53 protein-coding genes (1 of these 53 only partly in view) are annotated in these 57,671 nt (G+C 53.3%); 33 read left to right on the forward strand and 20 right to left on the reverse strand.

Annotation, left to right across the window (positions count from 1 at the left end; genetic code table 11):
• Positions 1-142: 142 nt before the first annotated feature.
• On the forward strand, positions 143-1,168 hold the full coding sequence (locus tag KP814_RS19270) for a malate dehydrogenase (protein WP_216738288.1): 1,026 nt from the start codon (positions 143-145) through the stop codon (positions 1,166-1,168).
• A 2-nt stretch (positions 1,169-1,170) separates the two neighbouring features.
• Here the strand turns inward: KP814_RS19270 and KP814_RS19275 are convergent, their stop codons facing one another.
• Complete coding sequence (locus KP814_RS19275) at positions 1,171-2,007, reverse strand: ABC transporter substrate-binding protein (RefSeq protein ID WP_216738289.1); 837 nt, start codon at positions 2,005-2,007, stop codon at positions 1,171-1,173.
• Positions 2,008-2,323: 316 nt separating this feature from the next.
• Between KP814_RS19275 and KP814_RS19280 the strand changes: the two genes are divergently transcribed.
• The gene (locus KP814_RS19280) at positions 2,324-3,433 is read left to right on the forward strand and encodes a M28 family metallopeptidase (protein ID WP_216738290.1); all 1,110 of its coding nucleotides are present in this window, start codon (positions 2,324-2,326) and stop codon (positions 3,431-3,433) included.
• 81 nt (positions 3,434-3,514) lie between these two features.
• Here KP814_RS19280 and KP814_RS19285 read toward each other — a convergent pair whose 3' ends face one another.
• Entirely contained in the window at positions 3,515-5,209 is a 1,695-nt protein-coding gene (locus KP814_RS19285) for an alpha-keto acid decarboxylase family protein (protein WP_216738291.1), read from the reverse strand.
• On the reverse strand, positions 5,196-6,950 hold the full coding sequence (locus tag KP814_RS19290; RefSeq protein ID WP_216738292.1) for an FAD-dependent oxidoreductase: 1,755 nt from the start codon (positions 6,948-6,950) through the stop codon (positions 5,196-5,198). Before KP814_RS19290 ends, KP814_RS19285 begins: the two co-directional genes overlap by 14 nt.
• 236 nt (positions 6,951-7,186) lie before the next feature.
• Here KP814_RS19290 and KP814_RS19295 point away from each other — a divergent pair, with 236 nt between their 5' ends.
• The 12 genes from KP814_RS19295 to KP814_RS19350 all read left to right on the forward strand — a co-directional run bounded on the left by KP814_RS19295 (position 7,187) and on the right by KP814_RS19350 (position 16,500).
• Positions 7,187-8,245, forward strand: a complete 1,059-nt coding sequence (locus KP814_RS19295; RefSeq protein ID WP_216738293.1) for a hypothetical protein — start codon at positions 7,187-7,189, stop codon at positions 8,243-8,245.
• 202 nt (positions 8,246-8,447) lie between these two features.
• Entirely contained in the window at positions 8,448-9,536 is a 1,089-nt protein-coding gene (locus KP814_RS19300; RefSeq protein WP_216738294.1) for a hypothetical protein, read from the forward strand.
• 598 nt (positions 9,537-10,134) lie between these two features.
• On the forward strand, positions 10,135-10,449 hold the full coding sequence (locus tag KP814_RS19305; RefSeq protein WP_011395889.1) for a YbjQ family protein: 315 nt from the start codon (positions 10,135-10,137) through the stop codon (positions 10,447-10,449).
• Between the two features lie 5 nt (positions 10,450-10,454).
• On the forward strand, positions 10,455-10,910 hold the full coding sequence (locus KP814_RS19310) for a YbjQ family protein (protein ID WP_216738295.1): 456 nt from the start codon (positions 10,455-10,457) through the stop codon (positions 10,908-10,910).
• 63 nt (positions 10,911-10,973) lie between these two features.
• Positions 10,974-11,417: a hypothetical protein gene (locus KP814_RS19315; protein ID WP_216738296.1), complete on the forward strand. Its 444-nt coding sequence runs from the start codon at positions 10,974-10,976 to the stop codon at positions 11,415-11,417.
• 97 nt (positions 11,418-11,514) lie between these two features.
• The gene (locus KP814_RS19320; protein ID WP_253938487.1) at positions 11,515-11,955 is read left to right on the forward strand and encodes a thermonuclease family protein; all 441 of its coding nucleotides are present in this window, start codon (positions 11,515-11,517) and stop codon (positions 11,953-11,955) included.
• Between the two features lie 141 nt (positions 11,956-12,096).
• Positions 12,097-12,636 carry an MOSC domain-containing protein gene (locus tag KP814_RS19325; protein ID WP_216738298.1) on the forward strand — a complete coding sequence of 180 codons (540 nt, stop codon included), beginning with the start codon at positions 12,097-12,099 and terminating at the stop codon, positions 12,634-12,636.
• A gap of 17 nt (positions 12,637-12,653) precedes the next feature.
• Positions 12,654-13,178, forward strand: a complete 525-nt coding sequence (locus tag KP814_RS19330) for a GNAT family N-acetyltransferase (protein ID WP_216738299.1) — start codon at positions 12,654-12,656, stop codon at positions 13,176-13,178.
• A 16-nt stretch (positions 13,179-13,194) separates the two neighbouring features.
• On the forward strand, positions 13,195-13,353 hold the full coding sequence (locus KP814_RS19335; protein ID WP_216738300.1) for a hypothetical protein: 159 nt from the start codon (positions 13,195-13,197) through the stop codon (positions 13,351-13,353).
• A 186-nt stretch (positions 13,354-13,539) separates the two neighbouring features.
• Positions 13,540-14,697, forward strand: a complete 1,158-nt coding sequence (locus tag KP814_RS19340) for a hypothetical protein (RefSeq protein ID WP_216738301.1) — start codon at positions 13,540-13,542, stop codon at positions 14,695-14,697.
• A 76-nt stretch (positions 14,698-14,773) separates the two neighbouring features.
• Positions 14,774-15,865, forward strand: coding sequence for a hypothetical protein (locus KP814_RS19345; RefSeq protein WP_216738302.1), 1,092 nt, complete (start codon positions 14,774-14,776; stop codon positions 15,863-15,865).
• 167 nt (positions 15,866-16,032) lie between these two features.
• Entirely contained in the window at positions 16,033-16,500 is a 468-nt protein-coding gene (locus KP814_RS19350) for a hypothetical protein (RefSeq protein ID WP_216738303.1), read from the forward strand.
• Positions 16,501-16,548: 48 nt separating this feature from the next.
• On the opposite strand, the gene KP814_RS19355 is transcribed toward KP814_RS19350, so the two are convergent.
• On the reverse strand, positions 16,549-17,775 hold the full coding sequence (locus KP814_RS19355; protein ID WP_216738304.1) for a PHB depolymerase family esterase: 1,227 nt from the start codon (positions 17,773-17,775) through the stop codon (positions 16,549-16,551).
• Positions 17,776-18,154: 379 nt separating this feature from the next.
• On the opposite strand from KP814_RS19355, the gene KP814_RS19360 reads away from it, so the two are divergent.
• The 3 genes from KP814_RS19360 to KP814_RS19370 all read left to right on the forward strand — a co-directional run bounded on the left by KP814_RS19360 (position 18,155) and on the right by KP814_RS19370 (position 22,399).
• Positions 18,155-19,204 (forward strand): spermidine/putrescine ABC transporter substrate-binding protein, encoded by a 1,050-nt coding sequence (locus tag KP814_RS19360; RefSeq protein ID WP_216738305.1) that lies wholly within the window; start codon positions 18,155-18,157, stop codon positions 19,202-19,204.
• Positions 19,201-21,663, forward strand: a complete 2,463-nt coding sequence (locus tag KP814_RS19365; protein WP_216738306.1) for a bifunctional diguanylate cyclase/phosphodiesterase — start codon at positions 19,201-19,203, stop codon at positions 21,661-21,663. Before KP814_RS19360 ends, KP814_RS19365 begins: the two co-directional genes overlap by 4 nt.
• Before the next feature lie 178 nt (positions 21,664-21,841).
• Positions 21,842-22,399: a TIGR00730 family Rossman fold protein gene (locus tag KP814_RS19370; RefSeq protein ID WP_216738307.1), complete on the forward strand. Its 558-nt coding sequence runs from the start codon at positions 21,842-21,844 to the stop codon at positions 22,397-22,399.
• Positions 22,400-22,424: 25 nt separating this feature from the next.
• Here KP814_RS19370 and KP814_RS19375 read toward each other — a convergent pair whose 3' ends face one another.
• The 4 genes from KP814_RS19375 to KP814_RS19390 form a co-directional block, all read right to left on the reverse strand.
• Positions 22,425-23,312 (reverse strand): DMT family transporter, encoded by an 888-nt coding sequence (locus KP814_RS19375; RefSeq protein WP_216738308.1) that lies wholly within the window; start codon positions 23,310-23,312, stop codon positions 22,425-22,427.
• A gap of 105 nt (positions 23,313-23,417) precedes the next feature.
• The gene (locus KP814_RS19380) at positions 23,418-24,149 is read right to left on the reverse strand and encodes an AraC family transcriptional regulator (protein ID WP_216738309.1); all 732 of its coding nucleotides are present in this window, start codon (positions 24,147-24,149) and stop codon (positions 23,418-23,420) included.
• A 154-nt stretch (positions 24,150-24,303) separates the two neighbouring features.
• Entirely contained in the window at positions 24,304-24,711 is a 408-nt protein-coding gene (locus tag KP814_RS19385; protein WP_216738310.1) for a hypothetical protein, read from the reverse strand.
• 93 nt (positions 24,712-24,804) lie between these two features.
• Positions 24,805-26,700 carry an ATP-dependent helicase gene (locus KP814_RS19390; protein WP_216738311.1) on the reverse strand — a complete coding sequence of 632 codons (1,896 nt, stop codon included), beginning with the start codon at positions 26,698-26,700 and terminating at the stop codon, positions 24,805-24,807.
• Between the two features lie 226 nt (positions 26,701-26,926).
• Between KP814_RS19390 and KP814_RS19395 the strand changes: the two genes are divergently transcribed.
• Positions 26,927-27,817 carry a LysR family transcriptional regulator gene (locus tag KP814_RS19395; protein ID WP_216738312.1) on the forward strand — a complete coding sequence of 297 codons (891 nt, stop codon included), beginning with the start codon at positions 26,927-26,929 and terminating at the stop codon, positions 27,815-27,817.
• A gap of 113 nt (positions 27,818-27,930) precedes the next feature.
• A complete protein-coding gene (locus KP814_RS19400; RefSeq protein WP_216738313.1) occupies positions 27,931-28,332 on the forward strand; it encodes a RidA family protein in 402 nt (133 codons plus the stop codon).
• A gap of 64 nt (positions 28,333-28,396) precedes the next feature.
• Here the strand turns inward: KP814_RS19400 and KP814_RS19405 are convergent, their stop codons facing one another.
• Positions 28,397-29,353 carry a tripartite tricarboxylate transporter substrate binding protein gene (locus tag KP814_RS19405; protein ID WP_216738314.1) on the reverse strand — a complete coding sequence of 319 codons (957 nt, stop codon included), beginning with the start codon at positions 29,351-29,353 and terminating at the stop codon, positions 28,397-28,399.
• A gap of 425 nt (positions 29,354-29,778) precedes the next feature.
• Between KP814_RS19405 and KP814_RS19410 the strand changes: the two genes are divergently transcribed.
• On the forward strand, positions 29,779-32,715 hold the full coding sequence (locus tag KP814_RS19410; RefSeq protein ID WP_216738315.1) for an EAL domain-containing protein: 2,937 nt from the start codon (positions 29,779-29,781) through the stop codon (positions 32,713-32,715).
• A 28-nt stretch (positions 32,716-32,743) separates the two neighbouring features.
• Here the strand turns inward: KP814_RS19410 and KP814_RS19415 are convergent, their stop codons facing one another.
• Positions 32,744-34,033, reverse strand: coding sequence for a hypothetical protein (locus KP814_RS19415; protein ID WP_216738316.1), 1,290 nt, complete (start codon positions 34,031-34,033; stop codon positions 32,744-32,746).
• A gap of 139 nt (positions 34,034-34,172) precedes the next feature.
• Positions 34,173-35,081 (reverse strand): Fpg/Nei family DNA glycosylase, encoded by a 909-nt coding sequence (locus tag KP814_RS19420; protein ID WP_216738317.1) that lies wholly within the window; start codon positions 35,079-35,081, stop codon positions 34,173-34,175.
• A 437-nt stretch (positions 35,082-35,518) separates the two neighbouring features.
• Here KP814_RS19420 and KP814_RS19425 point away from each other — a divergent pair, with 437 nt between their 5' ends.
• Both KP814_RS19425 and KP814_RS19430 read left to right on the forward strand, forming a co-directional pair.
• Positions 35,519-35,812, forward strand: coding sequence for a hypothetical protein (locus tag KP814_RS19425; RefSeq protein ID WP_216738318.1), 294 nt, complete (start codon positions 35,519-35,521; stop codon positions 35,810-35,812).
• 224 nt (positions 35,813-36,036) lie between these two features.
• Positions 36,037-36,315, forward strand: a complete 279-nt coding sequence (locus tag KP814_RS19430) for a hypothetical protein (RefSeq protein WP_216738319.1) — start codon at positions 36,037-36,039, stop codon at positions 36,313-36,315.
• Here the strand turns inward: KP814_RS19430 and KP814_RS33450 are convergent.
• The 3 genes from KP814_RS33450 to KP814_RS19440 form a co-directional block, all read right to left on the reverse strand.
• Entirely contained in the window at positions 36,278-36,487 is a 210-nt protein-coding gene (locus KP814_RS33450; RefSeq protein ID WP_371824071.1) for a hypothetical protein, read from the reverse strand. The two genes, KP814_RS19430 and KP814_RS33450, sit on opposite strands and share 38 nt — an antisense overlap.
• A gap of 170 nt (positions 36,488-36,657) precedes the next feature.
• Positions 36,658-37,248: an imm11 family protein gene (locus tag KP814_RS19435; RefSeq protein ID WP_216738320.1), complete on the reverse strand. Its 591-nt coding sequence runs from the start codon at positions 37,246-37,248 to the stop codon at positions 36,658-36,660.
• Between the two features lie 337 nt (positions 37,249-37,585).
• Positions 37,586-38,023 carry an N-acetyltransferase gene (locus KP814_RS19440; protein WP_216738321.1) on the reverse strand — a complete coding sequence of 146 codons (438 nt, stop codon included), beginning with the start codon at positions 38,021-38,023 and terminating at the stop codon, positions 37,586-37,588.
• A gap of 657 nt (positions 38,024-38,680) precedes the next feature.
• Between KP814_RS19440 and KP814_RS19445 the strand changes: the two genes are divergently transcribed.
• The 3 genes from KP814_RS19445 to KP814_RS19455 all read left to right on the forward strand — a co-directional run bounded on the left by KP814_RS19445 (position 38,681) and on the right by KP814_RS19455 (position 41,402).
• Positions 38,681-39,850, forward strand: a complete 1,170-nt coding sequence (locus KP814_RS19445; protein ID WP_216738322.1) for a cellulase family glycosylhydrolase — start codon at positions 38,681-38,683, stop codon at positions 39,848-39,850.
• Positions 39,851-40,595: 745 nt separating this feature from the next.
• Positions 40,596-41,024, forward strand: a complete 429-nt coding sequence (locus KP814_RS19450; protein WP_216738323.1) for a hypothetical protein — start codon at positions 40,596-40,598, stop codon at positions 41,022-41,024.
• 63 nt (positions 41,025-41,087) lie between these two features.
• Positions 41,088-41,402 (forward strand): hypothetical protein, encoded by a 315-nt coding sequence (locus KP814_RS19455; protein ID WP_216738324.1) that lies wholly within the window; start codon positions 41,088-41,090, stop codon positions 41,400-41,402.
• A 307-nt stretch (positions 41,403-41,709) separates the two neighbouring features.
• Here the strand turns inward: KP814_RS19455 and KP814_RS19460 are convergent, their stop codons facing one another.
• Both KP814_RS19460 and KP814_RS19465 read right to left on the reverse strand, forming a co-directional pair.
• Positions 41,710-42,165, reverse strand: coding sequence for a hypothetical protein (locus KP814_RS19460; protein ID WP_216738325.1), 456 nt, complete (start codon positions 42,163-42,165; stop codon positions 41,710-41,712).
• Complete coding sequence (locus KP814_RS19465) at positions 42,165-42,836, reverse strand: hypothetical protein (protein WP_216738326.1); 672 nt, start codon at positions 42,834-42,836, stop codon at positions 42,165-42,167. The genes KP814_RS19460 and KP814_RS19465 overlap by 1 nt, the downstream gene beginning before the upstream one ends.
• Before the next feature lie 369 nt (positions 42,837-43,205).
• Between KP814_RS19465 and KP814_RS19470 the strand changes: the two genes are divergently transcribed.
• Both KP814_RS19470 and KP814_RS19475 read left to right on the forward strand, forming a co-directional pair.
• Positions 43,206-43,895, forward strand: coding sequence for a YafY family protein (locus tag KP814_RS19470; protein WP_216738327.1), 690 nt, complete (start codon positions 43,206-43,208; stop codon positions 43,893-43,895).
• 128 nt (positions 43,896-44,023) lie between these two features.
• Complete coding sequence (locus KP814_RS19475; RefSeq protein WP_216738328.1) at positions 44,024-44,401, forward strand: VOC family protein; 378 nt, start codon at positions 44,024-44,026, stop codon at positions 44,399-44,401.
• 54 nt (positions 44,402-44,455) lie between these two features.
• On the opposite strand, the gene KP814_RS19480 is transcribed toward KP814_RS19475, so the two are convergent.
• Both KP814_RS19480 and KP814_RS19485 read right to left on the reverse strand, forming a co-directional pair.
• The gene (locus KP814_RS19480; protein ID WP_216738329.1) at positions 44,456-45,580 is read right to left on the reverse strand and encodes a hypothetical protein; all 1,125 of its coding nucleotides are present in this window, start codon (positions 45,578-45,580) and stop codon (positions 44,456-44,458) included.
• 186 nt (positions 45,581-45,766) lie between these two features.
• On the reverse strand, positions 45,767-46,351 hold the full coding sequence (locus KP814_RS19485) for a nucleotidyltransferase family protein (protein ID WP_216738330.1): 585 nt from the start codon (positions 46,349-46,351) through the stop codon (positions 45,767-45,769).
• Positions 46,352-46,819: 468 nt separating this feature from the next.
• Here KP814_RS19485 and KP814_RS19490 point away from each other — a divergent pair, with 468 nt between their 5' ends.
• Together KP814_RS19490 and KP814_RS19495 are read left to right on the forward strand one after the other, a co-directional pair.
• Positions 46,820-47,185 (forward strand): DUF393 domain-containing protein, encoded by a 366-nt coding sequence (locus KP814_RS19490; RefSeq protein WP_253938489.1) that lies wholly within the window; start codon positions 46,820-46,822, stop codon positions 47,183-47,185.
• A 19-nt stretch (positions 47,186-47,204) separates the two neighbouring features.
• The gene (locus KP814_RS19495; RefSeq protein ID WP_216738331.1) at positions 47,205-47,789 is read left to right on the forward strand and encodes a metal-dependent hydrolase; all 585 of its coding nucleotides are present in this window, start codon (positions 47,205-47,207) and stop codon (positions 47,787-47,789) included.
• A gap of 11 nt (positions 47,790-47,800) precedes the next feature.
• Here KP814_RS19495 and KP814_RS19500 read toward each other — a convergent pair whose 3' ends face one another.
• Together KP814_RS19500 and KP814_RS19505 are read right to left on the reverse strand one after the other, a co-directional pair.
• Positions 47,801-48,106 carry a hypothetical protein gene (locus KP814_RS19500; protein WP_216738332.1) on the reverse strand — a complete coding sequence of 102 codons (306 nt, stop codon included), beginning with the start codon at positions 48,104-48,106 and terminating at the stop codon, positions 47,801-47,803.
• Positions 48,107-48,231: 125 nt separating this feature from the next.
• On the reverse strand, positions 48,232-48,990 hold the full coding sequence (locus KP814_RS19505; protein ID WP_216738333.1) for an SDR family NAD(P)-dependent oxidoreductase: 759 nt from the start codon (positions 48,988-48,990) through the stop codon (positions 48,232-48,234).
• A gap of 942 nt (positions 48,991-49,932) precedes the next feature.
• Between KP814_RS19505 and KP814_RS19510 the strand changes: the two genes are divergently transcribed.
• The 4 genes from KP814_RS19510 to KP814_RS19525 form a co-directional block, all read left to right on the forward strand.
• Positions 49,933-50,637: a thioesterase II family protein gene (locus tag KP814_RS19510; protein WP_216738334.1), complete on the forward strand. Its 705-nt coding sequence runs from the start codon at positions 49,933-49,935 to the stop codon at positions 50,635-50,637.
• A 42-nt stretch (positions 50,638-50,679) separates the two neighbouring features.
• Entirely contained in the window at positions 50,680-51,504 is an 825-nt protein-coding gene (locus tag KP814_RS19515; protein ID WP_216738335.1) for an SDR family oxidoreductase, read from the forward strand.
• 63 nt (positions 51,505-51,567) lie between these two features.
• On the forward strand, positions 51,568-54,555 hold the full coding sequence (locus KP814_RS19520; protein WP_216738336.1) for an amino acid adenylation domain-containing protein: 2,988 nt from the start codon (positions 51,568-51,570) through the stop codon (positions 54,553-54,555).
• Between the two features lie 4 nt (positions 54,556-54,559).
• Positions 54,560-57,671, forward strand: partial view of a non-ribosomal peptide synthetase gene (locus KP814_RS19525; RefSeq protein WP_216738337.1) — the 5' portion only. It continues 719 nt past the right edge of the window; only the first 3,112 of its 3,831 coding nucleotides appear in the window; the start codon lies at positions 54,560-54,562; its stop codon lies beyond the right edge, outside the window.

Raw genomic sequence — 57,671 nt, forward strand, 5'->3', positions numbered from 1 at the left:
GAGCATCTCTTCGTTAAAAATTAGCCGGAAGTCTAAGTCTCGATTGTACAAAATACGACCTATTGCTGAGGTCGCGCCAGGATTGCCCCGATTAGAATAAAACTGTCGCCGTATCTTTTATCCACCTCAAGGAGGGCGCGCTATGAGTCAAACCGTCACTGTCGCAGTCACTGGAGCCGCCGGCAACGTGTGTCAGTCATTGCTGTTCCGCCTGGCGGCGGGCGAGCCGTTCGGACCTGACGCCAGCATCCGTTTGCAACTGATAGAAAAGAGTGAATCCATGAAAGCCCTGGAAGGCCTGGCGATGGAGTTAGAGGATTGCGCGCTGCCTTTGCTGGAGAGCGTGAGTCTGCACGATGATCCCGTCAGCGGTTTCAAGGATGTGGACTTCGCGATTCTGACCGGCGCCAAGCCTCGTACGCCCAGCATGGATCGCATGCAGCAATTGCAGGAAAACCCATCCATCTTTGTCGAGCAGGGGAGAGCCCTGGGCAAGGTCGCCAAAGAGACGGTGAAAACCCTGGTCGTGGGCAATCCCGCCAACACCAACGCCCTGATCGCCTGGGCGAATGCGCGCTATCTGCCTCATCAGCAATTCTCCGCTCTGATGCGGCTGGACCACAATCGGGCGCTGGGCTTTCTCGCCCGTAAAATTGGCATAAAYCCCCGCCGCATCAAGCGCCTGACGATCTGGGGCAACCACGCCAGCACTTTATTTCCGGACGCCTCTCATTTGCGTATCGACGGCCAGCCCATTCGTATGGCGCTGGATATGAACTGGTATCGGGACATCATGATCGATCAAGTGCAGCAGCGAGGGGCGGCGGTTATTTCCTGCAAAGGGAAAACCAGTTCCAGCTCCGCCGCGCAGGCGATCATCGATCACCTGAGAGACTGGCGCTTCGGCACGGAAGAAGGGGATTTCGTCAGCATGGGCGTATTAAGCCAGGGAGAATATGGGGTGACGCCGGGTCTGTTCTTTTCCTACCCGGTCACCTGTCGCCAAGGTCGAGTGGAAGTGGTGGAGGGGCTGGATCTGGACGACTTCTGCCGCCGTATGGTGCGGGTGACGGAAGAAGAGCTGGTGAGAGAACGTAAAGCGATTGAAAGCCTGCTGCCTTTGTCGCCGGAGCAGTTGCTGGCCCGCGCTCATTCGGAAGTGGCTTGAGGCTACTGAGAGTCCAGAAATGAGAAGTATAACGCCATGATTTCGTTGTAGCGGCCGGACTCATGAATATCAGCGCAAACTTCCCAGATACGCTCCGCCACGTGCTGATGACGGGCGTAGAACTGGCGCGAAAAGACCATGAACATGTCGTCCTGCATTAATGGCGTGGGCAGTCGTCGCACGGGGGTGTTGGGATCGTTCAGGTCAAGATACGGCTCCACCTGCATGGCGTAGCTGGCGACTAACGCCACTCGACGGCTGGTCAGCAGATTGGCCAGGTGTTTGGGTTCGTAGCGCTCAATGACCTCCACCCCCATGCGTTGCAGCAAGTCAGCGGAAGAGTAGCCCAGTCCGGCGGCGGCCTGGGCTCCCGGCGGCAGCTTTAGCGACACGCCGTCCCATTGCACTGCGGGGTCTGAGACATACAGCCACAGGGTGTTGCTGTACACCAGCTTGGATGCGTCCACTGTACCGTCCAGTTTGCGAGGGTAATGGCTGTATTGCTCCCGCTCCGGCACATAGGAGGAGCCGATCACCGCATCCGACTGACCTGTCTGTAGTTGCGACAGGCAGCGTTTCCAGGGGCGGCGTTCAAAGATAATACGTATGGGCGCCTGCAGCTCAATCTCGTCCATCAACTCATAGGCGACGCCTTTGTATTCGGTGGTGTCCGTGGTCTCCGCCATGGTCAGTCGATAAATGGGCGGGTTCGCGACATCAATGCCGCAGACATTAATTTCAACGATGTCGGATTCAGTGCGAGCCGCTCCGACGGCTCCCATCAGCGCGAAGATCAGGAGCAGGATTTTCGACCATGGAGACGTCATGTGGGCGCGCATGAGTTTCTCAAATGGGCTGGGTGATATTTATACAGTCTCTTAAAAAACTATAGCACTGAGCATAACGAAGCTGTAGTTGAGGGAAAGCAGTGAGAACGACTCCTAAGGCAAAAGAGGGATATCCGGCCAGAGTTGAATGCTGCAGTATGGGGCGACGACAGTGATCAGCATCGCCGCCAAGGTGCGCCGTGAACTGTCGCTGCATCGATTATCTTGATGTTTTTCAAATAAAAATAATGACTTCTCCACGATATTTGCTTATCGCCGGACGGGGTTTTTGATGCCTTGCGCATCTTTTTACGATAGGAGAAATTTGATGTTTTCTGAGATAAATACAAGAAAACTATTGCCTGGACTGGCTTGCCTGATGTTAGTGACTGGCTGTTCCAATAATAATGATTCCAACGACGGCGGCGCTAACGCCAACAAAACCGCGGACGACTTTCTGGTCGATCTGGCTCATCCCACCAAAGGCATCGGCGCCAGAGTGGCCGGAACCGAGAGTGAACGCAAAGCGGAAGCCTATCTGCTGGCTGAGATCAAGTCATTGGGCTACACGCCAGGCGCGCAAGCGTTTACCTACCATGAAAGCGATACCGAATTTAACTCCAGCAATGTCTTTTTCGAAAAGGCTGGGACCAGCCCGGATAAAATACTGGTGCTGGGGGCTCACTATGACACCACCGGCGAAGATCATGGCTCCACCGGCGCGACGGATAACGGCACAGGCGTCGCCGCCTTGTTGGAAGTAGCCAAGCGAGTCAAAGATAAAACCTTACCGTATACCTTACGCTTCGTGTTCTTCGGCGCTGAAGAGGTCGGCCTTTATGGCTCTTACTATTACGTAGAAAATTTGCCAGTTGAGGATTTAGGCAAAATCGTTGGTATGGTTAATTATGATACGGTGGCTGGCGGCGATTACCTGTATGTGCATTCCGCCAATAGTGTTACGCCGTACACGTGCAAAGGCGCTAACCAATCTTATGCAGCAGGCGATACCCTGCGTATGGCCATGTTAAATGCCTCTATCGCTCTCGAAGGGGATAACGATTTTCTTATCCATCCAGAGGTGGAGGGTGAATTTCTGCCTGGAGAGACCGGTTCCTGGTCTGATCATGTTGCGTTCGCCTGCCGAGGTATCCCCATCGCTTATGTTGAAGCGACTAATTTCGATATAAATGGAAGAGATGGAAAAAACGGATATTCACAAACCGTTAACCCGCAGTTCTGGACCTGTTTTGACGAAGCGACTATTGGCTCTTGCGATAAAGACGCCGAGGAGAAGTGGGGAGAAATCTGGCATAGCGGCGGCGATCGCATCGATGTGATGGAATCTGTCTTTCCTGGTCGGGTCTCCGCTCAGATGGCTCGGACGGTCGACGCGACGGTTGAGTTTGTCTCCTCAGCGGATTATTACCTGCCCTAGTGATTGTCAGCGGGCGGGCGTAGACGCCCGCCTTGCTCTCACGGCACTCAGCTTCCTTATCTTATCTTCCGGGTCTTATCTTCAGGACGGTTTGGCAAGACGACGAATTTGCGGCGCCAGATCTTTTTGCGGAATGACAATTTCCACCAATGCGGGGCAGTCCACCAGGGACTCTACATCCAATAATATTTTCTGCAGCTCGTCGATGGTCTGCGCCCGATATCCCATGGCGCCGTAGGCTTTGGCGAGGGACTGGTAGTCCCATTGCGGCAGGATGTCGAAAGGCGCAAAACGTCCTTCCGGCGTGAACGCCTTGATATCGACAAAGGCCTGCTCGATCGCATAGACCCCATTGCTCATCACGAAAACGACGGCGTTAATGCGATTGCGCGCCAGTGTGGACAGAGACTGGCACATCATCATGAAACCGCCATCGCCGGCGACGACATAGGGCCGCTTGCCGCTGGCCATGGCGACGCCGATGGCGCAACCGGTTTCATGTCCGAGCGATCCCCAAACGGCGTCGGCGATAAAGCTGTTTTGAGGCAATCCGTTTATGTTGCTGGCCACGTAAAGCGAAGAACTTTCGCCCAGGATGAGTTCTATCTCCGACTGTAAGCGTCGCTCTTGGAAGAAGTGCGTGAGTTGATCGAAGAAGATGTTGTAGGTGAGCTGTGCGCCCAGTTCCGTGTTCCAGCCGGCGCACTCTCCATCGTCCAGGTGGACTTTTATCAATGGATGCGGGAATCCGTTTTTGCTTTTGATTTGCGCTGACAGGCCATCAATGTAATCGGTCATGGCGACGTTGCGGAAGTATTCATAGCCCACGCGCACCTGTTCATCGTTAACCAGAATAATCTCGGAGAAATCGCTCTGCATCAGGTCCAGGTAGTCGTCGGTGAAAATCACGCCAAGGGCCAGAATGCAATCGACGTTCTTCATGTATTCCCGCGTGCCGGGACAGGACGCGGCGCCCGCATAGGTGCCGATGAACTGGGGATGACTTTCATCGAGGACGGACTTCGCCTCCAGCGTGGTGGTGAAGGGCAGCCCGCTGGCCTCGACCATGCGCAGCGCCTGTTCCTGCAGGCCATAACGGGCGATCTCGATGCCCAGCATGATTACGCCGCGCTTGGCGTTGACCAGTCTCTGCAGCGTCTCATCCACCACCGCCCGTAATGACGCTCTGTCGCTGACGGGCGGTTGCGGTCGCAGTGGATGCTCCGGCTCCCGGCAGGGCTCGCCCCATACGTTTTGCCAGGCCTCCAGATAAATGGGACGGCGCTTGCTGATGGCGGCGGTGAGGGCGCGATCGATTTGCAGAGGGGCCTCGGCGGCGTTGCTCAAGACTTCCGCTGCAACGGTGACTTGCTCAAAGACCTTTTTATCCGCATTCAGATTGCCGGTCGAATGATGAAACAACACGCCTTTGTCGCGAATGATCAGTCTGTCCTGGGCGGACGGGCTGGCGCTGACCACCACCACTGGATTGCGCTCTACGTAAGACCCCGCCACGGCGTTCAACACGCTGAAGGTTCCGACGCCGTACTGGACGGATACCGCGCCGATGCCGGCGAAACGGGCGTAGCCGTCGGCGGCGTAACCCGCGCCCAGCTCATTGATGTCTCCCACGGCGTCCACGCCATCGAATTTTTCCAGCGCTTCCATGAATTCGGAAACATAATCGCCGGGCACTTGAAACACTTTGCCGAGGCCAAGCTGGCGCAGGCGGGTGAGCAGATAGTCGGCGACGGTAAATGAGTTATCCTTCAACATTGTCGATTCCTTTGTACGCAAATTGAGTGACTTCATCCAACACTTTCTTGCAGTCATCGCAGGTGAGACAGTCGCAGTCGTCAGCGCAACCGTCGGGGCAGGGGACCGGCATCAGGGAGAATTGTTGTTCCGGGGGCAGCCAGGAGGGGCGCGCCATTGCGAAAAAATCCTCCAGGGTCGACTCGGCAACGGTCAACGCGCCTTCCACCCAGCCCTGATCGTAGGAGTAGGCTTCGCCGACAATAAAAATCTGTTGATCCTCCACCGGGTGGCGCATGCGGCACATGATCCTGTCGAGCCGATAATTGGCTTTCCATTCATGCCAGCCGCCGCCGTAGGGATCGTCGTCCCAGGCGTGATACACCACGCTGTATGGCTCCGGCAGCTCCACTTGATCATGGACCTGGCGCACTTGTTGTTGCGCCGCGCGCACCATGTCTTCGCTGACCTGATAGCGGGTGCGGGGCACGATCTTGTCGGCGCTGATATCCGCCTCCAGGCAGGACGGTTTGTAGCCGATGAAAGGCAGTCCGTCTTCCAGCCCCTTCCAGAACGGGACCGTGCCAATATCGTTATAGGAGGCCATCAGCAGAGAGTTCAGGAAAGGCTCGCCGCCGGGTTGCTCGCATTCGGTTCCCATGTAGTAAACCTGTCTCACCGGCAGATCCGTGACGGAGCGTCCCGCCACCAATCCCAGACTGCGCCACCAGGGCTTTTCATAGGCGAGAAACAGCTTGAAGGCGGATTGGATTAACACGGACGGCAGGTTCTCCTGCAGCCAGGGATCATCGAAAAACTCCGACTTGATCAGTTCCAGAGAGCGACGCGGCATGGCCAGGATAATGCGCTTGGCGCGCACGATGGTTTCGCCGGGTTGGTCCGTGGTTTTTCCATCCACCGTATGCGTATGTTGAAAATGCAGACTGTAGGGATAATCGTCGTCGCCGGTGTAGCGAATCTCCGCCAGACGATGATTCATGTAGAGACGTTTGCTTCCAAGCAGGCTCCCCGGCGCCTGAACAAACTGCTCGCACAGTGTGAGGGGCAGCGACTGGAAGCCGTGTTTCAGCGTGAGAAACTTCGTCTCATCGCTGTACTCTGTCGCTGGCAGCTGCGTCGCGGCATTGGCGTTGGCTACGTTGGCGTCATAGCCGCCAGCGTCCTTCATGAACATATAGCCTTCATTGCTGAGCACCCGGTAGAGCAGATCCCAGAAGCCGTACTTCCAGATCTCTTTGCCGAATACTTTCACCCGCATCTGATCGCACAGAGACAAGTCGGCGAAACCGGGATACAGGTAGTTCATGATTTTGACCTGCAGATCCTCGGGCCCATAACCGCGCTCGCTCCACGCCAGGTTATAGGGAATCTTGTCGGGATGACTGCTGAAGTCCCGATAGCGGAAACGTACGCCGCGCAGAAAGAAGAGATTGTCTCGGGAGCCAACGGGTTTGGGCGCTCCCATGGGGAAATCCTTCGTCGGCAACTGCAGGTATTTGACCAGATTGGCTACCAGAATATGAGCGTCGGGGATGTAGCGCATGCCGCCCACTTCCGCCACCACATTGGGAAGACCGGGCAGCGTGATGCTATAGAGGCGACCGCCGATACGGTCACTGTACTCAAACAGTGCGATCGCCTGCTTGTCGCCAAATTCCGACTGCAAGCGCCAGGCGCTGTATACGCCGGAAACTCCTCCACCGACAATCGCGACATCCAAGGTCAATGCAGCGTTATCCATCAGCCCACTCCTTGTCAGCGAAACGTTACTTTTTATTCCGTTCTTCAAGTAATAAAAAACATAGGCATGGTTCAAAAAATAGCCAAATTGATTTTTGTAAGAGTGGGTTCAGGTTTGTTAAAGAATGGTTGTAACTTGCTGTAAAAAATATATATTCGCTCGATATTCCTGGCCGTAAAAACAGTTGCGCCCTTGGGCGCGCACCATAGGAATCCCACCAAAGTTAGTGAGAATAAATGAAGAATATCCTGGCTAGATCCTTGTTGTTTTCCGTTGGTCTGTCGACTTTCGCTCTCGGTGATGAAGCCAGTATTGAGCGTCTTCCGGACATGCTGGCGAAGATCCAGTATGTCGCCAAGCTGACAGAAGCCTGTCCTGACAACTATCAGTCGGAGTACTTCAATTGGCGTAAACTCAATCGCATCGACGATATTGAATCCGCCGTCAATGTGTTATCGGTGAATGATGCGCAGCTTCAGGTTCGTTTGACGGAGATCGCCAGGAACGCAGCTGCGGAAGTTAAACTGCACAGCGCGGATTATTGCGCTCATCTGGGGCAAGTCCTCGGCAATCCCGACTTTATGCCTTTTGTCGCATTCAATGAGTTAAGCCAGAAGTTACTTGAGGAAATACCGCAGGAAGCGCTCACCAGCGAAAGGGAGCGCGCCGACAGTCAGCCGATAAATCCGGAGCTGATCAAGCAGGATATCGCACAAGTAGAAGCGGTGATGTTCAACCGTCGCACCCTGCGCGTTGCTGGAAAGTCGACGGCGCTGGATGCGCCTGAGCTGCTGTTTAAAAACGGCGATCTCTGCATGGATATGCAAGCGCTGGTATTTCGCGGTGGCGTCGCGAAGCACAAAGCCAAGAACCCCTCCAAGTGGACGCGTTGGCGAACAAACCATGGCGAACGCGAGTGGCTGAACGGCGAGAAATGGCAAAAGTTTGCCTCTACCAAAGCCCTCCCGCCTCTTGATGAAGGCTATCGCTTAGAAAGCGACCTGCGTTTTCAGCAGGAGACCGACGGCGGCGCCTTTCTCATCACCAATGTCATCCGCTACCAGTTTTTCTCTGACGGCAAGTTCATCCGCCAATTGGACTCATATCCGACTCACGACGACGCCATCAGTTCTTCCGTTAGTTTTTATTATCCAGAGGAAGAGGGACGCTATGAGATCCACGGTTATCTGTTGACGTTGCACTTTGACAGTGGCGAGACCGTCTACAAAACCCTCGTGCGTGATAAAAACTCCCCATCGCCCACCTGGCTGGATGGGAATGAGTACGTGGAATAAACGGCTTTTCCCGAGCCTCATACTGTCAGCATTCCGTCGGCTTTAGGATGAGTTGGGGCGATTATTACCTGGGGTAAATCATAGTTGTAACCTGGGCAGGGTTATGTTTTTTATAACGTTTTTGATTATCTCTCCTGAGGCGGTCGCATGCTGATGCAGACTCCCCTCGTGGTATCAGGAGATCAAACAAAGGCGTTCATGAATGAAGCGACTCCTGTCCGGGATTATTTTCTCCACCACTGCCTTCTCTACTTCTGTGCTAGGCGGCTCGGGGTTTGAAGAATTTCCCAACCTATATACGAATGTCCGATTCGCCACCGAGCTGGCCAAAGCATGCCCAACTGAGCATGTTTTAGAGTATCAGTCCTGGCGCGAACGCAATCATATCGATGATATCGACATTGTGATGCAGGCCTTGTTAGCGAAGGATAAGAAACTACAGAACAATGTCGTGAAAGCGGACAAGGCGATGAATGAAAAAGTCAGCAGTCTCGGCTCCAAGAACTGCGTCCTTCTGGGAGAAATTCTGACCAGCGAAGAGTATCAGCCTGCGACCCGTTACAAAGGCCTGATGGATAAGTTGCTCGCCATCGCCCCCCAGGCCAAAGCTTTGAAGGAAAAGGAAAAGGAAAAGGWAAAGGAAAAGGAAAAGGAAAAGGAAAAGGAACCGCACCTTGATCCTGCGCTGATCCAGAAAGACATCGCCAAAATAGAGACCGTCCTGTTCGACAAGAAGGTCGTCCACAGTTATGGAATGATCCTAAAGGAAGCCTACCCGATATTACTTTTTGAAAATGGCGAAGCCTGCAAGGATATTCGAGCGTTAGTATTTCCGGGCGGCGTCGACGCCCATAAAGCCAGATATCCCAAACGCTGGACCCAATGGCGCAAAAGCTGGGGCGATTATGAGTGGCTGAAAGGGGATAAGTGGAAGGCGTTCGCTTACGATGAGGAATATCCGGCAATAGCAAAAGGATTTCGTATAAACAACAAATTCCACTATGTCGGCGGCTCCAGCACTGGCGATAGCACTGTGGCGACAATCAAAAACTTTCAGTTTTTCTCAGACGGCAGGTTTATCAGCGGCGCGCAGGTCTACGCCAGCACGGAAATCTCTGGCGCCAGCTCGGCCTTCAACCATGTGTCCCCTGAGCAAAAGGGCCAATACGAAATCGACGGCTATCTACTGACCCTCCGATACGATAGCGGCGAGACCCGATATCGAGCCATCGTTCTCGACGAAAAAGACCCCTCGCCAATATGGCTGAATGGAGACGGCTATGTGGAATAGGATGCTGTGAGGGAGATTGGCGGCGGAGTGATATAGTGCGCTTTTCCAGAGTGGCTTGGCCAATAGGGCGAGCAAAGTCGGCCGGTGAGATTTGATCAGAACAAGTTACCGCTGTGCTAAGGTTTAAGCGTTCCTGTTTATGATGGAGTTCGAATGAGATCCAGTTGCCCCGAATGCGGCTTTCTTTTTCCACGGAAGGGCCCAGAGTTGATTGTGCTCAGTAAGACTAGGATCGGAAACGCAACCTGCTTAGTGTGTCCGCACTGTCGCTCAAAACTAGTAAGAAAGCCTCGTCTTGTTGCGGTAATGCTGGCATGTATAAACCTTCTGTGTTGGTGTTTCATTGTTAGCGCATATTTGGGGATCGTCTCCGTTGGCGATGGTTTATTGATGACACTGTTCGCTGTCATTGCGGCGGTATCAGCCGCTCAGCTTCTGCTCGCTTTTAAGCAACCCGCCATATACGAAGTCTTGAGACAACAATCGGATTCCTAGATTTTCTCAAATTACCCAACGCAAATATTTGTCCTTCCCTTTTTTAATATTTGTGACATATTATGTCCGCAGGTGTTTCCAACAAGAGGTCTGTGGATTAGTTATGTTGATCACTAATATCGAAACCATTCCTGGTAAAAATATCGTCAAACATCTTGGTCTGGTGCAGGGTAGTACTGTGCGTTCTAAGCATGTGGGGCGCGACATCATGGCGGGCTTGAAGAATATATTCGGCGGTGAGCTGCGCGGTTATACCGAGCTGTTGGAAGACGCCCGGGGCGAAGCGCTGGAGCGGATGAAAAGACAGGCGCGCGGCATGGGCGCTAATGCGGTGATTAACGTGCGTTTCGCCACTTCGTCTGTGGCGCAGGGCGCAGCGGAGCTGTTTGTCTATGGTACGGCGGTGGTCATGGAGTAACGCCCATGGAAATCCTGATCAATATTGGCTTGTTTTTGCTATTGATGACGCTGGGCTATGGATTTGGGCGTCGCGCTGAGAAAGCCCACTTCAAGTCATTGCGGATTCGCGAGGCGAAGCATCGAGCGGTTATCTTATCCATGGGGCGGCATATTCCTCCGACTCGCGCCAATGTGGAGGCGCGACTGGTAACCGGCAGCGTGGTGGTGTCCGTTGATTATTTCAAACGCTTCTTCGCCATGTTGCGACTGTTGATCGGCGGCCGCCTGTTCAGCTACGAATCCTTGATGGAAAGAGCGCGTCGAGAAGCGATTCTGCGCATGAAGGAGCAGGCCATTTCCCTTGGGTCCAAAGAAATCTACAACGTGAAACTGGAAACCTCGACCATTTCCAACGGGTTACAAAACGCCCTGGGCACAGTCGAAGTGCTGGCTTATGGAACGGCGGTCGTTGAAAAATGAGAGCCGTCGAGGCAGTGGCGTAATTCTGCGTCTGCTGCTGGTTAATACATCAAAATCCGAACCATGCTAATAAAGCGCAAAACCAACAATCTGATGTCATTGGAATGCCGTGAAGTGCGCTGGTTGCTGATTTTATTTTCAGCCGCCGCCGCGCTTGTTTCCGTTCTGCTGTACCAATCATTCAGCTGGGTGGGCGTAGCAGGTCTGGGCCTGGCCGTTCCGGTGTTTGTCTGGTTCGCAATGATTTCCGCCAACGCCAGGGTTACCTTGGACAAAGAGCGCGATCTGTTCGTCTGCACACGAAAACGACTGTGGCGCGACGTGGAGCATTTCGAATGCCCGCTGCATGAAATTAGCGACGTGATTCTGGAAACTAATGACGACGCCACCCGTCTGGGTTTTGTTATGCAGAGCAAGACTTTGTTTCCCAGTGAAATATTCTCCTCCAGCGCTTGGAGAAGCGAGCAGCGCATCTACCAGGAAGTGCGCGACTTTTTGTTTGGCTGATAGAGAGAAGTCAGTCTAAACAAATATTTACTGGATAAATCTACAACTCAACTTTAGCATTCGCCCTAGTCTTGTTGATAAATAGGGTGTTATGCATATGAAGTTACGTCTGGCTTTGTGTTTGATTCTGGCTGCGCCAATGCTCGCCAATGCAGGGATCAAAGATGAAAATTTTGGCTCTGCAACGGTTGCGCAGGTCACCAGTATTTATGATGGCGACACCTTTCGCGCCGACATCGCTGACTGGCCGGCGATTGTGGGGCAACGTATCGGCGTGCGCATCAAACATATCGATACCCCTGAGCTGCGCGGTTCCTGCAAGAAAGAAAAGGCTTTGGCGCTGAAAGCCAAGCAGTTTCTGGTGGAGAAGCTGAGAAGAGCAAAAGAGGTGAAACTGGAAAATATCCAGCGGGATAAATATTTCCGGGTGCTGGCGGACGTCGTGGCCGACGGTGAAAGTCTGGGCCAGTCCCTGATCAAGGAAAAGCTCGCTGTGCCCTATGAAGGCGGAACCAAAATCGATTGGTGCAAAGCCTGATCCAACGCTGGTAAAAGCTCCCGCTTTGACCAAGGCGCAATCGCAATCAGGTCAACGACTTAACTTTCAGGCGGGGGCGCTGGTATGCTGACCAGCGCAGGATTATCCTGCCGAACTGAGTGAGTAAAAGGAGAGTTTACGTTGGCTAAAGTTCTATCTGTCAGCAAGAGCGCTGAACATACGTTTACCAAGAAACAGGTCCCCACTATTCAGCTGGTCGCCGGTGAAGGCGTCGATGGCGACGCCCACCGCGGCGCCATGGTGAAGCATATCCATCTCGTTAAGAAAGACGCGCAATCGCCCAACTTGCGTCAGGTGCATTTGATTCATAATGAGTTGCTGGAAGAACTGCAAGGCAAAGGATTCAATGTCAGCCCCGGCGTGATCGGAGAGAATATCACCACCAGCGGTTTGGATCTGTTGTCGTTGCCGGTTGGGACGATTCTTAAATTCGGCGCGACCGCCCGTATAGAGTTGACCGGATTGCGCAGCCCTTGTTCACAGCTTGATAAGCATCAGAAAGGACTCGTCTCCGCCGTGCTGGACCGTGACGAACGGGGTAACCTGATCCGCAAATCCGGCGTGATGGCGATTGTGCTGGAGGGCGGCCCCGTAAGCGTTGACGACGCCATCAACGTCGAATTGCCGCCTGAGCCCTATCTGCCCCTTGCTCCCGTGTGATGTCGGCGGACTCCGGAATGCGTATCCGCCCCGCTACAGTGGAAGACGCTCCAACCATCGCCGTCATCCATGTGGCGGCCTGGCGGGAAGCCTATCGCGGGCTGATGTCGAGTGAATTTCTGGCGTCTCTGTCTGTGGAAAAAAGAACGCAGCAATGGACGGCGGCGTTAGCGCAGGATAGCCCGATATTGCGTCTGGTGATTGAGCATGAGGGATGTGTCGCCGGGTTCTGCAGCAGCGGCGCGTTTCGCGACGAGCAACTCGCTAGGGAAGAGGGCGTCGAACTGTACTCCATCAATATTGATCCCAACTACTGGCGGCATGGCCTGGGTAAAGGGCTAATAGAGTATGTGAGCGACTACTATCTGCAGAAAAAAGCCAAGGCCATATACCTGTGGGTGTTGAACGGAAACCAGCGCGCCATGGCGTTTTATAAAAACTTGGGATTTCTGCCCGACGGAAGATCCAAGGTGGATTATGGACACGCCGGCGAGCCGCTGCATGAGTTGTTGTATGTGAGAGATCTGACTACATCTACCTAAATAGAGCAAACAAACGATGAGTAAACACTATTCCAGCGAAGCAAAAATGATGTTGCTGTTTCCGGTTATCTTGTTTGCGCTGGGCATTATTGGCGTGATGGCGATACCGAAGCTGAAACAATATCTGGCGGAGGATGACTGTTCCTCCTCTTCTTCTCCCGCCTCAAAAAACTGACCTTCCAGTCAGCTCCCTTTCTCTTTTTATCTAATATCTAATGCTTGAAATCACCTATTTGGGCGGTTTCGCGTCCGCTTTCTAACGCTTATAGTGGCCCACAGGAAATAAAAATATCCGCGTTTGGCGCAGACAGGGTCCGCCGAACGTTAAAACAAAAATAACAACGGACAAAGGTTAATCGTTATGTTTTTCAAGGAAAAGCAGGGCCTTTTTTTGGCCTGCGGCGCAATAGCCGCGTTAGCATTAAGTTATTTTTTCTTTGGCGGTCAGGGCGTGGATATCCCTGACGCTGAAGCGGCGGTGACGCCTGCCGTCGAGACGCCGCCTGTCGCCGCTGCGACCGCTGCGCCAACCGGGAGCGTCGTCGCGCTATCGCAGCCGTCGCCATCCATGACGGCGGATGCCGAAGAAGAGGCAGAAGCAGGCGAGAATCCTTTCTTTGAAAAGGAAGTTAAAGCGCGCCTGACGCAGGTCGCTGATCAATATCAGGATCAGATTCAGTACCCCAGTTTTTCCAACCCGATACGAGATAAAGAAGCGCTCGCCAAGTACCTCCCCAATAAAAGCGTTCCTGCAGGCATGCCGTTGGACTTCGAAGATCCAAACAGTCCCCGCATCAGCCTCGAAACCACGAAGAGCCAGTACTTCATCGGCGAGGACATTGTCGCGTCGGTGAGCGTCACCGGCCTGAATGCCGGATCGACAGTGGAAGCGGACGGACGTCTGGTGGAACAGGCTGAAACCTTGGCCGTCACCGAGGGCGTGCAGCGCAGCGGCTCCATGTTCAATTTAACCTTCTCTGGCGGCGATCCTGCGCTGGCGGACGCGGGGAGCGATTTACGCGTCATCGCCAACCTGACCATCAATGGCCGCGTCTTTGAAATCGGAACGCCGGTTACCTATACCCCCAGCGTGGCGCAGGTGACTCATGTGGATGCGGCGGAAGTGCGCGGCGCCTATTTGTATATTCCTGTGCATGTCCAGGTGAACGCCCCCGGTTTTCACGAGATCTCAGCCATTCTTTACAGCGCTGACGCCAATGAGCCTCTAGTGCATTTATCCGCGCAGGAAGAGATTCAGGTGGAAAACGGCCTGGTGTACCTGCGGGCTCATATTGCGGCGCTGAAACAGAAAGGCAACGCCGGGCCATACCGGCTGCGGGACATTTCCTTGACCCGGATGCCGGCCCCACCCACCTATCAAACCGAATACGGAAGCGTCGCCCAGGCGTCCTTTGCGGTGAACGGTTTTCCTTTCTCTGACTATGACGATGTTCCCTATGTCGATGAAGACGCGCAAAAGCGGTTGGAGTTTCTGCGCCAGTTGGGAAGCGTGCAGTAAACGGGCGCGACGTTGCGGACGTTAAGCCCGCAGCGCCACCGATTCTCGAAAACAAAGATAAAAAAGGAGATTTAACGTGAAAACACTCAAGCTATGGCTGACTGCAATGTTGATGTTCGCCGCCTGCGGCGCCGCCAAGGCGCAACTGGCGGGCAAGAACGTCCTCTTGATTCAGGGCTTTTTACCCCAGCATATTCTGTTCAACCCCACCGACCAGGGGCGGGCGGATGGCATTGGTTATTGGGACGGCTTTGACGCCTCGCTGAAAGACCCCGCCACCACCCGCATTCTTTATTGGCCTTCGCACTATCGTTTGCAGGGGGCGGGCGGTATCGCCGCATTGATCGCCAATCAGTTGCAGCCGATCCTGTCCTCCGGTTTCTGTGATAACGAATGCGTGGTCATTACCCATTCCACCGGCGACCTGGTGATGCGCTATGTGCTGTCCAACAAGAGCTCTCTGTTGGGGTCGTCCCTGGCGCAGCGTTTTAAAGTCGCCGCGGTGATCGACATGGCGGGCGCCGGCGGCGGTACTGAACTGGCTAACTTCGGGGTGGACCTGATTAATGGCGTCAACCACGGCGCAGAGGTACTGGAGGCGCTGCTGAAGTTTCTGGGCTATGAAATTCCGCTGGGCATTAATCCGGGCGTGATGATTGATCTGCAGACTTCCGTTGCGCGCAACACCGCCGTCACTAATCTGCCCGCCATACCCCGTCTGAGAATCGCCGCTACCGGCAGCGAGTTTTACGGCTTCGCGACGCACCCCATCATTAAAGGCAGGGACGACAGCGTCGTGCCACTGCACAGCGCCTGCGGCGCCGCATATGACGGTGCGTTGGATTCCTGTGTGCGGGATTTGCGCGTGGACGGTCGCGTCACCAGCGTCAGCAAGGCGCCTTCCTTGAGTCAACTGTATGACTATCACTATCCCATCATCATGAGCGAAAAGATGGCGCACAACGAGATGCAGGCCAACAAACGCGGCCGGGATATGACCTTCGCGTTAAGCGGCGCTGATCGCTACAACGCTGGCGCGCGCACTATCGGATTGGACGTGGAGTATCACTCTGTCTACGCATGGTGGGACTGGTTCCGGGAATACCGTTACATCACTGATGCGGACGATAAAACCATGGGCCGGGTTATCATGGACTCTTTTGAATAGAACGTGTCCCTTCTGTTTTTCAGCATGGCGGCCTGAGACCTTTTTGGGCCGCCTGACTGATACGCTGAACCGAAAAAGGGATATTTATTCAGTTTAAGTTCATGATTTGCCGTTACAATGGCTTCCCTATAACTAACGAAGCGTTTCAACTGGGGAAACCATTAAAAATGAAAAAAGCGATGTTGTTGGCGGTGGCGCTGGGAAGCTTAATGCAAAACGCAGGGGCGGAAGAATTCAGAGTGCAGATGGGCGGTGAAAAGATCATCTACATTGAAACCTCAAGAGACGAGGAATTTGACCGTCGCGATTACGACCAGTATATGCGTGAGCGAGGCTACGACTATGAATCCCACTACCGCGCCAATCGCAAGCTTCGAGAGCGGGTCAGGAACCTTGAGCTGGCGGTGAGGCAGTTACAGGATACGGTTTACGATTTACAGAACGCCGAGCCGACGCCTCCTCCAGTCACGACGCCGCAGACGCAATATTCCTGCATCCTGAAAACCCATAAAGGCACTTTTACCGGCATTGGCCTGACCAAGCTGGAAGCCACGGGGAAGGCGGCGCAGCAATGCGAGTCTAAAATCGATGCGTTCTGGTGCGATATCGATAAAGTGAAATGCGACGCCAATTAGTCTTGCATCAAGCGACGGCCTCTCACGGAAGCCGCCGCTTTTTTTTCGCTATATGCAAGTATTGATCGATCGACAGTAATCCTTTTTATCGCAACGCAGACTGGTGCGATGAGAAGGTGAAAATCCAAGATAGTCCATAGACCCCACCGCGTAATAAAGCCCCCAGAAATACTGCGCCCGTCCAGCCAGCGAGTGGTTAAGATTTTCTTCTCGATAACAGGCCGCCGCCACAGAACCTGTCCCGTTTGTCTCCTCGCCAGTCAAACGGTCGACAATACGCTTGATGAACTGCATCTGCGGCCCTTGCTGGGTGAGGTAGTCCAGTGTGTCATGGCCTGTGTCTGCGTACCCCCACCAATCCCAACAGCCGTTCATTGGCTCATTGCTGGTTTGCGGATACACCACAATGATGCGATTACTCTCCGCCCAGGCATTGTAGCCGGCGTGGCGGGCGAAGGTGTCTTGCAACGTCGAGCGATTCTGTTTGCAGCCATGCAGGGCGATATGCACGCGGCAGGCCGCCTGTGAGCCCCGGCAGACGTCGGGAACGTAGATATAGCCGGTTTCATCCAGATACTGCGAATAGCTCAACAGGCTCTGATCGAAAGTCAGCAGGTTTTCCGGTTTTTCCGACGCAGGGGGCGATAAAGGGCCATAGATGTGGTTCAGCAACAGGCCCGCGGCGTCATACTGACAGTCGCCGATATACGGGGAGTCGCTGTGCGTACAATCGGCGCCGAAGTTTTGCGTCGGCATGGCGTGGCCGGCGTCTACGAGGTCAATATTGACGGAGACATTCTGAGTTCCGCTTAACCGCTGATACACCTCCGCCGCCCGCTGCGATGACGAGCTTCTAACCCGATGGTCGCTCTTGCCATGAAAGATCCATACGCGGTCGTCGCGCAAAAACGCCACGTTATCTATCTTGCCCGCGTCCGCCATGGCCTGAGTCAGCCTGACGATGGCGTCGGCGTCCGGCAAATCTCCCTGGCTCATGCAGCGTCCGGCGGCCCGGGTCAGACTGCCTTCCGCGCAGCCATAAGGGCCGCCCGCCACCAGCCCGGCTCCCATGAAGGTTTTGGAGTAGGCCACATGCGCCTGCATGGCGGCGAAAGCGCCAGAAGATAAACCGGAGATGGAGATCTGGGCGGCGTCGACATTGAGACTGCGTAAATCAATGCTCTCCTGCCCGGGAGACACGGCCAGTCCGGCGCCGCCGGCGGCCAGTGTGGAAGTCAGAACGACTGCGCCTTTCAGCGTCATGAATCTGTTCATAGTCGGCCCCTTGAGTTGTTGTCGTGCGTCCCTGGTGAGCGTTGTCTGTTGGTCGCGACTGTCCGCGCAACAAGACACGCCGGATTTTTCTGTGTTGTATGTGTCATTGCCATGAACGCATTCAGGGCGTATCAAATCCTGCGCCAGAATGATTAACGCCGTGAATTCAGCAGGTTGCGCGTAAGCGGGTGGGGCGTGTTCAATAAATGTTCAGAAGAGCTGACAAGTTACGGATGCATCGCCTGAAAGCTGTCCGGCCAGCCGGACATCCAAATTTATGCGCCGCAGATTTTGCACGAATTTACAGGAGCCCCCCTAACGTCCTCGTGCGCTTGCTTTAAACTGATGCAGCCTGTTTGTGCGGGGAGGCGTGTGTCTGATGAAACGGTCTATGGTTGCGCTTTTTTTCTTCAGTGTGCTGTCGCTGTTCAGTTTCGTCAGTCACGCGGACGCTGTTTTGCACATTTTCACCTGGGAAGACTATCTGGACCCGGAGGTTGTCGCCGAGTTCGAGAAAACCCACCATATCAAGCTGAAGTTCAGCTATTTCCAGAACGAAGAGAAGCGCGATCGTGTCATGGCTACGCGCAACGGCCAGGGTTTTGACCTGATTCTGATGGACGGTCTGACGGCGGAAGCTTATATCAAGCTGGGCTGGGCCGCGCCGTTAAGCGAAAACGAAGTCCCCAATCTCAAATTCAATAATGATCTGTGGCGCAGCCATCAACCGGCGTTGGTGGGTTATGTCGCTCCCTATGCCTGGGGCACGCAAGGCGTCGCCTATCGCTCTGATCTGGTGCGGCCGATCTCCCGTTTCATGCAGTTGTTTCGTCCGGCGGATGAGCTGAAAGGCAAGATTGTGATGACGCCGCAAGCCACGGAAATGCTGCCTATCGCCCTGCAAACCCTGGGCTACGACATGTATGACGAATCTCCCCAGGCGCTGACCCTGGCGGCGGAGCTGATCTCCGCCCAGAAGCCCCATGTGCTGACCTATCGTTCGCTCAAGACCAACGGCGAATCGCTCCTGGTGACCGGGGAAGCGGTGGCCGCCGTGGCCTACAGCGGTGATGCGCTGATGTTGAAACAGTTCAACCCGAACATTGAATACCGACTGCCGGAAGAGGGCGGTATTGTCTGGTTCGATTACTTTATCGTCAGCCGTTACGCCTCCGACCCGGAAGCCGCCTATACGTTTTTGAATTTTATCAGCGAACCCCGCAACGCCGCCCGCAATTGTGAATTCACCTATTCCGCCACCTATAATGAAGAAGCATTGAAAATTTTGCCGGAGGAACTGCTGGCCAATCAGACCGTATTTCCCGCCATCAATCCCAGGATGGGAACCCATAAAGCGCCAAGCACGCTATACAAGCGGCGCATGATGAGCATCTGGCACAATCTCGGCTTCGAACAGATTCTGCAATGAAGTTACGCGCGCGGTTGATCATTACGCTGGTAGTGGCGACATTCACCTGCTTTTTGAGCCTGGCGACCGCGCTGTATGTGGAGCTAACCGCGTTTTGGGAAGGCCGCAGCCGTCATTTGCTGGATGAATCCGCCTCCCTGGCGGCGGCCAATGTGAATGGCTCGGTGGAGCATACCCTGGCCAATATGCGCCTGTTGGTTTCTGAGGATGTGCTGGATCGATATTTGTCCATGGGGGAAGAGCGTTACACCCTCATGTATGACCTTTCCGCCAAGGCGTTGAGCCGTTACGCCACGCTGTTCCCCGAGTATCTGGAGATCGTCCTGCTGTTGCCTGACGGCGTCGAGGACATCCGCATCGCCGACGATATCCGCTCCCCGGAAGCGGAGCCGGCCGGGGAAAGTCTGTTTCAGCAGGCGTTGCAAGACCCCTACAACACCTACTATGACTTCATCAATCAGGAACGCTTCGACGGACCCCACCTGACGTTTTACCGCGCGTTATACACGATTGACCGCTCCCTGGGCGCCTACGAAAACAACAAGGTAGTGAAAGGCGTGCTCAAATTCACCGTGGACATGAACTGGTTAATGCGGCATGACCCCGGAAGCGATGCGGCGGAAGTGGACGCCACCTTTATCGCCAGCCGGGGGCGGGGCGTGATATACGCCTCGGGCCTGTCCCAAACGCAGGCGCGCGGGCTGTCGAATATTCCTGGCGCAGGCGTGGATGGGCCGAGCCAATACATGGCGCGGATGATGGGAGAAGATTATCTGGTGGATTCGCGTCCCCTGCTCGGGGATTGGCGTCTTTATAATGCGATGCCGTTTTCGGAGGCGCGCAGCGAGTTTCATCGGTTGCTGTTCACCGCCATCGTGGTGCTGGTGGTGGTGTTCGTCCTGCTGGGTTGGTTTATTTACGTGCAGATGGATCGCATGATCGTGCGACCGGTGAAAGAACTGGCCAAGGCCACCTATCACATTCTCCATGCGCCGGACAAAGCCAAGTCGCTACGCCTGCAAAGCGGCGAAATAGGGCGTCTGCAGCAGGCGTTTCTGGAGATGGAAGGACAGATCCGTCAGTACACGCGGGAGCTGAAAACCCAGGCTTACACCGACAGCCTGACCGGTTTGCCCAACCGCCACGCCATGGCGCATATGCTGGCGCTGTTGATGCGGCGCAATGAAGAACGCGATCAATCGCTGGCGCTGCTGTTTATCGACCTGGACGGCTTCAAGCAGATCAATGACGTCTACGGTCATCAAGTGGGGGACAGCTTGCTGACCGCAGTGACCGGTCGTCTCTCTTCAGTATTGCGTCCCTCCGATGTGATTTATCAGATTTCGGAAGAAGAGGCGTTGGAGGATACGGATGAGGAGCGCAATATTCTGTTCCGCCTTGGCGGCGACGAATTCACTATTATCGTTCCCAACATCGGCGCCCGTAAGAACGCTGCGGCGGTGGCGCAACGGGTGCTGGACCAGCTGAGGCCCCCGTTCAAAGTGGAAGGGCAGGAAACCTTTATCGGCGCCAGCATCGGCATCGCAATGTGCCCGGACGACGCCGACAGCGTCAATGATCTGATCAAATATGCGGACACCGCCATGTACTCCGCCAAGGCTCACGGCAAGATGCGTTTTGAGTTTTTCTCGCCGCAGTTGGAGCACAGCGAGCAGGCCCGTCTGGCGATGGATAACCTGATCAGCAAAGCCCTGGATAAGGATGAGTTCACGATCTGCTTCCAGCCGATCATTGATCTGCGCACCCGTCATCTCTCTGGATTTGAAGCGCTGGCGCGCCTGTATTCGGAGCAGTACGGCTGGATCAGTCCGCTGGATTTTGTGCCGGCGGCGGAGAAGCGCGGGATGATTGATCACATCACTTTACTGGTGGCTTCACACGCCTGCGCGTTCGTTAAATCCCTGGAAGCGAAGTATCAGTTGCAACCGAGCGTTTCCCTGAATATCACCGCCGGGCAGCTGGTGACGGGGGAGGTCTTCAACAAGATCAATCAGCTGCTGGTTGATTCCGGCATGTCCCGCAACATCTTTGAGTTTGAGGTGACGGAAAGCGCGTTGTTCGAAGATCGCAAAGGCTGCGCGATGACCCTGGACAAGCTGCGCAACCAGGGCTTCCGGGTGTCTCTGGACAACTTTGGCGTGGGCTATTCCTCCCTCAGCCATCTGAAAAAATTCTCTTTCAACACGCTGAAAATTGACCGCTCGTTCCTGCGCGACCTGCATGACGACGAAGCCGGGCAGGCCATCCTTTCCAGCATTATCGCGATGGCCAGGAAAATGGACATGGCGGTGGTGGCGGAAGGCATTGAAACGATTCAGCAACTGGAAGTAGTGGAAAGCCTGGGCATTCATCTGGCGCAGGGCTATCTGTTTTCACCGCCGTTGCCGGCGGAAGCTGCACTGGCCCTGTATGAGCAGGACTCCGCCATTCGCTATTGAGACCTGGTCGTCGACCTTGTCCGCCCCGTTGGATTTTCGCCTTCATATTGACTGTTCGTTAGTCACTGCGCGCTTGTGCATTTCGGGCCTTCTACGCCGTTGTCTTAATAGCATGAGGCGCCTATCGGCGTTATAGTGTGGGCGCTTGGCTGTCGATCTGATTTATAAGGGGAAAGTGGTGAGAATAGCAGTATTTTGCGGCTCCAGTATGGGAGCCAGAGAGGAATACCAAGACGCCGCCAAAGCGCTTGGGGAAGAGCTGGCGCGACGGAATATCGAACTGGTGTATGGCGGCGGCCATGTGGGCCTGATGGGCGTGATCGCTGATGCGGTGCTGGCGGCGGGCGGCAAGGTGACCGGCGTCATCCCTGTGGCGCTGAAAGAAAAGGAAATCGAGCATACCGGTTTGACCGAGCTGTTCGTGGTGGCGGATATGCACGAGCGCAAAGCGAAAATGGCGGAGCTGTCAGACGCGTTTATCGCCATGCCCGGCGGCGCCGGAACCCTGGAGGAAATCTTCGAGGTCTGGACCTGGAGCCAGTTGGGTTATCACAGCAAGCCAAGCTGTTTTTATAACGCCTTTGGCTACTACGACAAACTGCTCGACTTTATCCGCCACATGCAGGACGAACGCTTCCTGAGTCAGGGCTATATCGACGCCCTGATCATCAAAGAAAACCCGGCGCAGTTGCTCGACGCGATACTGTCTTATCAGGCGCCTCCCGGAAAATGGTGACGCCCTGGGCGTGGGCAGTCCGCGCCTAAGTCTGCGGGGCCGGCTTGCGCAGCAGCGCCGGTCCCAGGGACGCCAGCAAGGCGCCGCCGACAATCAGACCGCACCCGAGCAACACCGTTACCGTGAATTCCGCTTCGCCGAAGGCGATCAACAATAGCGTGGAAATCAGCGGCGCGGCGTATGACAAGACCCCCAATAGCTGAATATCGCCGCGTTTGACGCCATAGTCCCAGGTAAAGAACGCAATCCCCACCGGGCCCAGCCCCAATCCAATCACACCGAGCCATTGTCCGCCGCTCAGCGGCCAGACAGTTTCTTCCAGCACACCATGGCACAACGCCGCCAGCACTGACACGCCCAGACAATACAACCCCACTGCGTCAGAGGGGACCTCCGCCAGAGTGCGGGACAACACTGAATACAGCGACCAGATCAGGGCGCAGAGCAGCGCGGCTCCGTAGCCGCTCAAGTAACGCACATCAAAGCCTGCGCCGGGGCGCCATAACAACGCCCAGCAGCCCGCCAGCGTCAGCAGTCCACCCAGCCACAGGGTTTTTCCCGCAGACTCTTTCAGCAACACCGCAGAAAAACAGACGATCAGCAGCGGCCAGAGATAGGCGATCAGACTGGCTTCCACCGCTGGCGCCTGATTCAAGGCGATGAAGTAAAACAGGTGATAACCGAAAAGCCCGCCCACACCCAATAACCAGGCGCGCGCAGGCTGGCGCAACAGGCGCAACAGACTGCCTCCCTGCGCCACGGTTTTACCCAGCATCAGTAAGGCGGCGATGCAAAATGTCATCGCCAATAACTGAAAGGGAGGAACGCCTGCGCTCCAGCGCGTGAACAGCGCCAGTGCGCCCCATAAGACGACGGCGGTGAATCCTATGGACGTAGCGGCTTGTCGGTTCATGACGTTTCTTTTTTCCGTTGTATGAGGTTTTTCGTTGTATAAGAGAAAAGGTTCGGAAACGTCAGCTTAGCGTTTTACCGCGGGGGAAAATTCGTCGCTGCGGCGCTAGTTTTTCTCGCGCGGGCGGAAATGCTTGGGGGATTTACCGAAGTGGCGTCTGAAACGGTCACTGAACGCGGCCTGATTCTGAAAACCGGTATCGAGCGCTATCCGTTGTATGCTGAGCTGGCTGTTTTCCAACAGCGCCAGGGCCAGTCGCATACGTTTGTCCCGCAGATAATCCATCGGCGTCATGCCGAATGCGTTTTTGAATAGATCAGAAAGGTGGCGACGGCTCAGGTTCGCCGCGCTGGCGACTTGATCGAGGGTGATCGTGTCGCCCAAGTGTGCGTCCAGAAAGTCGCGGGCGGCGAGCAGACGCTTGTCCAGATTCAACGCCGCGCCGTAGCGCTCTCGAAGCAACTGCAACAATAAGCCGAGTATGCGCTCGCGGGATGCTTCGCCCAGGTGTCCGTGACCCAGCTCCATCGCGATAAAGTGAACGTAGGAGCGCAATCCTGGGTCCAGTTCGATGAATGCCGGTAGACGTCCCAGCGCAGGCTCCATGGACACCGGCAGATCCGCCACTACAAAGCGGTTATCCTCGCCGCCGGCGAATGCGTGATCCCGTCCAGCTTCGATCACCGCCGCAGTGCGCCGGTCCACCATCGCCCCCTGGCCCGCCACATCCAGCTCCAGGCGACCGCTGAGCGGCAGCACCAGCTGGTGATAATCATGGCTATGGCATTGCGTTTCCGGCGAATAACGCCGCAGGTCCAAAGCGATGGGCGTCGACATGGCGCGTTTCTCTGTAACAGCTAATGGATAATTTGGATCTCTGCGAAAGCATCAGTGTATCCCCCGGACGGCGAAAGTTCGATGGGGGAGCGCTATGTTTAGGTGTACGTATGCGTTTAAAGTGCGAATGCCTGAAGAATAGAAAATAGCCCCTCTATGATAACGGCCATGAACTGTAAGCCGAATCTATGATTTGCAGGCCTGATTCTGCGCCTTCAAGTAATGACTCAGGCAGCTGGGAAGAAATGTCAGTTCTTGCTTGAAGATAGTCTAAACCGGGACCAAAAAAGCATGTGTTTTCTATTGAGAGTAATTCAAAAATAATCTGGGGCAGGAGTTCATGCTGCATGGGTCTTAAAAAAACTATCCCGGAAATGGCGTCGCGGGATTCACCGAATAAGTATGCACTTTCACAGATTTCGCCAACCTTCGAGACAAACTCAAAGTCGCCATCGTCTTCGATAATCTCACCATAATTTTTTAGTACGGCATTTATTTCTTCAAACGGAATGACGCCGGCCTCACCGTTTTTGAATTTCTGAAAAAAAATTTCGTATGACATAGTTATTCCTGAATTTAACGAAAATATGCCGCCAGCGGCGTGCTTACTTGCGGGCGTTGTCCGCCTGATTAATAGCGCGTTGACCCAGCACTTCTAGACGCGCCTGAGTTCCGCAATATAGGGCGAAGGCTGCAGAGGTAACCCACGTTCGTTATATTGCGGGCAGGAGATATGCAGTCTGCTTTTGGCCCGTGTCAGCGCCACGTAGAAAACCCGGCGTTCCTCCTCCCTGTTTTCCTCTCTCTCTTTATGCTCGGACTGGGTCGCATTGATCAGGAATACCGTATCGAATTCAGCGCCTTTTGAGGCATGAATAGTCATGAGATGAATCTTATCCGACTCGGTTTTATCGCTGTTTATTTTCAGCAGTTCCTCGGCGCTTTGTTCCAGAGGGACGCCTTTCTTCAAGCCGTCCAACAACTGCTGAATCACCACTTTGGCGGGCAGGCTCTCCATGCCCTCCCGGCTGAAATAAGTGTGGCGCAGCAGTATTTCCCATAACTGCTCTTCCGCTTGCGACGGCGGACAGTGATTCAGCTTTTTGATCAGGCGCACGTCGCGAATGATGTCCGTCGCCTTTTCGCCGAGGCTGCCATCGGCGTCGGAAATAAACTGCAGATATTTGAAGATCGCTTCGTCTTTATATTTGCCGGATTTCTTGTGTCGCCATTGCAGATTAATCCGGCTGTTATTGAGGACGTACTCCAGGTACTTCTCCTCCAACGGACTTTCGCTGCTGGAGGGCGCAAGACACAGACTCAAAAGCATACGCGGACCGCGCCGGCGCAGCAGCGGAACGCCTTCATTAACCAAGTAAGGGATGCGGCGGGCGATCAGCGCCTGTTCGATATGCAGACGCTGGCTGTTCTCCCTGTAGAGAACGGCGATCTCATCAGGCGGCGTTCCTGCGTTCAATAGCGTTTGAATACTCGCGGCGACTTCGTTTGACTCGGTCACGACATTGATAGGCGACGCGAACTGCACCGTGCCGTCGCCGCTTCTGTGGGCGCGCATGGCGATGTCTTCCTGCAGGCGATGAGGCATGCTGTCAGCCAGCTTATTACTGAGCTGCACCAGTTTGTTCAAGGACCGGTAGTTGGTGTCCAGCACGCAGACGCTGGGGGATTCGTACGCTTCCAGGAACGCCTGGAAAACCGACGGCTCCGAGCCCCGGAACTGGTAGATGGACTGCTTGGCGTCGCCGACGACGGTGATGGAAACGGAGTTGGAGGCCAACAGGCGTATGGCTTCAAACTGCAGGTAATTGCAGTCCTGAAACTCATCTATGATGAAGTGCTTCAAATGGTATTGCAGCGCGTCTCGCAACTCAGCGTCTTCTTTCAGCACGTGGCAGGCGATATAGAGAATATCGTCCGCATCAATGGCGTTGAGCTTTCTTTTTTCCTCGTCCAGGTTTTTCCACAGCGCAATCATGATGCGATCGATCATGCGTTCACGATTGGTCAGCTCCATCGGCGGCGCATAGTCGTTGGAGCCGAAACCGTTGGCTCTGGCGCGGGACAGACAGGCGAGAACTTCATTGAGAGAGATGCCGTTGCGGGCGACGAAGCGCTGCTGTTCCTCGCCCAGGTTGGACCAGAATGACTCGATGAAGCTTCTGGCCTCATGTTCGCTGATCACCCGCGTTGTCTTGTTGTATCCATATTTCTGCGTGACGGGACGATCGGAACTGGGTTTCAGGATCAACTCAAGGAACAGCTTGTGAAAGGTGCCGATATGGATGATTTTAGCGATGGGGCCAATCAGCTCGCCTAGCCTCGATCGCATCTCATTCGCGGCCTTGTTAGTGAAGGTCACCAGGATAATGGATTTCGGCGGCGCTTTTTCATTCAGGATAAGGTGTGCGGCTTTGTAGGTGACCACGCGGGTCTTGCCTGAGCCGGCGCCAGCCAGAACCAGAGTGGCTCCCTCGGTGGCGCTAACGGCTTTGAACTGTTCTTCATTGAGATAAGACAGTATATCTTTCAAACACTTATCCTTCTTTGACCCAAAGGTGCTTTATCACGGTGCGAACTGCTCTGTGAAAGTTGGGACGAAGCTAAACGATCACAGGGACAAACTCAATTTCAGTTTGCCAGTTCTTGGCGGATTTTCGAGTTATGCGTCGCCAACCCCGCGCCATGCACATACAATCAGGCAGGTATTTCAGATCCGTTGCTCAGGCGACGGCGTCCAGGATTCTGTTGAGGCATGCATGATCGAAAAACTGGAAATCCACCATCTGCGGACATTGGACGCATTGTATCGCTTCGGCAATATCTCCGCTGCAGCGGAGTCCCTCGATCTGTCCCAGCAGGCGATCAGTCAACAGCTGAAAAAACTGCGGGACATTCTGGGCGACCCGTTATTCGTGCGCACTGGCCATGGCATGGCTCCGACTCCTTACGCCAAACTGATCGAGCCGCATATCCAGCAGGTGTTGACCCATCTGCACGCGATTCCGGCGCCGGAGGCGTTTTCTTTGGCCAAGGTGGAAAGAACTTTGGTGATCTCCGCCACGGATTACACCCAGAAAGTGATTGTGACAGGGCTGATCGCGGAATTACGAGAAGCCGCGCCCAGGGTGAAAGTCGTGGTCGCCAATATCGAGAGCGCCAATCTGACCCGGAAAATGCGGCAAGGGGAGATTGATCTGGCGTTCACCTCCCATGGCTATGTGCCGGAAGGTCTGCTGTCCGAGCCATTGTTCACGGAAAGATATCTCTGCGTTTCCGCCGACGCCGGGTTGGCGGGCGAGGGAGAGATTGCTCTGGAGCGGCTGGTGGAGCGCGACTTTATTGTCACCTCGCCAGGAACTGGCGGTTTCGCCGGGTCGGCGGACGCCTGGTTTGAGCAGCAGGGGTTGCGTCGTAACGTGACGATTTCAGCGCCGTCGTTCCACATCGCCCAGGAATATTTGCAGGCGACGGATATGGTGGCCTTTATGCCGTCGCGGCTGCTGCCTTGCGCAGGCTTATTCGAGATTCCTCTCAGCAAATATCCGCCGGGATACGAAGTAGTGGCGGCCTATCATCCCAGCGCCAAGAATGATCCCCTGATCATGTGGGCGCTCGGTACCGTGAAACAGCGCCTTTCCCGCGCCTGATCGTATCGGTCAATCCATTGGCGCTTGTATCGGTTACAACGGCAGCTTGATCGCTCGGTCGCCTCTGAAGCTCTACTCTGACTGCACACTATTAGTCGGTTTTAGAGGTCTTTATGAGCATTAGTAAAGTGAACCCCAGCGCGCTGTATGACGGTTCGCCTTTTGGGCTGTCGCAGGCGGCGGTTGATACGGAGTCAGGATTGGTGTTTGTGTCCGGACAAGTGGACTGGGACGCGGACTACGAACTGAAAAACGATACGATTGAAGCCCAGACAGCGAATGCACTGGAGAACCTGAGCATCGTGCTGAAGGAAGCGGGGTCTTCCGTCGATAACCTGCTGCAAGTGCGCATCTATGTCAGAGGAGAGCTGGCGGATTACATGGCGAAAGTGGCGCCTATTCTCGCCAACTATCTGGGAACCGTACGGCCAGCGCTGACCGGCGTGGGCGTCGCCTCACTGGCGTCGCCGGGCACATTGGTGGAAATCGAAGCGGTGGCGAAGGTCCGTCGCTAAAGAGACATTTCCATCGCTACAGCGCCGACGTTCGTCGGCGCTTGAATAAGCCCGATCGTGAAAATCAGCGCACCTTAACGCCCAGGCTCAGCAACACTTCGCGGATATCTTTTTCCTGATTCTCCAGAAAACGATGCATGGCGTCGCCGCGATGATAAAAGTTGGACCATCCGTATTTGCTTCTTACCTGCTTCCATTGATCGCTTTGCGACAGTTTCTCCAGCATATCGGCGTATTGGGCGATGTCCTGCGCCGGCATGCCGGGGGGGCCGAAGAAGCCGCGCCAGTTGGCGAAAACCAGATCGTAACCCTGTTCCTTCATGGTGGGGATGTCAAAGCCTTCCAGGCGTTCGTCGCTGGTGACGCCGAGCAGGCGCAGTTTGCCTGACTTATAATCGTTGACCACTTCTCCCAGCCCGGTCACCAGGGCGACGCCCACTTCTTTGTACAGCTTCTCCAGGGCGTCGCCGCCGCCGTCGCTGGGCACATAACGCATTTGATCAATGCCGATGCCGGCGGATTTAAGCAGGAGCGCGGCGGTAATGTGGTCCAGGCTTTCCTTGGATGAACCGCCGATAATCGGATTTTTCGCGGCATGGTCCCGAATCAGGTCCGCCAGCTGCGGCACTGATTGAATCGGCGAGTCCGCTTTCACCGCGACCACCTGATACTCCGCAATCACCGTAGCGATGGGCGTGATGTCGCGAAAGTCTTTGTCGATCACCCCGGTCAGACTGCGCAATATCAATGGAGTGGATTGCACCATCAGGGTTTCCGAGTATTTGGGCGCGTTGCGCACCAGATCATCCAGGGCGCGTCCGCCGCCGCCTCCAGACAGGTTGGTGAACTTGACGTCATCCACCAGGCCGATAGTCTGCATCGTTGCGCCGGTTTCGCGGGCGGTAGTGTCCCAACCGCCGCCTTCGCCCCCGGGAATGAGAAAGGCCAGTTCTTTGGCGCCGACGAAGAGAGAAAAACCTAAAAAGAACGTAAGCCAAGACAACCGTTTTAATACGCTCATCGTATATATACCTCTGCTTTATTGTTTTGCGGATCAGGCGGCTTCAAGAGAGAGGGAGTGGCGTTTCGTTTCCATGTGGGAGTTGAATGAAAAAATATCGCCTGAAATTTAACTATAGACCGGACTTTTGTTGCTGTTGGGATAATAATCAAACTGACTGAAACAGTATGAGGGCGATCATGGAAGTAAAATATTCGCCCCACAGGTGAAAAAATGTGTCATAGATATGGAAATCCAACGTGCTCGGGAACATTATCTACTAAGCTTAAAGAGATAATTCCGGTCAACCGTGATTGGGTTGCGTTACAGCAGCTTTTCGGGCGTCGCGTTTCATCCGAAAACAACCGGTGGTAATGCCATAGATGCCGAACTCATCTTCTCCTATTGGCCGTATCCGGACGATATGCTTGCTGGTTCTTTGTCTGATGACGAGAATCTGCGGGGCGGCGGACTCAGAACTTACCCCTGTCGTTGTGCAGTTGAAGTGGCTGCATCAATTCCAATTCGCCGGCTTTTACGCCGCCATCGAAAAAGGTTTCTATCAGAAAGCCGGTTTTGACGTGACCCTGCGCGAGGCGGCGCCGGACATTAATCCTATCGACGAAGTGGTGGAGGGCAGGGCGGACTTCGGCGTCGCCAATTCTGAACTGCTGCTTTACCGCTTGCAGGGCGCGCCGGTTACCGCCGTAGCGGTGATGATCCAGCATTCGCCTCTGGTATTGGTGAGTCTGGCGGAGTCGGAGATACTCAGTCCGCAGGATCTGATCGATAGACGCGTCATGTTTCCCCATGGGCCATACGGCGCCAACACCATTGGCATTCTGCGCAAGGAAGGCGTGCTGCTCTCTCAAATCAAACAGATGCCGTTGTCTTTCAATATCAACGATCTGGTGGAGCATCGCGTGGACGCCATGGTGGGCTACGTGACTGACCTGCCGTATCAGCTGCGTAAACGTCAGATCGCTTACAACATCATGGACCCGCGCAGTTACGGCATCGATTTCTACGGCGACACCCTTTTCACCACCGAAAATCATGCGATGAGCGATACCGAAGAGGTGGCGCGTTTCCGCGAAGCCACGATTGAAGGTTGGCGTTATGCGGTGGACAACCCGGAAGAGATCATTCGTTTGCTGCAAGGTAAATATAACTCCCGCAAAGAATACGATGAGCTTGTGTATGAAGCCCGGGAAACCATTGACCTGATCGTGCCCAAGCTGGTGGAGGTCGGGCATATGAACCCGGGGCGCTGGCGGCATATCGCGGACACCTTCGCCGCGCTGGATATGGCGTCCAGGGATTACAATCTGGAGGGCTTTATCTTCGACTCGGACCGCAATGACGCCAGACTGGTGTTGCATACAGCGCTGTTGATTGGCGGTCTGGTGGTGATCGCCGGGGCGGTGGGCATCTTTTTATTGATGACGTTCAACAACCGGCTTAAAAACCGGGTTGAGTTGCACACCCATCAACTGCGCGAGGCCAATGAGGCGCTGTACGAGCAGACGCAGACCCTGATAGAAAAAGAGCAGGCGCTGTACAAACTGAACCATGCGCTGGAAGCCCGAGTGGAGGAGAGAACGGAGGCGTTGGCGCAGGCCAATCAGGAATTGAAGCTGGAGATTGCGGAGAGGGAGCAGCGCGAGCTGTCTTTGCGTCTTCTGTCCAAAGCGGTGGAGAGCAGTCGCAGCGGCGTCATCATCACCAATGCGGATGGCATTATCGTCTACGTGAATAACGCGTTTCTGGCGATGTCCGGCTACGATCGCATGCAGGTGTTCGACAAACACCTATCCTCACTGGAGGAGCGTGTTTGTTTTCCGCGTCTTGATCAGATCAATTTCCGTGAGTTGCCGGAACCAATGATCCGCGATGAGTTGCACTGTTACGACGCCTCGCGCAATCAGTACTGGGTGCAGATCTCCATTTTCCCCATTTATGAACAGGCGGCGCGCAACTATGGCGTATTTCGTCCCGCGCCGGAAAAAGTCAGCCACTATGTGGTGACCTGTGAAGACATTACCCTGCTGAAAAAGAGCAAGGATGAGATGGAGCAGTTGGCGTTTTACGACCACCTGACGGGACTGGAGAGCCGGCTGCTGTTCAAGCTGCGCCTGGAAAACGCCATTACCCGGGCCGTGCGCGACAAGTCTATGATCGCCCTCATGTTTATCGACATCGATCACTTTAAGGAGATCAACGATAACTACGGCCATGACGCTGGTGACGAAGTGCTGAAAACCGTGGCCGCGCGCATCAAACAGAACGTGCGCAAGAACGATACGGTGGCGCGCATCAGCGGCGATGAGTTTACCGTGATTCTGTCGGATATTAGGGGGCATGCCGACGCCCGGCGTGTGGCGCAGGGCATTCGGCGGACCTTGAACCAGCCGTTCAAGTTCGCCGGAAAAGAATATTTTGTCGGCGCCAGTATCGGCATCAGCATTGCGCCTGACGATGGCGTGGAGCTGGATGAGTTATTGAAGAACGCAGACACCGCCATGTATCAGGCCAAGCGTAATGGCCGCAACGATATCCAGTTTTTCTCTCATTCCATGAATGAGGAAGCCAAGAAGAAGCAGGCGCTGGAAGCGGAAATGATCCAGGGGCTGTCCAAGAAGCAGTTCCGCCTGGACTATCAGCCGGTGATTGACCTGGAAACCAAAAAACTGGTGGGGCTGGAGGCGCTGCTGCGCTGGAATCATCCCAGCCAGGGCATCGTTTATCCCGATCATTTTATTCCCCTGGCGGAAGAGACAGGCCTCATTGTGGAGCTGGGGAAATGGGTGATCAGCGAAGTCATTTCCGCCACCCAGGAGTTGCGCAAGATGGGGTTCGCTGATGTCGGCGTGGCGATTAATGTGTCGGCGCGCCAATTGCGGGATAAAGGACTGATCGCGGATATCGGACGCATTGTCGCCGCCCATCGCAATGAGCCCTGCAATATTCAACTGGAGCTGACGGAATCCACCATTATTGAAGAGCTGGAGCAAAGCAACCGCAGCATCAACGATTTGAATAGGCTTGGCTTTGGTATCACCGTGGATGATTTCGGCGCGGGTTATTCTTCCATGAGCAATCTCAAGCAACTACCCATCGACTGCATCAAGATCGATAAGTCGTTCATTCACAACATGCTGAGGAAAGGCGATGATGCGGAAATCGTAAAAGCGATGATTTCCATGGCGCATAATCTAAAGCTGAAGGTGGTGGCGGTGGGTGTGGAAGACGCCGAACAGGTGAAATTCCTGAAGGAAAACCAATGCTTCCTCGCTCAGGGATTCTATTTCTCCAAAGCTGCCGATCTACATGAAATCATCGGGAAATTCAGCGCCCCCAATGTGGTGAAGCTCACTCCCTGAGCTGGTCTGATCTTCCTTTCTCAAACAATCAGAGCGCTGGGCTGCCCCAGTAATACACGCTGCCGTCATCGCTGCCAGCGAAGACGGCGGTGCCCTCGGCGTTGATGGACATGGGCCAGTTCATTAGCGAGGTGGCGTATTTCCAGTACAACTCGCCGGTTTGCGCGTTAAACAGATAGAAGTTGCCGGGCGTTTCTTCCTGCGGCGAAGAGTTGCTGTCGCTGAAGATGGGCTCGCCGTCGGCGGAGGTCACATACTGCGCGTTGGCGTCCATATTCATGCCTGGGTTGGGGCAATACTCCAGCTGATTGATCCACAGGCGTTGCGGGTAGTATTCCCCGGAATCGCCGGCGTTCTTCAACATATAGGCGAAACCGAAGCCGGGGCTGTCAGAGGCGGCTTTGGTCGCGCCGGAGCCGTCGTAATTGCCGCCGGCGCCGACATAGACCTGTCCGTTGACATTGGCGATAGCCAGGGCGTAAGTCAGTCCCAGAGACTGGTCGGAAGGCGTGTAGGACCAGAGGGGCGTGAGGCCGCTGACAGGGCTGTCCGGGGTGGCGAACAGATAAACGTAGCCGTTCTTGGTGGAAGCGGCGAAGTAGCCTCCGTCAGCGCTGATGACCACGCGCAGAACGCCGGTGGCGGTATGAAAGCGGCCGTATTCCACCAGGGCTCCGCTTTGATTGGCGTAGAGGATAACCAGTCCGGTGGAGCTGACTTCCGCACGTTTCGCCGGTTTACGTCCGCGGGCGAATTCGACGCTCTCCGAATAGCTGTCCAGTTCGCCGCCCACCACCACAATTTCGCCGGTGTTGCAGACGCCGCAACTGCGTAAATAGGATTCGCTGACGTTGGTTTGGGAGTCGCTATAACTTTGTCCGTTGAGAGTCAGCAGCAAGGCGTTGGCGCCTTCCACGGCGATAATGGTGGAGCCGTCGTAACTGATTTCTACTTCATTGATGCGGCTGTCTACGCTGAATTCCTGACGGCTGGAGACGCCGACGCCGACATTGTAAGTGCGCAGAAAGCCGTTGCCGCTGCCGTATTGTCCGCCAGCGGCCGCGTAAGCGCCGTTGCCGGAGACCGCGACCCAGAACACGCCCTGGGTGACGTTGTCGCCCAGTGGATCGCTCCACTGTAGTGACGGCGCGGAGCCGTCGGTGGCGTAGCTGTAAATGGCGAAGTCGCTACTCTCTCCATATTCGGAGGACGTACCGGTGATAAGTTGCGCGCCGTTGGCGGAAATGGCGGTGGTGTTGATTTGCAGTCCGGATGTTGGGGTTAGCGTCCAATTGGGCGCGAGCTGGTCTTGCGGCATACTGAGTCCTTGTTATTGGGTCATTGCCCTGCGGAGACGGGCGAAGCCTGGTTAATGGTGAATCCATGCCGAAAGTTTAGCCGACCGAGAAGTTTTGGCAATGACCCCAACGACCGATTGGCGGCCATGGCGGCTTTATTCAGTGATCGTTTTTGCCGCGAATTTTCTCCAGTTCCTCAACGCTTCTTGGCCAGTCTTTTTTCAACAGACGGGACAACGCCCGATCCGCCAGTAAGCGTCCTTCTGTCTGGCAGTCAGGGCAATAGTTGGTCTCGTTGGTCGCATAGCGAATGCGTTGTACGGCTCCGCCACAGACCGGGCAGGGAAGGTTGTAACGACCATGCACCGCCATGTCTTCGCGAAAGGCGGTGACTTTTTCTGGAAAGGCGTCGCCATACTGGTCGCGCAAACGCTGCGTCCAGGTGGTCAAACTAGTGCGGCACGCCTGATACAGCCGCTCTATCTCTTCTGGACTCAGCTTTTGAGTTTGCGCGATGGGAGACAGTCTGGCCGCATGCAGAATTTCATCGGAATAAGCGTTGCCGACGCCGCTGAAAATATGCGGATCAGTCAGCGCTCTTTTTAATGTGTGGTTATTGCGGGTCAACGCCTGTTGGAACGCGGCAAGATCCGACTCCAATATCTCCAGACCGCCCGGATTGATCTGCGCCAAGCCTGCTTCCTCTCTGACAAGATGCAGCGACGCGCGTTTCTTCGTTCCCGCTTCCGTCAAAAACAAAACGCCATTAGGGAACTGCAAGCTGATCAACGCATTTTTTCCCGGCGCTTTCTTACCCGCCTCGCGCCAATGCAACCGCCCCGCGATCATCAGGTGAAACACCATCCAGACATCATTATCAAAGCCAATGGCGATACGCTTACCAATCCGCCGCAACTGCGTCACCTTCCCGCCAACCACCGCCTCCAAAGACGGCTCCGCCGTCCGCAACAGAAAATAACTATGCAACTCCACCGACTCCAACACCTGGCCAAGAATACGCCGCTCCAACGCATCGATATAGACAGTAATGTCAGGATATTCAGGCATCACGCATCCTCCTGTTTGTTAGGGGGATTATATGTGTAATCTATATAACTTGTTGAAAGACGCGTTCGACTTTCTTGGGGAAACATTCAGAGGGCCGGGCACTAGGGGGAATCTCCCTTCGTTTCTTGCTTGAGGTTTTATTAAAGCGGCAGGAAATTGCTTGAAATACGATCTTAGGGAAATACTCTGTAGCAGATAATTCCCGGAAACCATGGCATTGTGGGTATTGCAGCGAATTTGAGATATTGAGTGCCATTTCCAGCTCTCATGGCAAAAAAATAGGCTCAATTACTCACCATATAGTGCGATTTGCCTGACTTCGACACTATGTGGCCTTATCAGTATGAGCTAAAGCAATCCCCAGAGTTGTAGGGCTATGATTGGCTATAATCGACTAATGTGCCGATGAGTCCTAATCTGAATGCAAGCTTGAAACTATGCTAAAACCGCTGCTTACAGCCAATATCGCTTTTGTCGTTTCTTATAATGTAGCCTTTGGGGCGGTGAATATGGGCGGCGCTTCAGTGGCTATGGCCTACATTCCTGCAGCAGTAGTTGTTTTTTTCGTTTCTCTTTATGATCTTTACTCTACCCATAAATCTGGGAAGGCATACTTTTTTTCTGCCGTCTTTGAAAGAAGACAAAGGCCCTTCCGTTATTGGCTTTATTTTCTACTAATAATCGTATTTCTTTGTATCTCCATACGGACGATTGTTGTTTTAACTAGATAACCTCTGGAATATCAGACGATTGAGTAATATAAGCAGGAGAAACCTTCCTATGATTCATTCTTCTGTGCCGATTTATTCCCGGAGGGCCATTCTTGATAATCACTGCTTTCTCATTACCATGGTTTGGCAGGGGCGCATGAGTTTCTTGAAAGGGAAACCACGAGGCTATGGGAATATGGATGTGAAGCGGAAAAGTTCAGGCTGAAATATTGATGGAGAGTCTCATGTTTGAAGATATTCAGTGGACTGTAGGTGATACCCCGAAAGAGCAGGGAGTGTATATCATTGCGGTTGAAACATACGGGATGGCTACAATATCTGCGTCATACTGGAACCCCGTTGATGGGTGGGACAGTGTATCCGAAGGTGACAAGATCAAAGGATTTATTCCCTTGAATGAAGTAGCGAAAAAGCTCCCATACTTTTGGAAATCGGATGACGAACCGCCTTTGACGGAAGAGCAAATCAAAAGAGCCAAGGCACGCGGTTTCCGGATTGATTAACTGGCTCTTCGGTTGGAGAAAAGTCACGAAGCATTACTCCTGCCTTTAAGTAATAGTGGCAATCCCGCCAGATCCTTTGCAGTAACACCCAGGTAAGCTCTATAAAATCGCGGGTATCGTCAGAAGGAAAAGGCGGGTTTCCTGTTGCTGGATTGGAGTAGCACGGTTCAATTTACCGATTTGATATGACAGGTGGGACGAGTCCGCTTCAATGAGTCGTGAAGACAGGTGGCGGCTTGAGCTGCAGCGCCGGCAACAACAGGTATGAGGTGGAAAAGTAGGTTCAGCATCCGTGCGTCTTGTCATCCATTTAATGGGAAAATGGGTATGGCCAGATTGTTATTAATCGAAAGAGCTTGAGCTATTCCAATCGCTTGCCTTGAAGAATCGGCATCCTTTGGGCGAAATGGAAAGAATGGCGTCTTTAACCTTCTGGTGAACAAGGAAGATAGCCGCCTTTTCATCTAACTCGAAAACCAGTCGTTTATCTTCCTCGATATCCTTGAGGACGCTCTCATCCAAGACCATCTGGTCGATTGAAAAAATTCGTGTGCCAGCTTTGTTGGTCCGGATAACTGATTTGGTCTTATCAAGGCATGCAATCCTGTTCCAGATATGTACTAAGCAGTATTTCTTAACTGGCTCGTCAAAGTCTTTTGGGTTGCGCACTAGGGCCGGTACAAGCTCCACCCCGTAGATGTTTAATCCTGCTAGAATCTCTGCAAGAGGTTCTGACACCACTGGACTGGGTAGGGCGTGATAGTCGACCCATTTGAAACTAGCGGAAATGGGCTCACCCAAAGCTAGATGGACGGGAGCCGGGGAGTTAACCGCCTTTCCACCTCCATAGGGGCCGCTTTCCTGGTCCCAGGAAAACAAAGGGTAGTCGTCGTTGTTTTCCCGTTCGATGACATAATATTCGTCTTGTAGCATCTCTTACGTTCCTATTTCTGGCTGCTGCAACACTCTCAGCAATGGAGTGGCGCCGTCAAATCAGGGCAGAAAAGCTTCTCACAGCTCGCATAGGAATTGTTGCTATCAAATCGCGTGAAAAGTCATCTGTTGAGTATATGGGCAACGCCATACGCCACGCCTGACACTTCAATCTCAGGCGCATCTAGGGACATGTGGCGCGATCAAGCTAGGGGGCAATCCCATGAGGGTTAAAAAGCACTTAAAGAAGAAGGTTTGTGTGATCTAATACATCGGAAGTATGAGTAATAACATGGCCTTATTTTAAGTGCTGTGGCTGAGCTTAATCGATTACGGTCTATAAGTCTTCATAGATGTAGTGATTGTTGGTGTCTTCCGAATAATCCAGCTTAAAACCATTTTTGATGTAAAAATTATTGGCAGGGCTCTTTTCTATCGTGGCTAGTCGCACAGGAAGCATCTTATCTTTAGCTTCTCGAATGATGTTGTTCAGGATATTTGTCCCAATGCCCATCGACTGGTATTTAGGATCAATATATAAGTGAACTAGCCAAATGTGGTCGGGCATGTTTTTAGTGCTATATAAGCCAACAACTTCACTTTTTACCAGTATTTTTGTAAAGCAAAACTCATCATAATATTCCAGAAATTGCCGATTTAAATTTTCTGGATTGAAACGGTTTATAGTTGTTAAGCTTTCTTTGAGTGATCTCACATAGAGAGCGGCTAGTTTTTCTTTATCATGAGTCGTTGCGCTCTCTTCTGAATAATCCATCCGATACCTGTCTTAGTTACTTAATTGATCTGTTATATTCTATAGTTGCCGATCTTATCATAAAATGGCTGTTCGACCTCTGAAGATTATACTCTCAAGCGCAGGCGCTCTACTTTTTTAACGTCGATAACGTCATCCTTTGGAATCCTCATCATATAGTATTTATGTGATGGCGAAAATTTCATCAACAAGGTATGTGTAATGGCGAAAAATCTATTATTCCTGGTGGGCTGTCTAGTGGCGGCGGCTCGGCTTGGGGGATCTTTCAGGTATTAGGACAATACACTTTTGTTGCGATGCTTGTGATAACAATCGTCGGCCTTCTTGCAAAGGCTGGAAAGCCTAAATTTGGAAAAAATAGCGACAAATAAACGGTTGGGCTTGATAGAGTAAAGTCATAAAGCATTTCCAACCGTAGTCATTCCGCCAGATCCTCTTCTGTAATCCTCTGACAAGCATTCACGACTTGATAAAGATGACATTGTGTTTCAATTATTCTTCCTGTTTTCATTTATTGCTGACAGTTAATAAAAATGAGTAGATCCTGGTGAATTTTCGCCAAGAAGCAGCAGAAATACCGATATTTAAATAGGGAGAATTCTTCTATCTTTCGCTCTTTATTGTCGCCCTATTTTAGAAACATGGAGATTTTAATTGGTGCTTCGACGCGTTGTATTTGTTTCACTCATTCTATTTTCCTGTGTCATCAAAGCTGAAACGGCGAATTTCTGGGACTCCCCGCAGCATGGCGCAAACAGCTTTAACCGGCTTCCACCGACTCAGGAATACTTTGACGCTCTCGCTGCCTATGGTGCGACCTGGGTTAGGTTGGCATATGACAAGTGGCCTTCTGAAGGTCGGGACTTTCTGATCGGCGATGCGGATCATTACCAGTCCCTGAACAGCACCGATCTGGCGCAACTGAAGCAGGTGCTGGACCGGGCGCACAAGGCGAATCTGAAAGTGGTCATTGCTCCATTGTCTTTGCCCAATATGCGCTGGTCGCAGAACAATAATGATGTTTTTGATGACCGGATCTGGTCGGACAAAAATAATTGGAACGACGCCAGTCGCTTCTGGAAAGATCTCGCGACAGCCTTGAAAGGGCACCCGGCCATTGCAGCTTTCAACCTCGTCAACGAACCTGCCCCGGAACGTAATAGCGACCTGAAAGAGCATGCCGATTCTGACGCAATGGTGCAGTGGTATAAGAAGAGTCGGGGAAGCTCCCGTGACCTGCGCTTGTTCTATCAATCATTGGTCAAAACGATACGACAGGTTGATCCGAACGTAACGGTGATGCTGGATGCCGGCTGGTACGCTGCTGCGGATGCTTTTTCCTACTGGCCATCCGGGCTCGAAGATTCAAACATTCTTTATTCCTTCCATATGTATGAGCCCTATGACTTTACCAGCTCTCCCAACATTAATAGAGAAGACCGCTATGTGTATCCAGGCGATATTCCATTTGGGGAGAAAACGTCGCATTGGGGCCCGCAGCAACTAGCCGCTTATATTTCACAACCCATTAACTGGGCGAAAAAGTCGGGAGTCCCGATAAATCGGATGGTGATGGGAGAGTTTGGCTGCGCCAGAACGATTCCCGGTTGTGGCGAATATCTGAAGGATGTTCTTGAAGCCGCTGACAGCCTTAATCTGCATTGGGCTTTCTATGCGTTTCGGGAGGACAGCTGGGATCAGATGGATTACGAACTCGGAACGAAGAAGGTGAACTGGAAATACTGGGACGCCATGGAGAAGGGTGAACCCGATCCTATAAAGCGCGAATCCAGCGCGCTCTTTGACATCATTCGCAAGCGTCTATAGAACACCCTCCGCCTACAAGCGCCTGAAGGAATCTGCATGCTTCAGTTTCCTACAGGCGCCTCCAGAACTTCGTTGTATTTTCCAACATGGGGTCATAGAGGTCGTTATTCTGAATCGCTTTCGCCACAAGACCTCTATCCGCTCTAAACTCAGTGAATACCTCGGCCAAACGACTTCACGGCTTTTCGTGAATAAAGCCGTGAATGTCTGGCCGGCCGTACGCTGGATTCAGTAGCCTGGAGAAGGTATCTTTAGCGCCTTGAAATCAAAAGGCGCGTATGCGCGATATATAAACGTTATGTGGCGGGAGTCACCTTGAACTTTCTTAGTATTCTTAAATATTCGTTGATTCTCTTTGTAGTGGGTGTCTCAATGTCCGCGGCTTACACAGTGCTTTGGGGGGAGGATTTGGCAAGCCAGTCTTCGTTGGACTTTTTATTCTATCAATATCTACCGATAAATTTGGTGTGTTTGCTGGTGCTTTCCTACTACGCTAAAGTCCAAGTTCGCTATACGATTTTTCATTTGATAGCGGCAGTTTCGATAAGTGACCTACTTGGCGTTATCATTACGTCCATATTAATGGGGGAGTGGTTTGTTTCTCCATTATGGGTTATCGACTTTCCAGTTACAGTGATAACAATTGGTGTTGCAATGATTATTGGTCGGAGTTTGAGGGAGGAGCCAATAGCCTCGTATAAAGTCAATGCACAAAACTGATGACGTTTCGGTTGATTGAAGAGTTATGAGTAAAATCATTCAAAGAGCGATTTTAGTTCAATGTATTATTTTTTCTCCGCTGGCGGCAGCCTACGAAGTTAGCGATCTAGTAGGAACATGGCAATCAAACGAAGAGATGACGCTGCGTAGCATGGAGGCCGCACCTGGAATTCCGGAAAAAACTCGTGCGTTCTTTAGAAGTGGATTTTTCGGGAAATTGATAGTGGTATCCAGGGAAAACGAATCTATAGCGTATTTTGTTGACGAAAAGCCAGAAAATCTTGAATTCATTCCTCACGTAATTCATAAGGTTTCTGATAAGCAATTTAGTATGGAATACCCAGGAGAAGGCGCACCTGAGCATTCAATTCGAATTATTACCCTGGATGGTGATTGTTACTCAATCAAGGATGGTAAGTGGGAATTCTATGAGTACTTTTGCCGGGTCGAGTAAAACCCTGGATAAGCCAATGAGTTTTGCGACTCCACCGTTGAGCCAGACGTGATGCGCCTTCCAATGGAAACTATCATCCTATCTGTAGTAGCTTTGTTTCTCTATACAGGGTTGTATTGGTATACCTGTTTACGCACCAATAAAAAGTCCGAATCAAAATGGTTTTTCTTCGGCAGCATTTTCTGCATATCCATTCTCGGTATCGGCATGTGGCTAAGTATGTTTTGGGTTTTGTTCTTGGCTGCTATTATTTTGCTCTTTGCAGCCTATTTCGGTTCAAGCTCAAAATATGCACATGGTTCGGTGTTAAAAAACGGTATCTTCGGCGGCTTCTGGCTCATGATTCCAATCTACGCGCAATTAGCATCAAAGATCTAACAAAGTAGTCAAGTACACTTCGTCTTTTTTGCTAAGTGGGACGCACAAAGTCGAGTTATATCTGCGCTTCTTTCAGGGCGTTAACTTTGTTGTTGAGTTGGATGTTCTTGCTAGGGAACATCTGGAAAACTACCTGCGGCCGCCATTACGGCGTCAAAAGTCGGCTCAAAATGCTCATTTATTCACGATAAACTGCGCTTTTTCGCCGACTTTTTCCTTGCACTGGCGGCCTCGCCAACGTTTTTCAGAGGCTCCCTAGATGATCGAGAATAACGTGCGAATATTTGCCCGCTATTTAAGAGTATTATTAATACTCTATAACTGGTTTTCTTGTCGCTTCTAATACTTCTTCCTTTGTAAAAGAAATAACATTGCTCGTGTAGTCTGGAGTCAGCATTGGGTCGTACCTAAGCTGGAAGTCTATGCGGTCAAAATCAGTGTTTTCTAATGACATTAAACCTTTGTGAAAGCTCATATAGTGACGGTCGCCACCGTCTAATATGCCATTCGAAAATTCAATTTCGTCGTCGTCTTTTATTACAGATGCTCTGAATTGATTGAGAAAATCTTCTATGTCTATAGGTGTGTCAGAGTCAAACTTCAATGCCAGATATGTACCTGTAAATAGATACGGGTCACCTTCGGAATACTCTTTTGTGCTCATGACTTCTACTGGGAACAGTTTGGCGTTACTTAAATGAAGCTTTTCAGTGGCGCAACCTAACAAGAAGGTGGAGAGAGAAAGCAGTAAAAGTAGTCTCATTATCTTATTCCTATAGCTTTAGGATTTAATGGTGCGTTTGCCATTTCTGCTCTTGCTTTTTTGTACATATGCATAGCATCCGCATGAGTTATATTCATTTCTATATTATGGGCTCCGTTCTCACTGCCTAATTGGCCTCCAACATTAGCTATATAGTCACTGCTGTTTGTGTCTTCTCCTGCTTGGCCAACCCAGCTAGTTAAGGCGCTCACAGCATTTCCGATTACTGGGACAGCGCCAATAGTGTTATCCATAATTGACTGTTTACAGTAGACATTGACCCACTTTCCAGCAATGACTTTGCTAAATGGAAACATCGAGACCGGGTCTAAAGTAATTAGTTCGTCGACTGGAATACTTGCGTGAAATAGATCTTGTGTGAGATCCATTACTGCTTGTCCGCCCCAACTGTGGCCAGTCAGCCTAATGCTTTTAAAGGCTCCTGAACGCCAATTCCCTTTTATCATAGAAAGTACTAGGTCTTGATCCTCGTGACCATAATAATAGCAGGTGATACCTGAAGAGGAGCCTTCACGATAATCCCTTACGTCTCCCATAATTCCTGTTGCTCTAGTCACATTTGTAATCCAATCACCTTTGTCACCCCCACCACCTATAAAAAACTCTACTTTAGGGAAGGCTCCTAGTGCTACTCCAGATTTTGGAATCATACATACTCCTGGAAATTGTGGTTACCCGTGACTTTAACTAAACAAAGTAAGCAAAACTCATTGCTGGCTATAAGCTTTCTGCGTTGACGAGGCTGTGCTACTAAATGTGGGGAATTCAGAACTTTGAAAATAATCATCCTTGGTTAAACTTCTTTTTGAGGTTGTAAAGTGAGAGCCCTGTTAGAGGCAGTGATTAGTGTGCTGTTGGCTGCACAGTAATCGAATAGTCTATATGGGATAACGAAGAGATTACGCGCTACAACAACGCCAAATAGCTCCTCCTAAATCTCTTCCCTCCTAAGCACAAGCTGCCAGTTTATGGCAGGATGTGCTTCATGCTTTCAGATTCCCCTCATAGGAACACCAAAATTGTCACGAGCTGAACGTTTGCTTGAACTCATGCAGACTCTGCGTCGCTACCGTTATCCGGTGAGCGGTAAGCAGTTGGCGTCTGAGTTGGGCGTTAGTATTCGCACGTTGTATCGCGACATTGCTTCGTTGCAGGCTCAGGGGGCGCATATAGAGGGGGAGCCGGGCGTTGGGTATCTGTTGCGTCCTGGCTTTATGTTGCCGCCTTTGATGTTCTCCGATGAAGAAATTGAGGCGTTAGTGTTGGGTTCCAGATGGGTGTCCCGGCGAGGCGATGCGAAGTTGGGGGAAGCCGCCCGTAATGTGATGGCAAAAGTTGCGGCGGTGATCCCCGCCGAGTTACGGCAGGAGCTGGAGACTTCCACGCTATTGATTGGACCCGCAGCGACGCAACCCGAGGACGACAGCATACTGGAAAGAGTGCGGGCGGCGATTCGGGCTGAGCGCAAACTATGCATTGCATACGGCGACAGCGAGGGTAACCCATCCACACGGATCATCTGGCCATTCGCGGTTGGCTTTTTCGACACCATCAGAGTCGTGGTTGCATGGTGCGAACTGCGCAAAGGGTTCCGCCATTTTCGCACAGACCGTATCGGTGAACTCCACAGTCTGGAGGCTCGCATTCCCCGGCGTCGTCATGACTTGTTGAAGGAATGGCGTGAATACAAAGGCGTGGAGCCGCAATAAAACTCTACTGCCAGAAACTGGCAGTATGCCTGCCTAAGATGATCTCCAACGAAGCGATGGAAGCCAGAAAGCACTTCAGCTTCGCCCGATAACGGGATTCAGTGATAGATCGAATTTGGAGAACGTTTATGAAAGAACCTAGCTATATCATTTTGTATGTCAGCAATATGCCAGTCAGTACGGCGTTTTACTCAAATGTATTGGGGAAAGCTCCTGTGGAATCCTCCCCAGGCTTCTCGCTGTTTGTATTGGAGTCCGGCTGGAAGCTGGGACTGTGGGCAAAACAGGAAGTGAAGCCTGCAGCGGATATGACCGGCGGTGGCGCGGAGATTGGCCTGATGCTGGATAGCAAGGAAGCTGTCGACGCAGCGTTGGAAGACTTGAGCGCGATGCAGGCGAAGGTGATACAAGCGCCCACGCAAATGGACTTCGGCTATACCTTTGTCGTTCAGGACCCGGACGGACACAGAATTCGAGTATTTTGTCCCAGTGAGATTGTGCGCTGAAGTCAGCGGCTGGAGATAAAGGCGGACATCTAAACCGCCTTTATTATGAAGGACTTACTGCCTCAATAAGACTTGCGGGAAAGTCGGGATATTTGTTGCGATGGAGCTGACCCTGTGTGCGGTGTAAAGCGCTCCGTGAAACTCGATGAAATCAAATACGCCTTTATATTCGCTGCCGGAGTTGCCGCCGGGGCTGCCTATCTGGCCCCAGTCGTGACCGTTTTCTGTGGCCCATAAGCGACCACCATCCACCGGATTGTAGGTTCCTGCGACTAGCAGGTCTCCCCAGGGATACAGCCGATACACCTCTTTTTCATCAAGACCTACTCCCATGCCGTCACCGGTGACTTTCTCCCAGACGCGCATATCCTCTGAGCGCCAGACAGCTCCGCCAGTCGTGCTGTTTAATGTGCCCAGCCAAAATGCGCCTTGCCATTCCACCAGAGAATGCAGCGTTTCATCGCTGGCGAAAGTCGTTTCATTCACGCGCGCCCAATTTAGTCCGTTATTCGACGCCATTACGCTGACTTCACCTGAGTACGGGAGTCCTGTCGTCAAGTACAGCGTATTCTCGTGAGCCAGTAAGGAAAAAATGCCGGTGACGCCGGGGAAGGAGGCGGCTACGTTCCAGGTGACGCCATCGCAGGAACGATAAAGCCTGGCTTCAGTGTGTTTGTCGCTGCGTCCCGCCAGATAAATACAGCCCTGAAAGGCTTCAAACCAGCGACCATATTCATCCGCCTCGGATAGTGTCTTCACCCGCGTCCAGTTATGCCGCCCATTCAGCGAGCGATAGATTTTGGGCGTGTCGCTCTGCGTTACCGCATAGAGATATCCGTCGGGGGCGGACCAGACCCGACGGACTTCGTTATCATCTGTGCTGAAAGGCACGTCCACCTGCGCCCAATTCTCACCATCTTCACTGCGCAACAGGCGCGCGGTGGGACCTCCAGAACCATACACAGCGCGTCCGCCGGCGAAGAGCGCGTCTTTATGGACACTGAAGGAATAATAACTGTTCTGCGTCATCCCCCAGTTTTGGGCGGAATCCTTGATTCTGATTCCAAAAGCCTCCGCCAGACAGAGCGAGGACCCTGCGCAGAAGTACAACAGCAACGGGAGGGCAAGTACGGCCCGGATTAATGACGTTGGGAATTGGGTGGCTAAGCATCCTGACATTGAGATTCTCCTCCTGAGAATGGGTGTTAAATATCAGATACTTCCTTGACGTGTACGGGGCGAAAGTCGCCTCTGGCTCAATTTCCGGGCTTTATTTATGGCGCAACAACGATGCAGATCCAATTCAAGAAGCAGTTTGATTAAGCATCGTTGGTCGAAATCCTAACAGACTGGCTCCAGGTGGAGCTATGCATTATCGAAACCTTCCCAAGGATGAGTCGTTATCATGGGCCACCGTTTTTTAAAACTATCCACCAGAGTCATATAGTTGGCTGCGCTCATGACGGACTTGTTGGGACGTATAACCATGTTCATGGCGTCATTCAGTCCGAAAGGCGCGAATATCTTTAGATCATCAACCTGTTTTCGCACGCCAATCGCGAATGCGGGCAGCCAGGACGAGATACCAGCTTCCGCGCTCTGATAGGGTGGGATGTCGTGTCCAAACTTGCGTGGATACCATTCGTGTAAATACACCTGATTTTTAACATCGATGGGAATGCTATGGCGAGTCAGGCGGTTGAGCGTATTCTCATGCTCTTTTTCCAACGCTGATGCTTCATGCGCGAAATAGACCACATCGAAATCCTTCACTCTGCTTAGAGGAGCCTCTCCAAGCATGCTGTTCCAGAGCGCCTGGGTGACCGCGCCGCCAGCCAGATAGTAATCAGGCAAACCATAATTGGCGCAAGCCTCAACAGTTTTCATGATCTCGGGGACGCTCTGTATCAGAGCTTTAAAACGCGCTTCCAGCGTAAGATCTTTTTCCATATGCTTGGCATGCTTTACTAGTGTAACCGTCTCATGCTCGGGCGGCTGCAGCAATGCTGTCAACTTAAATAACAAGAGGTTTTTGTCGGTGATAAAAGGCTGCCAATTTCTGCTATTGAGCACATTGTTTTTGTGTAGCACACACTCCTTGTCCTGTGAGTCTGATGCGCCAATTGACTCTATGGATAAGGCAAAATGCGTAGTGGAAGAAATACTCTATACCAAATCTTGCATATCAAGGGTTGGTTTTTATATAGAACTGGATCAGTTAGAAGATCGGTGGCTGGTTACTATAAAAGATAGGCGGTCTGAAACTGAATTTCGCTGCGGTGATAGAGTCTATGGCGTATGCAGCGCGTCAGGAAGTATTTTGGCAAATCCGTATGAAGATCAGTGTTAACTCGCTGTAGCAGTAGTTTGGTGGGTGATGTCCTGATGCATACAGACTGATAGGTAAACGGGACGCCTATGGAACCTAAAATCCGCGTTTTCTACAACTCCGCCTGTCCGGTGTGTGATGCTGGCATTAAATTCCAGCAGAAAAAGGGAGCGGTCTGTGGTGTCGAATGGGAAGACGTGCATCTGGACAATGATAAGGTGAAAGATTTCAATGCGGATCTCGAATTTGTCAGAGAGCGGCTGCATGTCATCGACCTTAATGGCGATTTGCGCGTGGGATATGAAGCCTTTATCGCTATCTGGGAGGTTTCGTCGTCGGAGCAATGGAAAGCGAAGGTGTCTAAAGTTCCCGGTCTGCGTTGGCTTTTGAACAAAACTTATAATGTGTTCGCCTGGTGTTTGTACCAGTGGAATCGCGCCCTGAAGCACTGGTGAGTTGCGGTAACCTGAATCGATGTCTTCTATATTCGGCCATGCTCTGATTGGAGCGGCGATTGGCGATAACGCCAAAGCGGAAAGTAAGTCGGAACGGTTGTTTCTGAGCTTTTTCTTTATGGGGTTGGTCGTATGCCCCGATCTGGATTATCTGCTGACATGGTGCTTCGGCGTCAATATAGCGCCCCGTTATACCCACTCCATTGGAGCGAGTCTGGTGATAGCCTGCATCGGACTGGGTTTGAAGAAGTATGTGTTCATCAGACGCTTAAGGAACGCCACCCCGCTTTTGATTTGCGCCGCTTCCATGGCTCACGTGCTCATGGATTACTGTGTCGGCGTGCATAAGAACCCCATATTCTGGCCGCTGACCGACACTGTATACACCTTTGACTATGGCTTCCTGCCCAGCGCGGGAAAGCTCGATTTCCTTAATTTTTACTTTTGGCGAAATCTGATGATTGAAATGGGAATCCTCGTTCCGGTGGCGGCTTTTATTTCCGCCCGAGGACGCAACGCACTAAAGAAAAGAGTTTATATCGCCATCCTGGCGACTGGCGTATTGATGGCGTGTGGCTATATCAGCGTTGGATTATCGCGTTAACGGCGCTTTCCTCATTTGGCTTTTAAATAAGATAAAGCGTTGCTCGCCAAGACATACATCAGGCCAAATAAACCGACGGTTAAAAAGGCGATGAACCCTATCGCCATATCCAACGTGATTTGTTCGCTGCGAGCATAAACTCCCAGGAGTCTCGGCGCGGCTAAGAAGATAAAAATAGCGCTAAGAATACCTGTAGCGTAGGAAAAGTATTCCGATTTGCCTAAACGTTGCAGCATCAATGCGAGCAGTGTGGTGCAGAGAGCGATGGATAGAAGCTGAAAAAACAGGTAGTACCACGATGCCGGGATTGAGGACATAGCGAGCCATTAATCTAATTCTGAAACGTCCCAATCATAGAGCCCGACTTCTGCAAAGAAAACGCTGTTGAGATTACAGTGAATGCATAATTGGACCAGCCCTTGGGCTGGTCCGCTGAGACCGCTTAGAGAAACATCCCGCCGGACGCTTCAATACGTTGAGCATTGATCCAACGATTGTCCTCTGAGAGCAGAGAGGCGATGACGCCGCCAATGTCGTCTGGTAGGCCGACGCGTCCGAGTGCGGTTTGTGAGGCGATAAACTTGTTTATCTCCGAATTATCGCGCACCAATCCCTGACCGAAATCCGTTTCAATGGCGCCCGGCGCTACCACGTTCACCGCTATGCCCCGCGCGCCAAGTTCTTTCGCCATATAACGGGTCAGCACCTCTACGCCGCCTTTCATCGCTGCGTACGCAGAGTAACCGGGCAGGGCGAAGCGGGCGAGGCCGGTGGAAATATTAACGATTCTGCCTCCATCTGCGATAAACGGCAGGAGTTTTTGCGTCAGAAAATACACACCCTTCAGATGAATATTCACTAACTGATCAAACTGCTCTTCCGTCGTTTCCGCGAAAGGCGCATGGATGCCGATCCCTGCGTTATTCACCAAGTAATCGAACTGCTCACGGCCCCAATTGACGCTAAGTTCCTGGGCGACTGATTTGGCAAAGTCCGCGAAACTCTTGCTTTCGGCGACATCCAGTTGCAATGCGACCGCCTTGCGGCCCATTTGACGCACCTCGCTGACGACATCCTCCGCCTCAGTGCGATTGCTGCGATAGGTCAGAATGATATCCACGCCTTTTTGCGCCAGATGCAAGACCGTGTTTTTGCCCAGACCACGGTTTCCACCAGTGACTACTGCGATTTTGCTGCTCATATATCGTCTCCAGAGTGTAGGGTTGAAAGCCTGTTTTTCAATGTCAGGAGCAGTTTATTGGGGATGTAAGCAAGGATAAATCCACCAAGCATGGTTAAACTGTCTACAAAATACGAACAATGGGGCGAGGAGAGATCGGCATTGACCGCGAGATGCTGATGCGCCCTTCTGTGGTAAACGTTTTCCGCTCACTTTTCCATTGCGGTTGGACTAACGAGTAAACCGGGGACATGAAGAGCGACTTTTTCCCCTAACGCTGCAATATAGTAAAAAATACGGACTACCGGATTGAAGCGGCTAAAAAAATATATATAATCACGTTTTGTTGATTAAACATTAACAGCACTACGAGTATTACAGGATGTTGTATTATAAGCCAAAGGGGACGGCCTCTATCCGTCCGTTTATGTCCTATCCCGGCTATATTCTCTCGGGTTCTTCTCTCCACCGCTTCTTATCCCGTTTATACAAGTATAGTTAAGTGTTTAAGTGAAATTTCCACGCCTTGTTTTTAAGGACGTAGCAAAAATGACATCAACTTGTCGTTATGGAAATTATGCTGTCAGGCGCGCCAATACTTGCGCTGCATAGAGTGGTTTTCTCTTTTGTCCATACTAATCAGTGGGTTATATGGGTGCATCTTTACGGAGGAAGCGAACGCTAATGACGTTTCTTTATGTCATGCTCATGCAATCTGGCGAGCATTAAATGGTTTGCGTAAAAGATATTCTGTCTAATTAGACAACATTAACGGGAATCAGGAAGTATTAATTGTGGAAAGGGAAGTATATGGAACCTCGCATAGACTTATTCTAGTCCGTCGATAAATACCGCTCATTATATTTTTATATAAAGCTAAACAGGCTTTATGGCCTCCTATTGTCTGGCGTTTATAAATGCGCCGGCGGAAAAGGAAATAGTAATAACTAAAGGATACAGAAAATGAAAGAAGTCTCTCTGGTTAACTTGGTTTGTCTCCCCTTCGCTGGCGCGGGCGCATCGGTGTTTCACGAGTGGAAGGATTTGTCCGAGAAGCTCAATGTGATCGCTGTGCAGTTGCCAGGACGGGAGAAGCGCTTTGTGGAGCCTGCCTACACCAACGTGGCGGAAGCGGTGCAGGGAATCATGCCCGAGTTAATGGCGGAGCTGGATTTCTCCAAACCCATCGTCTTTTTTGGACACAGCCTGGGCGCCGTGCTGGCGTTTGAGCTGGCGCGCGCCATGTGCGGAGAGGAAAAGGCCAATGTGCAGGGGTTAATCGTGAGTGGCTCTCCAAGCCCATGGAACAGCAGGGAAGAGCGCGCCTCTGGATTGCCGGATGATGAATTTGTACGCCGGGTCAATGAATTTGCCGGCTACTCTCATCCCGCCCTGGAAGACCCCATCATGCGGGAAGTGTTGTTGCCGACGCTGCGCGCGGATGTGGAGATGCATGAAAGCTATCACCCTCTGGCGGATGACTCCTTGCCGATCACGGTGCTGACTATTCGCGGCAGTGACGATGAGCTGGTGACGGCTGAGGATAAAGCGCTCTGGAGCAAGGCTTCTTCCGTGCAGACCCTGCACGAAGAGCTTCCCGGCGGCCATATGTATTTGATGGACGATCCCAAGGCGCTTATCGCCCTGATCGAAAGTGCGGTTCTTTAATTCTTGTTATTAGTGGATCGCAGTGTCGTCAAGGAGATAACTATGAGACTAAAAGGAAAAGTAGCGCTGGTTACCGGCGCAGCCAGAGGGTTGGGGCGCGCCTGCGCCCTTGAGTTCGCCAGACAGGGGGCGGATCTGATACTGCTGGATATTGGAAGAGATATCGCCACCGTGCCTTATCCCCTCGGATCGGAGAGCCAGCTTCAATACACCGCTCAATTATGTGAAGAGCAGGGCGTGGCGGTTTTGACCGGCTTGGCGGACGTGACGCGACAAGCTGAGATCAACGCTGTCGTCGCAAAAGGACTGGATCGTTTCGGACGCATTGATGTGCTGTTGAATAACGCAGGCATCGCCGCACCGTCTGGAAAAATCGCCCATGACATCAGTGAAGATGAATGGACGACCATGATTGACGTCGATCTTTCCGGCGCCTGGCGGATGATTCGCGCAGTGGGCGCCGCCATGACGGCGCGTCGCTCCGGCAGCATCATTAACATTGCTTCCACGGCGGGGGTGGTCGGTTACCGCCATTTCTCCGGCTATGTGGCGGCCAAACATGGCGTCATCGGTCTGAGCAAAGCCGTCGCTCTTGATTACGCCCCGCTTAAAGTCCGGGTCAACGCGTTATGCCCGGGGTCTGTTCGCGACGCCTCCCATGTTGAAGGTCGCATGTTGTCTGAGATCGCGCGCTCCCTGCACGTGCCCGTCTCCGAGCACGAGGACACCTTTGTGCAGGCGCAGCCCATGAATGCGCTGATCGAGCCTGAGGATATCGCCCATAGCGCTGTATGGCTGGCTTCTGACGAGTCCCGTCAGGTCACCGGAAGCGTGATCACCGTCGACGGCGGCTTCTCCGCGCGTTAGGCGGTGGAAAGAGGTCTTCGCCAAGGACTGTCCAGATTTTCTCATTCGACATAAGGCACTTCCATGAAAAGCACTTTTTTGAATCACCCGGAAATGGCCGGGAATCTGAGCTCTTACCTGAGTGACGGCGATGTGGCGCCCAGCGCACTGCACGCCGCCGCCTATCGCCTGACGCAATCCGTCAATCCTGAGTCCGTTGCGATGCGGCTAAAACACGCCCTTGCTGCACTGCCGTTTATGCAAATGGCGGCCGAGGGACGTGAGTACGTCTGGATTGAGACGCTGCATTTGCGGGCGGACAGCTATCAGGCTGCGGACCGGGTCAGAAAGGAAATGGAGAGGCCGCTGGCCGAGACGTTTCCCTATATTCGCGTGGTGTTATTAACCTACGCAGACCGCTTTGTTGATTTGGTGATTGTCGCCAATCGCGCGGTTTTTGATAAAGCATCCCTGGATGCATTCGTCTGTGCGGCGATCTCTGAGCAGGACGCCGTTTACCAGTCGCCTGCGGCGGCGTCTGGATCTGAGCCGGAGTTGTCCTCTCTGCTATCCGCCGATTTCTCACCGCTTCCGGACTGGCGGGGCAAGGGCGAAGAGGGCCTGATCAGAATGCGTCTGGGCGTTTTCAGCGGCCAGGATGACCAGCAATTGGTGGCGGGCTGGATCAGTGCGCTGGCTACGGTATGGGCTCGCTATTCTGCGACGAACGTACCCGTCGTTGCCGTTAATGACAGCCGCGTCGAGTCGGTGAGCGGCTGGTCTCTAATCGCCGCGCCGGTGCAGGAAGACGCCACAGCGCAGCGTCTTAAAGCAAACATCGAGCAGTCGTTGCAGCAACCGGTCTGGCGCTCGCAGGAGCTGGCGAATCGTCTGCAAGACTGTGAAAACGGCGGTGAAGTGTCTCTGGCTGCGCTCATCTATGACGCCGCAGCGTCACCGCACGTCAAGGTGGCGGCATGCGACTATGCGCCATCTCTGGGAGCGCCTTATCCGCTCACGCTGCTCATTGAGAGCCAGGGGCAGGGTCGATATTGCATCAGCGGGCTGGCTGACGGCGCTTTGTTTGCCGGCGACAGCGTCGAACAGTTCTTCCAGTGCGTGCGCCGGGCCTATGAGCGGCAGCGCGAAGATGGCGAATTGCATCTGCGCAGCTTTCCGCTGCTGGATGAAAAGGCGCAGCAGGAAGTGGCTGCGTTAGGCGTGGATCGCGAGCTTGGCGATATTCCAGCAGAACGTCTGGAGGAATTGTTCGCCCGTCAGGCCGCTCAAACTCCAGAGGCCGTCGCGCTCTCCTATGAAAACGAGCAAATGACCTACGCGGAGTTAGAGCGCAAGGCGCATCTCATGGCGCTGAATCTGGTTGTGCTCAACGTCAAACCCGGTGATCGCGTTGGTATCTGTCTGGAGCGGTCATTTGATTTGATCGCGTCTATGCTGGCGATTCTGAAAGCGGGCGCAATATATATCCCCATGGACCCGGCCTATCCGGAAGAGCGTCTGTCATATACCTGTGAGAATGCCGAGATCCGTCTGGTGATTACCGACGCAGACGCATTCCCTGTGGCGGAGGAGCGGCGGCTGATAGCGCCGTCAGAGCTGGAGCGGGATATTGACGATGCGCGGGTGACGACGCCTTCCGCAGAGCAGGTCCGCGCCGATGACGCAGCCTATGTGATTTACACCTCTGGATCGACTGGCAAACCCAAAGGCGTGGTGGTTCCTCACAAGAATGTCGTCAGCCTGCTGGCGGCGACGCAGGAGGATTTTGGCCTCAATGCGCAGGACGCCTGGACCTTTTTCCACTCCGCCGCGTTCGACTTCTCAGTGTGGGAAATATGGGGAAGTCTGCTGACGGGCGCCCATCTCGTGATCGTGCCCTATTGGGTCTCCCGCGCGCCTGACGAGTTTCTGGAGCTGGTCAGGGAGAAGCAGGTTTCGGTGCTGAACCAGACCCCTTCCGCTTTCTCCCAGTTTATGGAAATGGAGCGAAACGGCGCTGCGCTGGAGCATTTGCGACTGGTTATCTTCGGTGGCGAACCCCTCGACGCGAAGATGCTGATGAAGTGGTTCGACCGCTACCCGGAATCCCGTTGTCGTTTGGTGAACATGTTCGGCATCACCGAAACCACGGTGCATGTCACCGCCCAGACCATTGCGCGCGCAGAGGCCATGGCCGGTTCGCGCTCTGTCGGTCCGGCGATTCCAGGCTGGCGTTTATATGTATTGGACGCCGCGCGCAATATTCTGCCGGTGGGCGTAGCGGGTGAAATTTACGTCGCGGGAGCGGGCGTCGCTTCGCAATACCTGAACCGCCCGGAATTGACGGAAGAACGCTTTATGCCTGATCCCTTTTGTGGTGGTCGCATGTATCGCAGCGGCGACAAGGGGCGTTTATTGCCATGCGGACGCCTGGAGCATTTAGGGCGCCTGGACAGTCAGGTGAAGCTGCGTGGCTTCCGCATCGAATTGGATGAAATCCGCAAAGTCTTGCTCGGCGTCCATGGGGTAGAGGCGGCGGCGGTGGTGTTGAACCAGCCGGATAAAAACGATCCGGCTTCCGCCCGTTTGGACAGTTATCTGGTGTTGTCGGATATCGCCGTGGAGGACGTGATCGTCAAAGCGGAGAAGATGCTGCCGACTTACATGATGCCTTCCACCTTCACCCAGGTTGACGCCATGCCGCTGACGGCGAATGGCAAGCTGGACGTTAAGAAGCTGCCTGAGCCCAAGGCGCAGAGCAAAGCGGCGGATAAGCCTAAGGCCATGGCGGAGAGCTCTTCCGAGCCTGCTAAAACCAGCTTGGAAGAGACTGCGGCGGAGACAGAAGCCGACCGTCTCGTCGCTGACATGGTCAGGGTCTGGAGTGAAGTGCTGGGGCGTGAAGTGACCGCGGCAGACAACTTTTTCAGCCTTGGCGGCAACTCCCTTTATGCGGTCAGAATCGCCTCCGCCATGAGAGCGGCGGGTCTGCCTGCGCTTCCGATACGTGAGTTATACGTGCGGCAGACCATTGAAAAACTGGCGCCGGTAATGGTCGGCAATGGAGGTTAGTGATATGGATTTCACCGAGCTTGAGGCGATCCGCGCGGCGGAAACCTATTGGCGGGGTCTGTTTGACGCAGAGTGGTCGCCAACGGAACTTAAAGCGCCGTCCCGCGCGGCGGAGCCTGTTGAGCGTCTGGTGGCGAGCATCCCTGTTGGCGCAGACCTGCTGAGCGCCATTGAAGGCGCCGCCGCCGAGGTGGGCGTTACGCCGCAGCAAGTGGCGCTGGCGGGGTGGTTGACGGCGTTGATGCATTTTACTGACATGGAGCGTCTGACGCTGTCAGTGCAACTCGACGACGCCACGATTATTCCGCTGATGTTCACGCTGGATTCCAGCGCCGATCTGGCCTCAGTGATTGATCTGATCGCGAAGACGATGACGGAAGCGCTGTCTCATCGCGCGTTTCCTTATCTCAAGCTTGCCGCGGAAGAGTATGGTCTTCTGCCGCCGGCGCAGGACTTGTTGACGCCCCTGTTGTTCAATCTGGGAGAGAAGGACGCTCCGCGTGCGCCCATTGTCATGGGGCTGCGCGTCACGGCGGAGGGAGCCGAGCTGCTGGTTCAGGGGGGCGGCGTGTTCGCATCCTACGGCTACCTGCGCCCTTTGTGCACTGCGGTTATGAATATTCTGGAGATGGGTTTGTTGCAGGACAAACCTTTGTCTCAGCTGGAGCTTTTAGCCCCGGATGAAATTACTGAGCGATTGGGGCGGGGAACGGCGACGGTCACCGCCTTTGATGAATACGCCAGAATTGAAGAAGCCTTTGCGGCGCGCGTGGCGGAAACCCCCAGGGCGCTGGCGATAACCCATGGAGAGGCGTCCCTTACTTACGCTGAACTGGATGAGGTCAGCTACCAGCTCGCCCAAGCCCTGCGCGAGCTGGGCGTGCAGCCAGGACAGGTTGTCGCCATTCATACCCCGCGCAGCATCCCCATGGCGGTTTCCGCACTGGCGGCGCTCAAAGCGGGAGCCGTCTATATGCCTTTGGACCCTGACTATCCCGCTGAGCGCATTCAGTTGCTTATGGAGGACAGTCAGGCTGCCGTGCTGATCCACAGTGAAGAAGCTCCGCCGAGCGCCCTGGTCGGTGCGACACATGCGTTGCTAGCGCTGGACATGCCTGGCGGGCGTGTGCGCGCCCTGCAAATCCAGACGCCGTCGCAGTCCGCCCCGGCGGATTTTCAGGCGGCCTATCTGATGTTTACGTCCGGCACTACCGGGCGTCCCAAAGGCGTACTTAACACGCACGCAGGCGTTCTGCGATTGGTTCGGCGCGCCACTTATCTCGACCTGCAACCCGGCGTGCGCGTCGCTCAGGCCGGCGCAACAGGATTTGACGCCAGTGTGTTTGAAATCTGGGCGGCGCTGCTCAACGGCGGCTGCCTGCAGATTGTTGATCGGGAAGTGCTCCTGGACAGCGTTGAACTGGCGCGTTTTTTCCGGGAGCAGGAAACAGATGTTGCGTTGATTACGACCTCACTGTTTTCACAGCTGGCCAGCGATGATCCCGCCATGTTCGCGCCCTTAAGCCAGTTGCTGGTGGGCGGCGATGTGATCTCTCCGAAGCAAGTGGCGGCGGTATACGCCGCCTGTCCGGGAATCGTCATTCTGAATGCCTACGGCCCCACTGAAAACGGGGTCATATCCACGGTGCAGCGTATTGATCCCGCTCGACTGGACAGTATTTCCATTGGCGCTCCCATCAGTAATTCCGTCGCGCTGGTGCTGAACCGGTTTGGTCGTCTGACGCCGCCGTTGTTTGAAGGCGAGCTGTATGTCGGCGGCGCTGGCTTGGCGTTAGGGTATTTGGGACGGGAAGACGAGACGAGCAAAGCATTCGTACCTCATCCTTACGCCCCGGGAAGCCGGATCTATCGCACGGGAGACCGGGCGCGCTGGAATACCGAGGATGAGCTGGAGTTTCTCGGACGCCGGGATTTTCAGATCAAAATTCGCGGTTTTCGGGTTGAGCTGGGCGAAATCGAGAAAGCGGCGCTGTCGCATCCGACGGTGAGTGAAGCCTTGGTGCTCGCGCTCAAGCCCGAAGGCGCAGCGGAATATCGGCTGCATTGCTATTTAGGCGTCGCTGATGAGTTTGATCTGGATAGTTGGCGTCAGCAACTCATCGATCAACTACCCGCGCACATGGTTCCGGCGGCGGTCTGGGCCATGCCTGAATTGCCGTTGACGGTTAATGGCAAGGTGGACCGTCGCGCCCTGGCGGAGATGAAGCAGGTAGAGTCCGGCGGCGCTGAAGCGGTGGATGATATCGAACGCGTCTTACTGGAAATAGGTCGCTCGCTTTTGAACATTGACCATCTGGCGACGGATGACGACCTGATCAGGTTGGGCGCAAGCTCGTTAACCGCCGCCATGATCGCGTCGCGGGCGCGTCGTGACCTGGGCGTAAAAATCGCCGTCGCCGATGTTCTGCGCAGTGGCACGGTGGCGGAGTTAGCGACGTTGGTCAGAGGGCAACGGGGGCGGAGCGCCACAACGGGTGGAGTGATAGCTTCTCCAGCGCAAGCCAGCATAGAAGCGACGCCGCAACAGGTGCGTTTGTTCATCGAGCAGTCCAAGCAGGCGGACGCCTGTCATTACAATTTACCGATTTGGGTGGCGCTGCCGGCGGATATAGACCCGGTTCGCTTGCAGGAGTCCTTGCGGCGATTAGTTGATCGACACGAAATTCTCCGCACCTCGTTTGAACGCGAAGGGGAAGTTACCCGGCAGTTGATTCATGCCGACCCAGCTGTGTCGATAGCGGAGGCGCCGGCGGCTTCAGACGTATTCAATGCGCTGACTCAATTCATCCAGCCCTTTGACTTGAAGCAGGGGCCCCTGTGGCGCGCAGCGCTCTATCGCGACTCAGAGAAAACCTATCTGCTCTTCGATATTCACCATATTTTGACTGATGGCTATTCACTCCTCCGTTTGTTTGCGGAGTGGGAGGCGCTGTATCGCGGCGATAGTTTGTCTGCGTCGCCCCTGCAATATCGTGACTATGCGCACTGGCTGGCCAGCGACGGCGGTCAGGCCCATCTGGCGGAGCAGGAAGCCTATTGGCTGAAGATGTATGCGGAGAAGCCTGCGCTGCCGGATTTACCTACGGACTTTCCAA

The sequence above is a fragment of the Hahella sp. HN01 genome, assembly GCF_018986435.1.
GTDB lineage: Bacteria > Pseudomonadota > Gammaproteobacteria > Pseudomonadales > Oleiphilaceae > Hahella.

What these genes read in the sequence shown, in the direction of transcription:
- KP814_RS19275 (WP_216738289.1), bottom strand. Translation starts at nt 2,007, where the DNA reads ATGCGCGCCCACATGACGTCTCCATGGTCGAAAATCCTGCTCCTGATC.
- KP814_RS19280 (WP_216738290.1), top strand. Translation starts at nt 2,324, where the DNA reads ATGTTTTCTGAGATAAATACAAGAAAACTATTGCCTGGACTGGCTTGC.
- KP814_RS19285 (WP_216738291.1), bottom strand. Translation starts at nt 5,209, where the DNA reads ATGTTGAAGGATAACTCATTTACCGTCGCCGACTATCTGCTCACCCGC.
- KP814_RS19290 (WP_216738292.1), bottom strand. Translation starts at nt 6,950, where the DNA reads ATGGATAACGCTGCATTGACCTTGGATGTCGCGATTGTCGGTGGAGGA.
- KP814_RS19295 (WP_216738293.1), top strand. Translation starts at nt 7,187, where the DNA reads ATGAAGAATATCCTGGCTAGATCCTTGTTGTTTTCCGTTGGTCTGTCG.
- KP814_RS19305 (WP_011395889.1), top strand. Translation starts at nt 10,135, where the DNA reads ATGTTGATCACTAATATCGAAACCATTCCTGGTAAAAATATCGTCAAA.
- KP814_RS19310 (WP_216738295.1), top strand. Translation starts at nt 10,455, where the DNA reads ATGGAAATCCTGATCAATATTGGCTTGTTTTTGCTATTGATGACGCTG.
- KP814_RS19315 (WP_216738296.1), top strand. Translation starts at nt 10,974, where the DNA reads ATGCTAATAAAGCGCAAAACCAACAATCTGATGTCATTGGAATGCCGT.
- KP814_RS19320 (WP_253938487.1), top strand. Translation starts at nt 11,515, where the DNA reads ATGAAGTTACGTCTGGCTTTGTGTTTGATTCTGGCTGCGCCAATGCTC.
- KP814_RS19330 (WP_216738299.1), top strand. Translation starts at nt 12,654, where the DNA reads ATGCGTATCCGCCCCGCTACAGTGGAAGACGCTCCAACCATCGCCGTC.
- KP814_RS19335 (WP_216738300.1), top strand. Translation starts at nt 13,195, where the DNA reads ATGAGTAAACACTATTCCAGCGAAGCAAAAATGATGTTGCTGTTTCCG.
- KP814_RS19340 (WP_216738301.1), top strand. Translation starts at nt 13,540, where the DNA reads ATGTTTTTCAAGGAAAAGCAGGGCCTTTTTTTGGCCTGCGGCGCAATA.
- KP814_RS19350 (WP_216738303.1), top strand. Translation starts at nt 16,033, where the DNA reads ATGAAAAAAGCGATGTTGTTGGCGGTGGCGCTGGGAAGCTTAATGCAA.
- KP814_RS19355 (WP_216738304.1), bottom strand. Translation starts at nt 17,775, where the DNA reads ATGAACAGATTCATGACGCTGAAAGGCGCAGTCGTTCTGACTTCCACA.
- KP814_RS19360 (WP_216738305.1), top strand. Translation starts at nt 18,155, where the DNA reads ATGAAACGGTCTATGGTTGCGCTTTTTTTCTTCAGTGTGCTGTCGCTG.
- KP814_RS19365 (WP_216738306.1), top strand. Translation starts at nt 19,201, where the DNA reads ATGAAGTTACGCGCGCGGTTGATCATTACGCTGGTAGTGGCGACATTC.
- KP814_RS19375 (WP_216738308.1), bottom strand. Translation starts at nt 23,312, where the DNA reads ATGAACCGACAAGCCGCTACGTCCATAGGATTCACCGCCGTCGTCTTA.
- KP814_RS19380 (WP_216738309.1), bottom strand. Translation starts at nt 24,149, where the DNA reads ATGTCGACGCCCATCGCTTTGGACCTGCGGCGTTATTCGCCGGAAACG.
- KP814_RS19385 (WP_216738310.1), bottom strand. Translation starts at nt 24,711, where the DNA reads ATGTCATACGAAATTTTTTTTCAGAAATTCAAAAACGGTGAGGCCGGC.
- KP814_RS19395 (WP_216738312.1), top strand. Translation starts at nt 26,927, where the DNA reads ATGATCGAAAAACTGGAAATCCACCATCTGCGGACATTGGACGCATTG.
- KP814_RS19400 (WP_216738313.1), top strand. Translation starts at nt 27,931, where the DNA reads ATGAGCATTAGTAAAGTGAACCCCAGCGCGCTGTATGACGGTTCGCCT.
- KP814_RS19405 (WP_216738314.1), bottom strand. Translation starts at nt 29,353, where the DNA reads ATGAGCGTATTAAAACGGTTGTCTTGGCTTACGTTCTTTTTAGGTTTT.
- KP814_RS19410 (WP_216738315.1), top strand. Translation starts at nt 29,779, where the DNA reads ATGACGAGAATCTGCGGGGCGGCGGACTCAGAACTTACCCCTGTCGTT.
- KP814_RS19415 (WP_216738316.1), bottom strand. Translation starts at nt 34,033, where the DNA reads ATGCCGCAAGACCAGCTCGCGCCCAATTGGACGCTAACCCCAACATCC.
- KP814_RS19420 (WP_216738317.1), bottom strand. Translation starts at nt 35,081, where the DNA reads ATGCCTGAATATCCTGACATTACTGTCTATATCGATGCGTTGGAGCGG.
- KP814_RS19425 (WP_216738318.1), top strand. Translation starts at nt 35,519, where the DNA reads ATGCTAAAACCGCTGCTTACAGCCAATATCGCTTTTGTCGTTTCTTAT.
- KP814_RS19430 (WP_216738319.1), top strand. Translation starts at nt 36,037, where the DNA reads ATGTTTGAAGATATTCAGTGGACTGTAGGTGATACCCCGAAAGAGCAG.
- KP814_RS19435 (WP_216738320.1), bottom strand. Translation starts at nt 37,248, where the DNA reads ATGCTACAAGACGAATATTATGTCATCGAACGGGAAAACAACGACGAC.
- KP814_RS19440 (WP_216738321.1), bottom strand. Translation starts at nt 38,023, where the DNA reads ATGGATTATTCAGAAGAGAGCGCAACGACTCATGATAAAGAAAAACTA.
- KP814_RS19450 (WP_216738323.1), top strand. Translation starts at nt 40,596, where the DNA reads ATGAGTAAAATCATTCAAAGAGCGATTTTAGTTCAATGTATTATTTTT.
- KP814_RS19455 (WP_216738324.1), top strand. Translation starts at nt 41,088, where the DNA reads ATGGAAACTATCATCCTATCTGTAGTAGCTTTGTTTCTCTATACAGGG.
- KP814_RS19460 (WP_216738325.1), bottom strand. Translation starts at nt 42,165, where the DNA reads ATGAGACTACTTTTACTGCTTTCTCTCTCCACCTTCTTGTTAGGTTGC.
- KP814_RS19465 (WP_216738326.1), bottom strand. Translation starts at nt 42,836, where the DNA reads ATGATTCCAAAATCTGGAGTAGCACTAGGAGCCTTCCCTAAAGTAGAG.
- KP814_RS19475 (WP_216738328.1), top strand. Translation starts at nt 44,024, where the DNA reads ATGAAAGAACCTAGCTATATCATTTTGTATGTCAGCAATATGCCAGTC.
- KP814_RS19480 (WP_216738329.1), bottom strand. Translation starts at nt 45,580, where the DNA reads ATGTCAGGATGCTTAGCCACCCAATTCCCAACGTCATTAATCCGGGCC.
- KP814_RS19485 (WP_216738330.1), bottom strand. Translation starts at nt 46,351, where the DNA reads ATGGAAAAAGATCTTACGCTGGAAGCGCGTTTTAAAGCTCTGATACAG.
- KP814_RS19490 (WP_253938489.1), top strand. Translation starts at nt 46,820, where the DNA reads ATGGAACCTAAAATCCGCGTTTTCTACAACTCCGCCTGTCCGGTGTGT.
- KP814_RS19495 (WP_216738331.1), top strand. Translation starts at nt 47,205, where the DNA reads ATGTCTTCTATATTCGGCCATGCTCTGATTGGAGCGGCGATTGGCGAT.
- KP814_RS19500 (WP_216738332.1), bottom strand. Translation starts at nt 48,106, where the DNA reads ATGTCCTCAATCCCGGCATCGTGGTACTACCTGTTTTTTCAGCTTCTA.
- KP814_RS19505 (WP_216738333.1), bottom strand. Translation starts at nt 48,990, where the DNA reads ATGAGCAGCAAAATCGCAGTAGTCACTGGTGGAAACCGTGGTCTGGGC.
- KP814_RS19510 (WP_216738334.1), top strand. Translation starts at nt 49,933, where the DNA reads ATGAAAGAAGTCTCTCTGGTTAACTTGGTTTGTCTCCCCTTCGCTGGC.
- KP814_RS19515 (WP_216738335.1), top strand. Translation starts at nt 50,680, where the DNA reads ATGAGACTAAAAGGAAAAGTAGCGCTGGTTACCGGCGCAGCCAGAGGG.
- KP814_RS19520 (WP_216738336.1), top strand. Translation starts at nt 51,568, where the DNA reads ATGAAAAGCACTTTTTTGAATCACCCGGAAATGGCCGGGAATCTGAGC.